Origin of the sequence: Pseudomonas sp. FP215, assembly GCF_030687795.1 — a bacterium.
Lineage (GTDB): Bacteria > Pseudomonadota > Gammaproteobacteria > Pseudomonadales > Pseudomonadaceae > Aquipseudomonas > Aquipseudomonas salmasensis.
This window is the reverse complement of sequence record NZ_CP117447.1, coordinates 5725384-5781716: the sequence shown is the minus strand read 5'-3', so window position 1 is coordinate 5781716 and position 56333 is coordinate 5725384. Positions and strand designations below refer to the sequence as shown.

The following is a 56333-nucleotide window of genomic DNA, read 5'->3' as shown; positions in this document are numbered from 1 at the left end:
CGCCTGGCCGGCTTGCTGGATGATGCGCCGATCCTGCGCAGTGAAGGGCGCATGTTCCCGGTGCAGATGCGCTGGGGTCGACCCTACCAGACCGGCGAGTTTATCGAGCCGCGCGTGGTGCAGACCGTCCTCGAAGCCCTGCATGACGAGACCGGCAGCGTGCTGGTGTTTTTGCCGGGGCAGGCGGAGATTCGCCGGGTCAACCAGCAACTGGCCGACGCTCTGGGTGATCGCCCTGACGTGCTGTTGTGCCCGCTGCATGGCGAGCTGGACCTCAATGCCCAGCGCGCCGCCATCGACCCGGCGCCGGCCGGCAAGCGCAAAGTGGTGCTGGCCACCAACATCGCCGAGACCAGCCTGACCATCAACGGCGTGCGCGTGGTGATCGACGCCGGGCTGGCGCGGGTGCCGCGTTTCGACCCCGGCAGCGGCATGACCCGCCTCGACACCCAGCGCATCTCCCGCGCCAGCGCCACCCAGCGCGCCGGCCGGGCAGGGCGATTGGAGCCGGGGGTGTGTTACCGGTTGTGGTCCGAAGACCAGCACGACGGTCTGGCCGCTTATGGCAGCGCGGAAATCCTCGCCGCTGACCTGGCCGGGCTGGCCTTGCAACTGGCCCGTTGGGGTGTGACGCCCAACCAATTGGTGTGGCTGGACGTACCACCCACGGCCGCGTATGCCCAGGCTCAGGACCTGTTGCAGCGCCTCGGTGCATTGGACGAAGAAAACCTCACCGCCCATGGCCAGAAGATGGCCGAGTTGCCGGCTCACCCGCGTATCGCCCATCTGTTATTGCGTGGCCAGGACCTGGGCCTCGCCGCCACCGCCTGTGACGTGGCAGCCCTGTTGGGCGAACGCGACATCTTGCGCGGCGGCGGTGCCGATTTGCACAGCCGCCTGGCGCTGATGTCCGGTGAAGAACGTGCGCGCGGCACCCAGGGGGGCGTGCAGCGCGCCAAGCAACTGGCCCGGCAATACCGGGGCTACCTGCGCGGCAAGGCGACGCAGCCGGTGGACAACCCCGACCACCCGCGCTGGCTCGGCGCCTTGCTGGCGCTGGCCTACCCGGACCGCGTGGCCCAGCAACGCCGCCCCGGTGGCGCTGAATACCGCCTGGCCAATGGCCGAGCGGCGCTGTTTGCCGAAGCCGACAGCCTGATGAAACAACCCTGGCTGGTGATCGCCGACCTGGGCAGCCGCCAGGGCCAGCGCGAAGAGCGCATCTACCTGGCGGCGGATTTTGACCCGGCGCTGTTCGACACGGTGCTGGCCGAGCAAGTGCGCAACGTCGACCAACTCGACTGGGACGAGCGCGAAGGCGTCTTGCGCGCCGAGCGCCAGCGTAAAGTCGGCGAGTTGGTACTCAGCCGCGAACCCCTGACCGGCCTCGACGAATCCGCTCGCAGCCAGGCGCTGGTCAACCTGGTGCGCCGCAAAGGCTTGGAGTTGCTGCCCTGGACCCCGGAACTGCGTCAGTGGCAAGCCCGTGTGATGCTGCTGCGCCAACTGGATGCCGGCAACACCAGCGAGTGGCCCGACCTCAGCGACAAGGCCCTGCTCGCCAGCCTCGAACACTGGCTGATGCCTTACCTGGGCAAGGTCTCGCGCCTCAGCCATTTCGCCAACCTGGATATCTCCAGCTACCTGCACAACCTGCTGCCCTGGCCCTTGCCCCAACGCCTGGAAGAGCTGGCGCCGCAGCATGTGAAAGTGCCGTCGGGGTCATCGGTACGCCTGGACTACAGCGAGCAGCCGCCGATCCTGGCGGTGCGCTTGCAGGAATTGTTCGGGCTGGCAGACACCCCGCGCATTGCCGGCGGGCGCCTGGCCGTGAAGTTGCACTTGCTGTCCCCGGCGCGCCGGCCGGTGCAGGTCACGCAGGACCTGGCGAACTTCTGGCGCAGTACCTATGCCGAGGTGAAGAAGGATCTCAAGGGGCGATACCCCAAGCATTACTGGCCGGATGACCCGTTGGTGGCCGAAGCGACGGCCAGGATCAAGCCCAGAAAACCTTGAGTATAAGTAACTCCCCAGTCTTTTTTGATGACTGGGGGTTATCTGAAAGGGTGTAATCACCGCAAGAAGGTTGCCTTGAAGGACTTAAAGCGCTTCAAGTGCGCTATCGAATTGCTTATGCGCGTTCAGCAACGACTGGCTCGATTGAGCGTGGATGCCGCAGGTGTACTCGATGAACGAATGTTCGGCTGTTTCAGACTGGGCGATATTGTAGTTCCGAAAGGGCAGCATGGCCCTGCGCACCGGTGACTGATCCAGGATGTTCTTGAATGTGGTGCTTGTATCATCGGCGATCCACAGCCTTCTGACTTTTCTCTGCTGGTTGCCATCGATGAATTTATGCCGTGCATGGAGGACCCGCAGGTTATCCATCACCAAAATATCCCCCGGTTCAAGGCTGACAGGGGTGATGTAGTGCTCGTTGGTGGAATAGTGGGTCTGGATGTATTTGAACGCAGCGTTGGCCCACTCGGGGATAAAAGCGGTGCTGTCGTACCGGTAGCGAATTCTTAACTTTTGGTCGTCGATCTTTTCGAAGACGGCGCAATCGATGGACAACAAATCGTCGCGGCAGTAGGTGACACTGCCGCTGGTCATCAATATGTTTAACGTCTCGGTATTATTGGCAAGCAAGTCGTTGTAGATTTTCTGCCCATCCACCAGGAAGTTGTCGCCGCCAAATTCAGGCTTTGAAACGCACTGAAGAATGACAAACTTGGGGGGCGTGATTTTTTTCGCAGTGCCCTCGACGTAGGCGATGCCATTCAAGAATGATCCATCGGTATGCGGGAAAAAATCGCTCGACAGTTCACCATGATAATCATCCTTGAACCGTTGCCAGTCCTTGTTGATCGGTTCGCCACCGCCCACCACACCATGTTCATCGGACTTGGTATGAAACTGAATCAGCCCGAACTTTCCGGCGGCCTCTCTAAAGGCTTCCAGAGAGTGGTCTCGAGGTTTGATGATGCAATAGCCATGCTCTTTCAGAAAGCTCGAGATTTCTTTGGTCTCAAAAAAATCAAACTTACGTGTGCTCATTTCACGCTCCTTGTTTTATTGGAAGAACTTTTTATAGGCCGTTGAAAAAATGATCGAAGATCATCTTCAAACCAAAAAACGTCACCCCTGCCTTTAACAGCATTGCGCCGACACGCTGCGATATACGGTCTCTGAGAAAGCCGCCCAGGTAAGAACCCAATGTGGAGGCGGTAATCATGATGATGATCAGGTTGGCGTAATCCATGAACGCAAAACCTGCAATCACAAAGGCGGCGACCTTGAGCCCGTGCAGTACGCTCATTTGCATGGCGTGGGTGACAATGACTTCGTTTTTATTAATATTCATCTTCATCAGGATGGGCTGCGATATCAAACCGGTTACGGCCACGAACAACGAAAGGAAGGTTTGAAAGAAGCCCACCAGGGCAAAGTTTTTAAATATAAAACCCAGGCGCGCGACGATCTTGGTCCACGTGATGGCCAGAATGAAGAAGCCGAGAATGAGTGATAAGTATTGCTCGGGGAATTTGCCGATGAAGAAGTAGCCGATGAAGGCGCCGACCAGGCAACCTATTACGTATTTGGGCAGGATTTCCACTTTTGCACTTTTGAAGTCAAACGCGAATCGACTGGCGTTGCTGACCATTTGAATCAAACCGTGAACCGGTACGACCGCAGAGATAGGGATAAATTGAGGCATGACCGCCAGCAGTCCAATCCCGCCGCCCACACCAATGGCAGCCGTCATGAATGAAGTGATAAAACTGACGCCCACCAATAGATACAAACCATCAGAAAGTTCGAGCATTATTAATTCCTGTCCCATTTTATAAAGCGTAAAGCGTATATATCGATGCGCTGGCTTCTCACGGGGTGAATAAGCCGGGCGCAATCGCCTGCGAGCGCGCTGAGAGTCAGGCGCTTTTAATCTTGCGTAGAAATGAGTGTTGAGGCGTGATTAACGGGCAGCCGTGATAGTCGTTACTTGTAACCTTCCCGCAATAAGTAATGAGAACTTAGTCACACCAGAAGCTACGCCATGACTTACGGGATAGAACATGTCTATCCATACGGTCATAGCGAGCCTCTCAAACAGCACGCGATTTATTGCGCGGGCAAGGCCCAGGCGATGATGCTGTCGCCCAACTTGGTTGGGATCCGGTCATGACCGCCAACCACCGCCACGACGTACTGTCGACCCTGGCTCATGTAGGTCAAGGGCGACGCCTGATTGCCTGCCGGAAGGCGTTCTTCCCAGAGCAGTTCGCCAGTTTCGCTGTTGTAAGCCCGCATGAACCGGTCGATAGCGGCACCGATGAACGTCACGCCGCCGGCGGTTGTCACGCCCGTTGCATCACTCGGTGTACCGATTTCGAAGCGCATCCGGGAGGCGATCCCCCAAGGTCCACTGTCATAGCCTGTGCCGAACGGGCGGCTCCAGACGACATCGCGAGTGCGCAGGTCGATACCGGCGATAAAGCCCCAGGGTGGCGCAATGCAAGGCTGGTCAAGGGATGACATCCACGGATCTTTAATCGCGCCGTAAGGCAAACCGGCCTGGACGCGAAAACCCTGAGCATTGCCCGGCGACTCCTGGAACGACTTGGCATTGATGGCATCGAGTTCTTCGCGAGGCACCAGCCCCTGCATATAAGGGAGGCGCTGATTATTGATGATCAGCAGCCCTCGCTTGAGGTCTACCATCACTCCGCCCCAGTTCAAGCCGCCATGATGGCCGGGGAAGATCAGACTTTGCTGGCCCACGACCGGCGGAGTGAAGATTCCTTCGTAGCGTGCCTGGCGAAATTCGAGGCGACATTGCATCTGATCGAAAGGCGTCAGGCCCCAGGCGTTGGCTTCGGTCAGTACTTCCGGTGTTTTCGATGGGCGCCCCATGGTGCTCGGCATATCGGGGGACAGTGGTTGGGTGGCTGCGGTGTAGTCGCCCGGGGCGGTGCCCTGTGGAACGGGAGCTTGCACGACATCTACCAGTGGTTCGCCGGTGGCGCGGTCAAGCACGAACAACTGGCCGGATTTGGTCGCCTGAATCACGGCCGGCCGTGGCCCGGTAGCCGTCGGAAAATCAATCAGGCTGGGTTGCGGGCTCAGGTCGTAGTCCCATAGATCATGGTGGACTGTCTGGAAGTGCCAGCGGACCTTACCGGTGGTGGCGTCCAGTGCGACCAAAGAAGAGCTGAACGTGTCTTCTTGTTCTGTGCGGGTGCCGCCATAGAAATCGCCCGCTGCGTTGCCGGTGGTGACATACACCAGGCCCAGTTCATCGTCGGCCGACAGCGGTGCCCACGAGTTGGGGGTGCTGAGGGTGTAGGTCTCGTTGTCACGAGCGGGGGCGTTGGTGTCTGGCCGGCCCAAATCCCAGGCCCACTTCTGTTTGCCGGTCACTGCATCGTAGGCGCGTACCACGCCCGAGGGGGCAGGGCGTACATCCGAGTCGAGCACGCGGCCCCCGGTGATCACCACCCCGCGAATGACCAGAGGGGCAGATGTGATGCCGGTTGAGCCTTTTCTGAAGGTGCCCAGCCCGTCTTTCAAATCCGCAAAACCTGCGTTGCCGAAGTCGGGGCACGCCTGGCCGGTCAGGGCGTCTACCGCGCCCAGGCGAATATCATTGGTGCCCCAAATGATGCGCGAGGCGCACAAGCCACTGGCATTGGGGACTTCGAAATAAGAGACGCCACGGCAATAGGCGCCGCCATTGGCGAAGTAGTCCGGGTCGACTTTGGAGTCGAATCGCCAGTTCTCCTTCCCGGTAGTGGCATCCAGGGAAATGATGATTTGCTTGGGGGTGCAGGTGTAGAGCGAGTTACCCACCTTGATCGGCGTGGCTTCGTTCAAGTACTTGGTTTTCTCACCGGGTTGCTTCACGTCGCCGTGGTGGTATTCCCAGGCTTTGACCAGGCCCGACACATTCGAAGGCGTGATTTGCGACGCGGCTGAATAGTGGTTGCCCAGGTTGGAGCCTGCATAAGCGGTCCAGTTGGTCTCGGTGTGTGACGCGGCAATATTGCCGTCTGGAGAGGCGACGGTGCTGCGGCTGAACGTTGCGGTGGGGCGTGTGGTGGCGAGCGCCGAGTCGGCAAGGTGAACGCTTTTCGGGAAGAACAGCGGCACCAGGATGGTAGCCCCCATCACCAGCGGCAGCACACCCATGATGGTGAAGTAATGACTTTTTCTGGCGTTGGCAAAATCACGCCGTACCACGGGCCAGAACGCCAGGAGCGGCACGCTGAGAACCGCCAGCCACGCCAGGCGTGGAATATAGGCCCAGCCATCGTAACCAGACTCCCACACCGCCCAGGCATAGGTGGCCACAGAGGCCGCGCCATAAAGGTAGAGGCCGAGGGGCTTTTTCAGGCCCATGAGGATGGCCGATAACAACAGCGCGGTGCCTATCATCGCGTAATAAGGCGACCCCCCCGCGGCCATCAGCACGCCGCCCTTATAGGCCAGCATCACGCCTAGCAGGGCAACCACTGTGTTGTACCCCCCGAACAGGAGGTTTGAGACTCCCGCTGCGCTACCCAACGTCCTTTCGTTCATGGCAACCATCCCTGTGCGATTTCGATGCGGATCCGTGTCCGAGCGGCGCGCATGATTGCCTATTGTTGTAACGAAATACAATATGTAGTGAAAAAATTAACTGTTTGGTGATTTTTTTGTATTGTGTTTCGATTAGAAACAATTGTGCTAGGCTGATTGGCCCTTTATCGGGCGGGGGATGGCGAAGCTGCGGCACTGACGTAATGCCGTGCAGTTAAGCCTATAGCGCCCTCTGTAGGAGCGAGCTTGCTCGCGAAAAACATCAACGATAACGCGTGTTTTCTGTGTGAACGCGGCGCCTGTGATTTTTTCGCGAACAAGCTCGCTCCTACAAAAAGCCTTAACTGCACGGCATTACGCCACTGACGGGTTGCCAGTGACGTGCTCTAGATTTGGCTGTCTTCTGGCGTTGCGCGTTGATCAGTCTTGAGTCGACCGACTTGATCCAGGTGGCGCCAGAGAAACTGTGCGGCTTCTTCACGCCGATCAGACTCGATGAGGTCGAGCAAATGGATGTGTTCCTGGCATTGCGCCTTAAGACGCGTGCGATCGATGTTGGCCTTGTAGCCCATAAAGCGCCTGAGCTGATTCTGGTGGCGTATGGCGTCGATGAAAAAAACATTGCCGGAACACTGCACGATCATTTCGTGAAACTGGGCGCCCACCTGGAACAGTTGCGCGCGGGACAGGGTCTGGATCTCGCCGTCGATCAGGGCCTGTTGCTGTTGCCTGGCCTGGGCAAACGCGGCGTGATTGACCTGATAACCCGGCTCAAGCAGCGCCGCCGGTTCGATGGCCATCCGGAAACGGTAGCTTTGAATGTGCGCCTGCGTGTTATGCACGAAGTCCTTGAGGCCCCACCCTTGGCCCGGCTTACGCTCCACCATCGCTTCGCTGGCCAGCCGGTTCAGCACCTTGAGCAACTGCCCCCGCGGCACCTCGTAACGCCGCAACAACTGCGCTTCGAAAAAGTGCGCAGGTATTTCACCGCCCAGAATGTCGTCGACCACACGCAGGTAAAAGTCCTCGAAAGGATCGCTGGCGCAAGGCACTGCGGCCTCCTGAATCTGCCCGGCACCTTGTTTGAGGAAGTAGCCACGATTGGGCTCTTGAATGGCAAGGTCCCATTCGGCGAGCAAGGCAAAAACCCGCCGAATCGGCGAGCGCGACACCCCGAGCGCTTGGGCAAAGGTCTGCTCGCGCAAGGGCTCACCGGCTTTCATCGAACGGGCGCGAACCAGGTCGATGACGCGGGGGGCCAACTGCAGGGCGAGGTCTTTCTTGATCACAGGTTCTATTCCGAATGGTTAGCTTCAGTCCGTTCCCGTCGGGGCAGATGCCCCCACCGCACTGGAGTGGGAAAATACCATACGAAGAGCATGAGTATTCGCACTGACCACTTTCGATAGTGTGGCGCTGGAGCCGCGAAGGAGGCTCCAGGCTGATGATTTGTTTATTCCCAGGATGGATAGGTACCCAATGCTCAAATTCAATGCTCACCTCGGTTTTCAATTCAACGAATTGCCTTTTCTGCAACGCATCGAAGCCGCCGCCGCTGCCGGTTTCAGGGCGGTGGAGTTCCCGTCCCCCTATGAATTCGACGCCAGCCTGCTCGCCGACCACCTGGCCCAATACAACCTGCCGTTGATTCAGTTCGCGGCGCCGGCGGGTGTGACCAAAGGCATCGCTGCCTTGCAGGGCAAGGAGCAGGAATTTCGCGATGGGCTGTGCGAGGCTGCCCGCTATGCGAAGGCGCTGAACTGCTCGGATGTGCACATCATGTCGGGCGTGACCACGCCTCAGGATGAGAGCGCGGTTGCCTACACCAATAACCTGGAATACGCGGTCAAGTACCTTGAAGATCAGGGTTTGCGAACGTTGATTGAAGTGATCAGCCCGCAGGCGATGCCAGGCTATTACCTGTCTGACTTCAGCAAGGCCCAGCAGGTGCTGGAAACCTTTACGAGTGTCGGGATGATTCTGGACCTTTACCATGCCCAGCTGTTGACCGGCGATGCAGCCGGGGTGCTGGCGCAGTTTTACGACAGGACCGTCCATGTACAAATCGCCGACAACCCGGGGCGTCATGAGCCGGGCACCGGGACCATGGACTTTGCTGGCTTGTTCGCGGCGCTGGAGCAGCGTGGCTACCGAGGATGGATCGGCTGTGAATACCGCCCATCCGGCACCACGGTTGCCAGCCTTGAGTGGCTTAAGCCGCTCCTGAAACCCTAGGGCTTATTGCGCGGCAGGCAGCAGGAAGCGGGCGATCACCAGCAGGTGGTTGGAAATGCGCAACGTATCTTCCTGGCGCACCTTGGCTTCCAGACGTTTGATCCGCGAGCTGTAGAACAGGTAATCCAGCGTGCGATCCGGGCCATCAAGGCCTGGGTCGTTGGGGAAGTGCGTCAGCCATTTCTCACGGTCGATGCCACTGGATTGGCTGTTGCTGGGGATCATCGGGTACTTGTCCCACAGCAGATGCAACTCACTGTCCGGCGAATACTGGCCACGCTTGCTCGCGTCCAGGCGCAAGAACTGGCCCAGTGGCAGCAGGTTGAAATCCCCGCCAATCAACCAGGGTGTGCCGCGACCTTCGAGTTTATCCAGCAGTTTTACCGTACTCGTGACTTGCTCCCGCACGGCACTGCGCCCAGGCGCACCGGCGTCCAGGCGGGTGTTGAGCACTGCCAGTTGGCCTCCGTCGCTCAAGGGCAGGTAAGTCAGCAGCAACGCAGGTTTAGGCTGGAACTGGCGGCTGATGAAGTTGGTTTCGGCGGCCGGCAGTTGCAGGCGTTCGGCGTGTTCGATCTGGTAGCGGCTGAGGGTAGCGAGCTTGCGCCCCACGCTACCGAAGATGTGCAGGCTGGGCACAAAGTCGGCTTTCCAGTCGAACGCCTGGGTGCTGCACGGGTACAGATCCACCAGGCGCTCCTGCAACAGCGCAAGCTGGTCCTGATAGTGGGAAGGCTTGGCGCCTTCGTCGACTTCCTGCAACAGCAGGATGTCGGGTTGTTCGTCGCGAATCACCCGCGCCACTTCGTCGAGGCTGAACGCCATGTCTTCGACGGTGGGGCGATCGTCCGGGCCGCTGCCGTCCGGGGTGTCGTACCAGAACACGTAGTTCTTGCCGGCCAGGTATTGCACATTCCAGGTCATGACCTTGAGCGCCTGCCCCGGCAACAGCGTCGGCGCGCGGAGTGCCACGCAGCTGACAGGCAGGGTCTCTTTGTCGGCAGGGCGCCAGGTCAGGCTGTAGATCAGCGCGGCCAGCAGGCCGGCGATGATCAACAGGCTCAACAGGGTGATGCGCAATAAACGGGTCATCGGCTCGGCTTATGTGCGTGTCAGAAGAGCCACGGAGCATATCACCGCACGTCGGCGTCGCCACCGATCAGCATGAATAAACGGAACAACACCACGCTGGTGAACAGTTGCAGGAAGCTGTGGGCGCTGTCCATCAGCAGCCCCAGCAACGGCGCCGGCTCAGGGTACGCCGCCGCGCTGGCGCCCTTGAGCAGCCACAACGGCGTCATCACGCACAGCAGGCACACCAGGATGCGCCAGAAATGCCCACGGGTCAGGCGCAGGCTTTCCTTCATCGCCGCCAACGCCGGCATGCCGCGCAATACCAGCAGGTATTCGGCAAACGCCAACACCACCATCAGCCACAGGCCCGGCAGGAAATACAGCGACAGCCCCAGCAGAATCAGCAAGGTGCTCATGGCCGTCAGCAGGGCGAAACGCGGCCACAGGCTCAAGGCCATGGCCCACACATCCTTGGTGCGCGGCGACTCGCCTCGGGTGCGGGCGTCGAGAAACAGGATCAGGGCGCCGGTGTACAGCGGGTACACCAATAAACCCACGACCACGCTGTAGCCGCGAAACGCATCCGGGCCCAGCGTGTGGTCCAGCACCTGTTGCAGCAAGGCTTCGAGGATCACCAAGGGCAGGCACAGCTGGACGATGGCGCCCAGGTTGCGCTGGGTAAAACGGAAGGAGTCGCGCAAAACGTCTAACGGATTCATCAGGGTCATCACAGGCCTGGAAGCAGAGGGCGACACTTTAACCGATCAGGCTCAAAGGGGCGCAAACGTAAACCTTGAGTAAAGACCATTGAAACAACTCGTAACATCCCCATAACTGAAAAGCACCTGGCCTGATCACAGGCGGGACGAGAATTTTTATCGGCAATCTACGAGGTCGCCATGAACAGCGAAGAGCAAACCCTGATCGATGGACTGTTTTCACGGTTGCAGCAAGCCGAAACGGACTCAGCCCCCCGCGACGCACAGGCCGAAGCGCGGATCAAGGAGCATATGGCTCGCCAACCCGCCGTCGGCTACTACATGACCCAGTCGATTCTGGTGCAGGAACATGCGCTGCAAAGCCTTGACGCGCAGAACAAGCAACAGGCCCAGCAGATCCAGCAATTGCAGGACGAGTTGCAACGGGCCAAGGCCACGCAACCTGCGCCGGCCAGCGGTGGTGGGTTCCTGTCGAGCATCTTTGGCGGCGGCTCCCGGGAGCCACAGCCTGCGCCGAGTAACTCAGGTGGGGGCTGGCGTGAACCGGCGCGGCCCGCTTTTGGCCAGCCTGCGCCGCAGCAGAACTACCAGCCGCCGCAAGCACCGGTCGCCGCACCAGCCGGCAGTGGTTTCCTCGGTGGCGCCATGAAGACCGCCGCCGGCGTGGCCGGTGGTGTGTTGCTGGCCGAAGGGATCAGCAGCCTGTTCCATCACAACTCGCAGCCCCAGGTGGTGGAAGAGATCATCGAACAACCGGCACCGGCCAGCGATCAAGGCAACTGGGGCAACGACGACCAGCAGTTCGCCGGTAATGACCGCTGGGGCAGTGATAACACCGACAGCGATTATTCGGACGATTCCTCATCCTTTGGCGACGACGATTCTTTCGTCTGACCCACGCAGACCGGAACGCCACGGCGCTCCGGTCTGATTTTTTCCCGGAAACGCTCCCTTGGCTGGCATACTGGCGCCCTTTCCGGGCGCTGGCGCCTGGCTGTCCATGAGGAAGTGCGGTGAAAAAAATTGCAGTGTTCGCCGATGTGCAAAACCTCTACTACACCGTGCGCCAGGCCTATGGTTGCCACTTCAACTACGCCGCTCTGTGGGCTGACATCAGCGCGCGCGGGCAGATTGTCGAGGCGTACGCCTATGCCATCGACCGTGGCGACAGCAAGCAGCAGCAGTTCCAGCAGATCCTGCGCAACCTGGGCTTTACGGTAAAACTCAAGCCGTACATCCAGCGCAGCGATGGCTCGGCCAAGGGCGACTGGGACGTGGGCATCACCCTGGACATCATGGACGCCGCCGACCATGTCGACGAGGTCGTGCTGGCCTCCGGTGACGGTGATTTCGACATGCTGCTCGAGCGCATTATCCACAAGCATGGCGTGCGGGCCGTGGCCTACGGCGTGCCGGGGCTGACGGCCAACTCATTGATACGCGCCGCCAGCCACTACGTGCCGATCGAAGGCGCGTTGTTGCTCAAATAGATCGTTGAACGGAGTAGGAACAGGTTTGGAACGCATAGCGGTCATCGACTTTGAAACCACCGGCATCACCCCCAGCAGCCACTGCCGGGCCACGGAGATTGGCGTGGTCATCCTCGAACGCGGGCAAATCGTGGACCGCTACCAGAGCCTGATGAACGCCGGCGTGCGTGTACCGGCGTTTATCGAACAGCTCACCGGCATCAGCAACGCCATGCTGCGCAGCGCGCCACCGGCTGAGCGGGTGATGAACGAGGTCAATGAGTTCGTCGGCACCACGCCACTGATGGCGCACAACGCCGCGTTCGACCAGAAGTTCTGGGACTTTGAGCTCGGCCTGATCCGCCGCACCCGCCTGCAAAAGTTCGCCTGCTCCCTGCTGCTGGCCCGCCGCCTCATGCCGGCTGCGCCCAACCACAAGCTCGGCACCCTCAACGCCTACGCCAAACTGCCCCACACCGGCCAGGCTCACCGGGCGCTGGCGGACGCGGAAATGGCCGCCAACCTCACGGCGCACCTGGCCCAGGAACTGCGCCAGACTCATGGCTTGCGCGAGCTGTCCCATGACCTGTTGTGCACGTTGCAGAAAGTGCCTGCCGCGAAGATCAATGAGCACCTGAAGAAACATCGCGGGTTCTAAGGCCTGGCGCTGATCGTCCCCACGCTCCGCGTGGGCATGCATCTGGTGACGCTCCGCGTCACGACTTTAAGAGCGGACGCAGAGCGTCCAGGGCGGCATTCCCACGCAGAGCGTGGGAACGATCAGCAAGTCGCTAAATAAGTTGACTGACACACCGCCTTCGCGGGCAAGCCCGCTCCCACAGGGGGTTATGCGTCGACTATCGAGGTTGTGCGCACTCCAGCGCCTGGTCCACCACCCCCTTCGCCATCTCCACCAAATGCATCACCGCCCGCTGCGGCGCCTTCATCACCTCACCCGACGCATTCGCTGTCTCCACCGCGCAGTGCAACAACTCCGCCGCATGGGCCAGGGCGTCTTCGAAGCTCAGGTTGTCATTCAGGATAAAGATCGGCGCATCCGGGGCGGATGCCTTGAGGTAGTAGTCGATGGCACGACGGTGGAGCAGGGCGTCTTCGCTGAGGAAGTCGGTTTTGGGCTGGGGTGGATCGGGGGTGACTTTTTTGACCATGGTGAAACTCCTTGCTGGAAGAAGTCGACACCGTTCGCTTGCACGCGAATTAGGGTGGCAACTGTGCGTAGGTGTGCAAGACCGGGGCAAGGATCCAAACCCAGCAGGCCCGAAGGCCTCCCACGCACAGCCGCCATAACAGGCATATTGGCTGTAGGTTTATTTATGATCTTGCTTGCCATCGGACTTGCACGTCCGGTCACCGAACATTCGATGACAGAGCGAGACTAGCTACCGAATCCGACGGAAACAAGGCCGTGGGATTCTCTCGGAAACGTCCCGCAAATGAAAGGGATCGGTCTTGCTGGCCACTGAAACACGGAGGTTTTGAGGTCTCTTTCACCTGAGCGCTGAATGGTCGGTAGGCCAAATCCGGCTATGACCTAGGACCTTTCTGGTTTTCCTCTTTACTCCTCTATCGCGTCTTACTGCGACCTACCATCCCGTCTGTCACTCATGCACAGGGATTACAGTCATGCAGGAAAGCGATCTTCATACAGCGATTATGCGAAGCAAGTTGGAACTTGAATCAAATGGCATTGATCTGGGCTCCAGTTCAAGCATGGCGTTTCATGTGGGCAACACGATGACAAGCTGCCCGGCAGTCATGGTGTTGCCGAGTTCGCCAGGTTGGAGTCATGGCCCTCATTACCAGTTACTCAAGCCGATTCACGCTGACCCCGCTGTGCCGGATACGACGTTTGATGAACTCTGGAAATGTACACAGCAACACTACGGCCTCACGGCAGCCACCGTGATCACTGGCGCGGCGGGCATACCGATAAGCAAAATTGCGGTGGGTGCTTGGGTTCACGTCGGCTCCAGCAAAACCACGAACCTGGCTAGCCTGATCGGCATGCGCTTTTTCCCTCGTACATTGATCAGGCAACCCACCATGGCCAGAATGGCAAAGGCAACGTTTGGCACGGTTCGGGTATTTGGCATCATCGGGCGAGGCATACCCTTCGTTGCTGCCGGGCTTGCAGTCTTTGACCTAGTCAGTATTGGTAAGTGTGCCTATGAGGCGAGAAATGGAAGGTAGCCTGACCAGAGCCGACATCAGCGAAAAAGTGATCCAGCTATTCGTCGATATCATCGGCTTTATCGACCGAAGCGAGGTGTCGGAGCAAACCGATTTCATCCATGACTTCGACATCATTGATGACGACCTGACCTGCTTTGTCATGCAGATCAAATGGCAGTTCAAGCTGCAAGCGACGCAGGAGGATTGGGATCACATCACGACCATCGAGCAGATAGTCGATCTGATCGTCCAGCGCAGATCGAGCCCTTTGTAGGAGCGAGCTTGCTCGCGAAGAACGCCAACGGTGACGCTGGCGTCCTGAATGCACGCGGCGCCCTCGGGTTTTTCGCGAGCAAGCTCGCTCCTACAGGGGGGGCGGCGGGCAACCGGTGAGGCCACTGGCGCCATCGCAGGCAAGCCAGCTCCCACAGTTGACCGCGTCGCTTGGGCAGGTCAGCCAGCATTTTTCCCATTGGCTTCCAACTGCCCCAACGGCACCCGCCGCTCTATGGCGCTGGACAAAATAATCGAGGTCTTGCTGAAGCCGAACTTCGCCACCCGGTTAATCAGGTTTTCCAGCTCGGGCATCGAGCCCACCGCCGCTTGCATGATCACGCACGGGTCGCCTGTGACGCGGTGGCATTCGGTCAGTTCGGGTATTTCCGCCAGGGCGTCGTACACCTTTTGGCTGCCATGATTGGTCAGCCGCAACTCGATCACGCATTGAATCGGCAAGCCCACCTTGGATAAATCCACCTTGGCCTGGTAGCCGGTGATCACGCCGCTGGCCTCAAGCTTGGCCACGCGTTCGGCCACGGCGGGGGCGGAGAGGTTTACGGTGCGTGCCAGTTGCGCGTAGGAAGCGCGGCCATCTTCAAGCAGGGCGCTGAGGAGCATGCGGTCGTATTTGTCCATGATAAGGCTCCGGTTGCGCATCGCTTTCGAAAGCACGGTTTATAGCCTTGATAACCATGGTTTGAGAAGTGTATTGGCGTTTTAAACAGGTTTTGTAACTTAAGTTTATCCACCTTCGTTTCTAGAATAAGTCTCCCATTTCCTGCCATAGAGCCGCCCAATGCCTGGCCCACGTCGCTTTCCCTTACCGTTGATCGCCGCCTTTTTTGCGTTGTATGTGATCTGGGGTTCCACCTATCTGGTGATCCGCATTGGCGTGGAGTACTGGCCGCCGCTGTTGCTGGCGGGCATTCGGTTTTGCACGGCAGGCGCGTTAATGTACGGCTTCCTCCGGTGGCGCGGGGTGCCGGCGCCGACCTGGCCGCAGTGGAAGGCGGCCGGGATGATCGGCATTTTGCTGCTCACCGTGGGCAATGGTGGCGTGAGTGTGGCCGAACATATGGGCGTGTCGTCCGGCGTGGCCGCGCTGGCGGTGGCGACGGTGCCGCTGTTTACCTTGCTGTGTGGGTTTTTCTGGGGCGCGCGTAATACGCGGTTGGAATGGGCCGGGGTGCTGCTGGGGATCATCGGCATTGCCATGCTCAACATGGGCAGTACCTTGCAGTCGAGTCCCCTGGGCGCGGTGTTGCTGTTGATGGCGGCGGCGTCCTGGGCCTTCGGCTCGGTGTGGAGCCGCCACTTGCCGCTGCCCCAAGGCGCCATGGCCAGCGCCGCGGAAATGCTCGTGGCCGGCGTCGCGCTGCTGATCGTCAGCGCGTTGTCTGGCGAGCACCTGCAGGCCATGCCGCCGCTGGAAGGCTGGCTGGCCCTGGCGTACCTCACGGTGTTCGGCTCGATCATTGCCTTCAACGCCTATATGTACCTGCTCAAGCACGTACGCCCGGCGGCGGCGACCAGCTACGCCTATGTGAACCCTGCAGTGGCTGTGTTACTGGGGATTGTGTTCGTGGGTGAGAGCATCGGCCTGGAAGAAGCCCTGGCAATGCTGGTGATCATCAGCGCGGTGTTGCTGATCAGCCTGCCCCAATGGCGCAAGCCCAAACCGGAAATAAGGTAAACTGCCGCGCATTACGCCCTTGCGCTGAATTTTTCCTACGGTAACTACATGACTTTCGCCACCCTTGGCCTGATCGAACCCTTGCTGCGCGCCCTTGAGACGCTTGGCTACCAGACCCCGACGCCGGTGCAGGCCCAAGCCATTCCGGCCGTGCTGGCCGGTCGCGACCTGATGGCCGCAGCCCAGACCGGCACCGGCAAGACCGCAGGTTTCGCCTTGCCGCTGCTGCAACTGCTGACCATGGAAGGGCCGAAAGTCGCCGCCAACTCGGCGCGTGCGCTGATCCTGTGCCCCACTCGCGAACTGGCCGAGCAAGTACACGCCAGCGTTGCCGAGTACGCCCAACACCTGCCGCTGACCACTTACGCGGTGTACGGCGGCGTGAGCATCAACCCGCAGATGATGAAGCTGCGCAAGGGTGTGGATATTCTGGTCGCCACCCCTGGCCGCCTGATCGACCTGTTCCGCCAGAACGCGCTGAAGCTCAACCAGCTGCAAACCCTGGTGCTGGACGAAGCCGACCGTATGCTCGACCTGGGCTTCTCCGAAGAACTGGCGAACATCTACCGCATGTTGCCGAAAAAGCGCCAGACCCTGCTGTTCTCCGCGACCTTCTCCGATGACATCCGCCTGCTCGCCGGGCAGATGCTCAACGACCCGCTGAGCATCGAAGTCAGCCCGCGCAACGTCGCCGCCAACACTGTCAAGCAGTGGGTGGTGCCGGTGGACAAGAAGCGCAAGCCGGAACTGTTTGTGCACCTGATGCGCAAGGGCCGTTGGAAGCAAGTGCTGGTGTTCGCCAAGACCCGCAACGGCGTAGACGCCTTGGTGGACAAGTTGCAGGGCCTGGGGATCAACGCCGACGGCATCCATGGCGACAAACCCCAAGCCACCCGCCAACGCGCACTGGACCGCTTCAAGGCCAGCGACGTGCAGATCCTGGTGGCTACTGATGTAGCGGCCCGTGGCCTGGATATCGAAGACCTGCCGCTGGTGGTCAACTTTGACCTGCCCATCGTGGCCGAAGACTACATCCACCGCATCGGCCGTACCGGGCGTGCGGGCAACACCGGTGAGGCGATTTCCCTGGTGTGTGCCGATGAGGTGAACATGCTCTCGGCCATCGAGATGCTGACCCGCCAGACCCTCACGCGCAAAATGGAACCGGACTTCGAGCCCGAGCACCGCGTGCCAGACACCGATGCCAGCGGGCAGGTGGTGAAGAAACCGAAAAAGCCGAAGAAGCCTAAGGCGTCTGGCGGTGGCGGCAAGCGCAACCTGGGCAAATGGGTGGACAGTGGGGAAGTGGCCCCGGCTGAGCCTTCGATCAAGCCGGTGCGCAAGGTGCCGGTGTTTAACACTGGGCCGCGTAAGAAGAAGTGATTTTGCGCTGTGGCTGATGGCCTCATCGCAGGCAAGCCAGCTCCCACCTTTTGAATGGTGAACACAGTCAAAGGTGGGAGCTGGCTTGCCTGCGATGGCGGCCTTGAGTCCACCGCAGCGCTCAGCGGTTAAGCCACTCCAACATCCCCAGCCCAGCCGCCCGGCCACTGGCAAAACAGCCGGTCAGCAAATACCCACCGGTCGGCGCTTCCCAATCGAGCATTTCCCCCGCACAAAACACCCCTGGCAATGGCTTGAGCATCAACCGCTCATCCAGCGCTTCAAACGGCACACCACCGGCGGTGCTGATCGCCTCATCCATCGGCCGCGTCTTCACCAATGTCAGCGGCAACGCCTTGATATCCACCGCCAATTGCGCCGGATCGGTGAAGTGTTCAGCGGGCGTCAGCTCGCGCAACAACGCCGCTTTCACGCCATCCAACCCCAGCTGACTGTGCAAATGCTTGCTCATCGACCGCGAGCCGCGAGGCTTGGCCAATGCGGCCTGCACCTTGTCCAGCGGTTTGCTGGGCAGCAAGTCGATATGCACCGTGGCCGCACCGTCGCGGTTGATCGCTTCGCGAATCGGCGCTGACAGTGCGTAGATCAAGCTGCCCTCAATACCCGTGGCGGTGATCACGCATTCGCCCAGCCGAGGCTTGTCATCCCCCAGGCCAATGGCGACGTTTTTCAACGGCGCGCCCGCGAATTTGCTGACCATCAACTCGCTCCACGCCGACACTTCAAACCCGCAGTTGCTCGGTTGCAGCCGCACATAGGGCAGGCCTTTGCCTTCAAACAGGTTAAGCCACGCACCGTCGGAGCCCAGGCGCGACCAGCTGCCGCCGCCCAGGGCCAGTAGCACGGCGTCGCTGTGGACAACTTTTTCGCCGTCCGGGCTGTGGATAAGTAAATCGCCCTCGGCATTCCAGCCGGTCCAACGATGCCGGGTGTGGATAACCACACCTTGCTCCCGCAGGCGCTTGAGCCAGGCGCGCAACAGTGGCGCGGCTTTCATATCGGTAGGAAATACGCGGCCAGAGGTGCCGACGAAGGTTTGAATGCCCAGGCCATGAATCCATTCGCACAACGCCTCGGCGCCAAAGCTGCGCAGTAGCGGCGCCATGTGCGGCGCGCGTTCGGCGTAGCGTGACAGGAATGCCGGGTAGGCTTCGGAGTGGGTGATATTCATGCCGCCCACGCCGGCCAGCAGGAACTTGCGCCCCACCGATGGCATGCCGTCGTACAGGTCCACGCGCACGCCCGCCTGGCTCAAGACTTCGGCGGCCATCAGCCCGGCGGGGCCGCCGCCGATAATGGAGACGTGGTGGGCAGAAGTCTGAGGCATGGGCAGGGCTACGGTGGTATGAATAGGCCGAGCATTCTACCCGACCACGACGGCGCTGCCTGATCAAAAAACGTACACTTTCCTACAGGCCATGCTCCCAAACGCTTGCAGCCGCTTACGCTCAAGTTATCCACAGGCCGTTCCACAGGCATTGTGGGTAACGCTCACACTTCAATGACAGCCTGATGACGTCCATACCCGCTGCGCGCTGTGGTGCAGGATGCCGTGGCGGCGGGCGAGGGCGGGGCGGTCCTTGCTGTAGCCGCCGCCGATTACGCCCATTACTGGAATGTCGCGGCCCAGGCAGTGGCGCATCACGCTTTCATCACGGGCGGCGACGCCTGCGTCTGTCAGCTTGAGGTAACCGAGGGCGTCGTCCTTGTGCACATCCACGCCGGCGTCGTACAGCACCAGGTCTGGCTGGTAGAGCGGCAGCAGGTAATTGAGCGCGTCATCCACCACCTTGAGGTAATCGCCATCGCCCATGCCCATGGGCAGCGGGATGTCCCAGTCGCTCTGGGCCTTGCGGGCCGGGAAGTTCTTTTCGCAGTGCAGCGACACGGTGATGGCGTCCGGCGTGTCGTGCAGGATGCGTGCAGTGCCGTCGCCCTGGTGCACGTCGCAATCGAAGATCAGCACACGATTGACCCGGCCGCTGGCCAACAGGTAATGGCTGATTACCGCCAGGTCATTAAAAATGCAGAAACCCGCCGGATAATCGTAATGGGCATGGTGGGTGCCGCCCGCCAGATGGCAGGCCAGGCCATGTTCCAGGGCTTGTTCGGCGGCCAGGATCGAGCCGCCCACCGCCCGCACCGTGCGCCGGGCCAGGGCTTCGCTCCAGGGCAGGCCGAGGCGGCGTTGGTCTTCGCGGGACAGTTCGCCGCCCATGTAGCGTTCGATATACCCAGGTTCATGGGCCAGGGCCAAAATGTCTGCCGGGCACAGCGACGGGCGCAGCAATTGGCTGTCTTGGGTCAGGCCGCTGTCCACCAGGTGGTCACGCAGCAGGCGAAACTTGTCCATGGGGAACCGGTGGTCCGCCGGGAACTCAGGGCTGTAGTCTTCGTGGTAGATCAATGGCAAGGGCATGGGATTTTCTGACGGGAACCTGCGAAGGATCTTAACAGCGCTGTACACTCACGCACATGGCAAGGCAGGGGGGACCCATGGAGCCGATACTGGAATTGGAAAGTGCACGCTTGGTGCTGCGCCAATGGCGCGACAGCGACCTGCCGGAGTTTGCGCGCATGTGCGCCGACCCGCAGGTAATGCGCTACTTCCCGGCGCAATTGAGCCACTTGGAAAGCGCGGCGCTGATTGGCCGGATACGCGGGCATTTTGCTGAATATGGCTTTGGTTTCTGGGCTTTGCAGCGCAAGGACACCGGTGAGTTTATCGGCCTGACGGGGCTTGCGAATGTCAGCTTCGAAGCCGGCTTTACCCCGGCGGTGGAAATCGGCTGGCGCCTGGCCCGTGAGCATTGGGGCCTGGGTTATGCCAGTGAGGCCGCCTGGACGGCGTTGCGCTGTGGTTTTGACCGCCTGCAACTGGACGAAATCCTGGCTTTCACCACCGAGAGCAATCTGCCCTCACAAAAAGTCATGCAGGCCATCGGTATGCATTACGATCCGCAGGCAGATTTTGAACACCCGAAAGTCGCAGCCGGTGACCCGCTGCGCCCTCACGTGTTGTACCGCATCACCCGCGCCCAATGGTTGGACACGCTGCACGGATAAGCAGGCGGTCATGCTCAACAGAAACCTGTAGGAGCGAGCTTGCTCGCGAAGAACGCAAGAGCGCTGCGGTAAACCAGAAGCGCTGCGTCATCGTTAACGACCTTCGCGAGCAAGCTCGCTCCTACAGGTAGATACCGTTTTGCTTTGAGGAGAGTTTCAATGAGCCAAGTATTGGAAGATCTGGTGGACTTGCTGACCCTGGAGCCGATCGAGGAAAACCTCTTTCGCGGCCGCAGCCAGGACCTGGGCTTTCGCCAACTGTTCGGTGGCCAAGTGCTCGGCCAATCGCTGTCGGCGGCCAGCCAGACCGTAGACGAAGCGCGGCATGTGCATTCCCTGCACGGTTATTTCCTGCGCCCTGGCGATGCGGCCTTGCCGGTGGTGTATTCGGTGGACCGCGTGCGCGATGGCGGCAGTTTCAGCACGCGTCGTGTCACCGCGATTCAAAAGGGCAACCCGATCTTCACCTGCACGACCTCGTTCCAGTACGACGAAGAAGGCTTCGAGCACCAGACCACCATGCCGGTGGTAGTGGGCCCGGAAAACCTGCCGTCGGAGCTGGAGCTGACCCAGCAACGTGCGCACCTGATCCCCGAGCACATGCGCGACAAGCTGCTGTGCCCCAAGCCCATCGAAGTGCGCCCGGTCACCGAAAAAGACCCGTTCAACCCGCAGCCGTCCGACCCGGTCAAGTACGTGTGGTTTCGTGCCGACGGTGCCTTGGCGGACACGCCAGCGCTGCATAAATACCTGCTGGCCTATGCCTCGGACTTTGGCCTGTTGACCACCTCGCTGCTGCCCCATGGCAAGACCGTGTGGCAGAAGGATATGCAAGTCGCCAGCCTCGATCACGCGCTGTGGTTCCACGCCGACCTGCGTGCCGATGACTGGTTGTTGTACGCCATGGACAGCCCGTGGGCCGGCAACTCCCGAGGTTTCTCCCGGGGCAGCGTGTACAACCGCGCCGGGCAACTGGTGGCGTCGGTGACCCAGGAAGGTTTGATCCGCCATCGCAAGGATTGGGCATGAGCCTCTGCGACGTTAAGCACTGGGTGTTTGACATGGACGGCACGCTCACGGTGGCGGTGCATGACTTTGCGGCTATCCGCGTGGCGCTGCAGATCCCGCCTGAAGACGACATTCTCACGCACCTCGCGGCATTGCCGGCAGATGTCGCAGAGGCCAAACATGCCTGGTTGCTGGAGCATGAGCGCGAACTGGCGCTGGGTTCCATTGCGGCCGAAGGTGCCGTTGAGCTGGTACGGGAATTGGCCGGGCGCGGTTATCGCTTGGGGATCCTGACCCGTAATGCGCGGGAATTGGCGCATATCACCCTGGAAGCGATTGGCCTGGCGGACTGCTTTGCCATTGAGGATGTGCTGGGGCGCGATGATGCGCCGCACAAGCCGGACCCGGGTGGGTTGCTGAAGCTGGCGGCGGCTTGGGACGTAGCACCGAGCCAGATGGTGATGGTTGGGGATTATCGCTTTGACCTGGATTGTGGTCGGGCAGCGGGGGCCAAGACGGTGTTGGTGAACCTGCCGGACAACCCGTGGCCGGAATTGGCGGATTGGCATGCCGAGGATTGTGCGGCGCTGCGCCGAATGATCTAACCCAGGCGACAGAGATCAAATGTGGGAGCTGGCTTGCCTGCGATAGCGGACTGTCAGTTGATAGCGTGTCGACTGACCCACCGCTATCGCAGGCAAGCCAGCTCCCACATTTTTTATTGGGTTTCGTCAGTGACTACTGCATGAACAGCACCTTTTCTCCCTCTGGCGAGGTAAACATCTTGTCCCCGTCATGCCCCACCCCCGGCACTTCCACCAGCCTGTGACCCAACTGCGGATGCCGCTGTTTGAGGTAGTCAAAGTAGTTGTGCCCACGCATCAGCCGATACGCGCCCTGGGCCTCGGCCTCGCAGCTTTTATCCAGCGCCGGGTGGTTGGGGTCGGTGTCCTGCTGGCCCAACAGGTAAGTGATGTCGCGTGAGACGTAGGCCTGTTCCAGTTGCTGGGCACCTCGGTCACCCACGTAACCCGGCAGGTTTTGCATGCCGTACTTCCAGTCGTTGAAGCCCGGGCAACTGGTTGCATCGAACGTCACCGGACGTTGCGGGCTGAAGTACGCATAGGACGACGGGTTAGCCACCACATACCGCAGGCGGATGCCTTCAGTGTTCAGCAATGGGTGATCGTGGCCGGTGAGGGCGAAGCGCTGCACCACTTGGCCGCCACCGGAATGCCCGGCGATCACGATTTCTTTCAGTGCCGGGAACAGTTTGCGGTTGCCCAAGTGCTTGATGATCTGGTCCAGAGCGCCATAAGAGCTGATCTGCCCTGGGCCGGTGGACCCTTCGCCGGCCATCCAGTCGTTGCCCTTCCAGCGCAAAACCTGATCGTCCAGGTGGTTACGCTTCACGTCCGTTTGATTGACAAACTGCGGTGCGATCACCAGCGTACTGCCGCCCAGCCCGGCATGCGCGGCGGCGTCGATGCCGCTTTGCAGGTAGGTTTGCGCATTGCGCAGGCGGCCATGCACGATGATCAATGCGCGCGTGACCTTGGGCAGCGGCTGGCGCCAATCCTGGCTCAGGCCCAGGCTGAGGTCGCCGGCCTCCAGATGAAAGCGATCGGGGCTGACCACCTTGACGCCGTGTTCGGCCGCGAAGGTGCAACAGGACACGAGCATACCCAGCAGTAACCCCAATCGTTTGATCATTTAGAGACTCTTGGCCGCGAAGGTATCGCATTGAGTGATCTGGCCCTGGGCGAAGCCGGTCTTGAACCAACGTACGCGCTGGGCCGAGGTGCCGTGGGTGAAGGAGTCCGGTACCACGCGTCCCTGGCCCTGCTGCTGCAAGCGGTCATCGCCGATGGCATTGGCCGCGTTCAGGGCTTCTTCGATATCGCCGGGTTCCAGCCAGTTCAGGCGTTTTTGCGCATGGTTGGCCCACACACCGGCAAAGCAGTCGGCTTGCAGTTCCTGGCGAACCAGCAGGCCGCCGTCGCCTTCCATCTGCCGACCCTGCTGGCGCGCCGCCTGGATCTTGGACGAGATGCCCAGCAACGTTTGTACGTGATGCCCGATTTCGTGAGCGATCACGTAGGCCTGGGCGAAGTCACCGGCGGCCTGGAAGCGTTGCGACATTTCCCGGAAGAAGTCCAGGTCCAGGTACACCTGCTGGTCAGCCGGGCAGTAGAACGGGCCGCTGGCTGAGGTGGCGCCACCACAGGCAGAGTTGACCCGGCCACGGAACAGGATCAGTTTCGGGTTCTTATACGCCAGCCCGTTTTCCTGGAACACCTGGCCCCAGGTGTCTTCCGTGTCGCCCAGTACCGCGCGCACGAAGTCGGCTTGCTCATCGTTGGCTGGCGGTGCCTGACGCGGCTGGGTGCTGACCGACGGCGCCTGCTCCATCTGGCCGGTCAATTGGCCAAGAATCTGCATCGGGTCCTGGCCGGTCAGCCAGCCAATGCCGACGATCAGGACGATGGCCGTGAGGCTCAGGCCCTTGCCGCCGCCGAAGCGCATACCGCCACCGCCGCCGCCACTGTCATTACGGGCATCCACCACGTTGTCGCTGCGTCGGCCTTTTTTCCATAGCATGGGAGCAATCCTCTGTGTGCTAACCGTGATTGATTATGGTCGGTATTAACGGCAATAGCCTTCGCCAGTAGCAACGATCAGGCAGTCTTTTTTATCTGCCAGCCACTTCAAGCCGGTGGCGGCGCCATCGCCAGCGCGCAACAGCTGCGGGCCGTCGGGGCGGGTGAAGGCGATGCCGTCGTCAGTGGCCTCACCTTTGAAGGTGCCAGCGTCATCGGCGTCGAGGCCGTATTGCATGGTGAGAAGGTAGTGGCCGCGGCCAATGCTGTCGTCTTTGGCGATGGTCAGGTGCAAGCCTTCGACACCGATCCACTTGCCGACCCATTTATCGGTGGGCGGGGTCTCTGGTACCAGGGTCGCTTGCACGGAAGCGGGCGCGGGCTTGGGGGCTTCTTTCGGGGCTTTATCGCAAGCAGCGAGCAGGGCGAGGGCAGACAGGGCAAAGAGGATTTTTTTCATAGCGGCAAGGCCTTGGTTAAAAAGTGTGCAACGCCGGGGCGAGCGTGCAGCGTTGGACTCGGATCCATCGATTTAGTGCGCTGTTCGCCCGGTGTTTGGTTATGCTCTTGGGGCAGACTCCGGCCCGGCTGCTAGATTACCGGGTTGAGCGCTACTTGGTTCAGTGCTCAGCGTCCCGCTCGCCACACAAGAGAATTCAATGACTGTCAGTACCCCGCTCTCCGGCGTCAACCATCCGTTCAAAGGCATCCTGCTGATTGTGCTGGCGACGTTTCTGTTCTCCAGCCACGACGCCTTGTCCAAATACCTGGCCGGGTTCTACCCGATCGTGATGGTGGTGTGGGCGCGGTACATGGTGCACACCTTGCTGATGGCCGGGATCTTCCTGCCGCAATCGGGCCTGCGCGTGTTGCGCAGTAAACGGCCGGGCATGCAGGTAGTGCGGGCGTTATGCCTGTTGGGCACCAGCCTGTTCTTCACCACGGCGCTGCATTACATCCCGTTGGCCGAAGCCACAGCGGTGAACTTCCTGGCGCCGATCCTGGTGACGGCGCTGTCGGTGCCGTTGCTGGGTGAGCACGTGACCCGTGGCCAGTGGCTGGCGGTGATCTGCGGGTTTATCGGCGTGGTGATCATCATCCACCCCGGCGGCGAGTTGTTTACCCCAGCGATATTGCTGCCGCTGTGCTCGGCGCTGTTCTTCTGTTTCTACCAGTTGCTCACGCGCATCCTCAGCCAATACGACAGCCCGACCACCAGCAACTTCTTCGCCGGCCTGTGCAACACCTTGGTGATGAGTGCGATGGTGCCGTTCTTCTGGCAAGTGCCGACGCTGTGGCACGCGGTGATGATGCTGGCGCTGGGCACCTGCGGGATGACCGCGCACCTGATGCTCACCCAGGCGTTCCGCTTCGCGGCGCCGGCCTTGCTGGCGCCGTTTGGCTATTGCCAGATCGTGTTTGCGGGGTTGTTGGGCTGGCTGGTGTTCAGCCATACCCCCGATATGACCACGGTGGTGGGTATCGGGGTGATCTGCATGAGCGGGTTGGCCGCTGCCTGGCAGCAGCGGCGGCGTTAGTTAAACGTCTACGGTTGGGATCTTGCGCGGCGCCATGAAGTACATCCACACCAGGGCGATGAAATACATCGCCGGGATCAGGGTGAACAAGATCGTGTAGTTGTTGTTGGTCACCGTGAGGATATGGCCGACGATCTGGGTCATGAACATGCCGCCGATGGCCGCGCACATGCCGCCGAAGCCGAACACCGTGCTCATCATGTGCTTGGGCGTGTAGTCCATCACCAGGCTCCAGATGTTGGCGGTCCAGGCCTGGTGCGCGCCGATGGCCAGGGAGATGGCGAACACCGCGACCCACAGCTGGCTGGAGCCCGCCGCCATGATCACGCCGACGATGCAGCAGGCGAACAGCAGCATCGACAACAGCCGCGCCTTGATCGAGTTCATCCCACGGCCAATCAGGAATGACGACAGGATCCCGCCCCCCACGCTGCCAAAGTCGGCGGTGAGGTAAATGATGATCAGTGGAATGCCCATCTGCGTCACGTTGATGCCCAGGTTGTATTGCTGGTTCAAGAACGGCGGCAGCCAATACAGGTAGAACCAGAACACCGGCGCGGTCAGCGAGTAGGCGAGGGCGAAGGCCCAGGTGCCGCGCATGCGCAGGATGCGGCTGAACGGCACGCGGGGTTGTTCCGGTTCGACTTCCTGTTGCACGTAGTCCAATTCGGATTGTTTAACGGTGGGGTGGTCTTCCGGGTTGTAGTACTTCAAGCCCCAGAGCACCAGCCAGATACCGCCCAGTGCCGACATGCACAGGAACGCTGCCTGCCAGCCCCACACGTGCAGGATCAACGGCAGCAGCATGGGCGTCATCATTGCGCCGACGTTGGTGCCGGCGTTGAAGATACCGGTGGCCACTGCGCGTTCACCCGCCGGGAACCACAAGCGTGTGGTCTTGACGCAGGCCGGGTAGTTGGCCGCTTCGGTCAGCCCGAGGATAAACCGGCAGACCATAAAGCCGACCGCCGAGGTGGCCAGGCCATGGGCGCCGGTGGCCAGGCTCCACAGCAGCACGGCGCAGAAGAACACACGTTTGACGCCAACCCGGTCGATCAGGCGGCCTTGCAGCACAAAGCCGATGGCGTAGCCGACCTGGAACCAGAAGTTGATGTTGGCGTAGTCCATCGCCGTCCAGCTCATTTCCTTGGCGAGGATCGGTTGCATCACGCCCAGGGCGGCGCGGTCGATGTAGTTCAAGGTGGTGGCGAAGAACACCAGGGCCAGCATGCCCCAGCGCGTTTTACCCACGGCCAGGGCACCGCGGATCTTGTCGCCGATACCGGCGTGCGGGTTGCCCGGGCGCGCGGCCAGGGCTGGATTTTGCAGAGGCATGAGGTTTGTACCCGTTTTTTGAAATTCTTATGGTGTGTTCTGGGTCTTTGTTACGTGAACGAATTGCCCGGTCGATGGTGCGCAGTGGTTAAAAAGTCGTCAATTCGCAAAAGGGGCTTAGTGTTCGATAATCGCACCAAAAACTAACCGGTTCGTACATTTTAATTGCTGCCTGTAGGCTGGGGGCGAATAATTTGCCACAAACAACAATTGCCGGGAGTCTTCCATGCAACGTTCTATTGCCACTGTGTCCTTGAGCGGCACCCTGCCGGAAAAACTCGAAGCCATTGCCGCCGCCGGGTTTGATGGGGTGGAGATCTTTGAGAACGACTTGTTGTATTACGACGGCAGCCCCCGGGAAGTCAGGCAGATGTGTGCCGACCTGGGCATCGCCATCACCCTGTTCCAGCCGTTTCGCGACTTCGAAGGCTGCCGCCGCGATCGCCTGGCGCGCAACCTGGAACGTGCCGAACGCAAATTCGATTTGATGCAGGAACTGGGCACCGACCTGGTGCTGGTGTGCAGTAACGCCTCGGCCGACAGCGTGGGCGACGAACGTATTTTGCTCGATGACCTGAGCCTGCTGGCCGAACACGCCGGCAAGCGCGGCCTGCGCATCGGCTATGAAGCCCTTGCGTGGGGCAAGCATGTGAACACCTGGCAGCAGGTGTGGAACCTGGTGCGCCAGGTCGACCACCCGAGCCTCGGTGTGTTGCTCGACAGCTTCCACACCTTGTCGCTCAAGGGCGACCCGAGTGCCATCGCCCAGATCCCCGGCGACAAGATTTTCTTCGTGCAGATGGCCGACGCACCGATCCTGGCCATGGATGTGCTGGAGTGGAGCCGGCATTTCCGTTGCTTCCCAGGCCAGGGCGAATTTGACTTGGCGGGCTTTCTCGCGCCGATCATCAAAAGTGGCTACACCGGGCCCTTGTCCCTGGAAATTTTCAACGATGGTTTCCGCGCCGCGCCCACCCGCGCGAATGCGGCAGATGGCTTGCGCTCGTTGCTGTACCTGGAAGAAAAAACCCGCCAGCGCCTGGCGCAGGAAGCCCCCGCTACGCCGGTGGACATCCTGTTTGAAACCCCGGCGGCCAGCGAGTACGACGGGATCGAATTCCTGGAATTTGCCGTGGATGAAAGCCTCGGCGCCAAGCTGAGCAATTGGCTGGAACGCCTGGGGTTCGCCAAGGCCGGCCAGCATCGCTCGAAGAATGTGAGCCTGCTGCGCCAGGGTGATATCAACCTGATCCTCAACTGCGAACCCTATTCCTTCGCCCATAACTTTTTCGAGGCCCATGGCCCGTCGTTATGCGCCACGGCGGTGCGGGTCAAGGATAGTGCCAAGGCCCTGGAGCGGGCGGTGGCCTACAAGGGCCAGCCTTATCGCGGCCTGGTCGGCCCCAACGAGCTGGAATTGGCCGCCGTACGTGCGCCGGACGGCAGCCTGATTTACCTGGTCGACCCCAGCGAAGGCGGGCTGTACGACACCGATTTCAACCTGCAGGCGGCCACACCCGCCAGCAGCGGCTTGTTGCGCATCGACCACATGGCCATGGCCTTGCCGGCCGACAGCCTCGACAGTTGGGTGCTGTTCTACAAGAGCCTGCTGGATTTCGAAGCCGACGATGAAGTGGTGTTGCCCGACCCTTACGGCCTGGTGAAAAGCCGTGCATTGCGCAGCCGCTGCAGCTCTATTCGCCTGCCGCTGAATATCTCCGAAAACCGCAACACCGCGATTTCCCACGCGCTCTCCAGCTATCGCGGTTCGGGTGTGCACCATATTGCGTTTGATTGCGCGGACATTTTTGCGCAAGTACGCCGGGCCAAGGAAGCCGGTGTGCCGCTGCTGGATATCCCACTCAACTACTACGACGACCTGGCGGCGCGCTTCGATTTTGACGATGAGTTCCTCAGCGAACTGGCGTACTACAACGTGCTGTACGACCGCGACGCCCAGGGCGGTGAGCTGTTTCATGTGTACACCGAGCCGTTCGAAGGGCGGTTTTTCTTCGAGATCATCCAGCGCAAGCACGGCTATGCCGGCTACGGCGCGGCTAACGTGGCGGTGCGTCTGGCGGCGATGGCCAAGTCGCGCAGCGGTGCGGTGCGCCAGGCCCGTTTATAAGGGCAGGGTGGGTGCTTCCTTCGGGGAGCGCCGCGGCCCATAATCAGCGCCTGCACAACAATGGCCGTGAGCGCACCATGACCTCGAGTCCCGATCTCCCCGCGGTAGCTGACGCACCGCGCAAGAGTCGCAAGAACAATCCGGAAAAGACCCGCGAAAATATTCTGCAAGAAGCCATTGTCGAGTTTGTTCAGCAGGGCCTGGCCGGCGCACGCGTGGACGCCATCGCCGAGCGCATCCATACCTCCAAGCGCATGATCTATTACTACTTCGGCAGCAAGGAGCAGCTATACGTCGAGGTGCTGGAGAAGCTCTACGGCGATATCCGCAACACCGAAACGCGCATGAACCTCACCGCCCTGGAACCCCGTGAGGCGATTCGCCGGTTGGTCGAGTTCACCTTCGATCACCACGACCAGAACGTGGACTTCGTGCGCATCGTCAGCATCGAAAATATCCACAACGCCGAGTACGTCAAGCGCACCGAGACCATCAAGGCGATGAACAGCAAAATCCTGGAAGGGCTGGGAGAGACCTTGCGCCGCGGGGCTGAGTTGGGGCTGTTTCGCGAAGGGCTGGAGCCGCTGGATGTGCACTTGCTGATCAACTCGTTCAGCTTTTATCGGGTGTCCAACCGGCACACCTTCAGCGAGATTTTCCAGATCGAACTGTCGGATGAGGCGATCAAGCAGCGCCACCGGGAAATGATTTGCGAGTCGGTGCTGCGCTATCTGCAAGCCTGAGAACACCCGTTTTCATGGCTGAACCACAATCAATGTGGGAGCCGGCAAGCCAGCTCCCACATTTTGATGGGGTTGCATCCCTAGGTATTCATGCTCTGGAAATGCGCCAGCATCCTGTCTGCATCCGCCATTTCACCGCAGAACAACTCAAACGCCTTCACCGCCTGAAACACCGCCATATTGCCGCCATCCAACGTACGGCAACCCAAGGCGCGAGCGTCACGTAGCAGTTGGGTTTCCAGCGGGAAGTACACGATCTCCGCTACCCACAATTCGGCCCGCAATAATGCGGCTGGCACCGGCGTGCCGGGCAGCTTGGCCATGCCCATCGGCGTAGTGTTCACCAGGCCATCGGCTTCGGCCATGGCGTTTTCCAGGTGGCTGCCGACTTGAGCGCTACCGGCACCGAACTGCCGGGCAAGGTTATCCACAAGGTCCTGGGCGCGGGTGCGGTCGACATCGAAGATGCTCAACTGCTCCACACCTTCTGCCAACAGTGCATGGGCCACTGCCGCGCCCGCGCCACCGGCGCCCATTTGCACCACGCGTTGGCGCGGTACGTTATGCAAGTTGCGCCGAAAACCTTCGGCGAACCCCAGGCAGTCGGTGTTATGGCCAATGCGCTTGCCATCCTTGAACATCACCGTATTGACCGCGCCAATGCCCCGGGCCTCATCGGAGAGTTCATCGAGCAGCGGCAGGATCGCCTGCTTGCACGGGTAGGTAATGTTCAGCCCGGTGAAGTGCATCAGCTCGGCGGCCCGCAGTAATTCTGGCAGGGCGTTGAGGTCCAGGTGCAGCGGCTCCAGGTCGATCAGGCGATACAGGTAACGCAAGCCCTGGGCGTCGCCTTCCTGTTCGTGCAGTGCCGGGGTGCGTGAGGCCTGGATGCCGGCGCCGATCAGGCCGGCGAGAATGCGTGGTTTCATCAGGTGCGTCCCTTCAGCGTATGGCTGAAATGTTCCAGGGCCAGGTGGTAGCCATGGCTGCCAAACCCGGCCAGCACGGCCTTGGCGATCGGTGACACAAACGAGTGATGACGAAAGGCTTCACGGGCGTGCACGTTGGATAAATGCACTTCGATCACCGGCACTTCACTGGCCACCAGGGCATCACGGATCGCGACCGAGGTGTGGGTCCAGGCCGCCGGGTTGATCACGATACCGGCGCAGCGGTTGCGGGCCGCGTGGATCCAGTCAAGCAATTCGCCCTCGTGGTTGGTCTGGCGAAACTCGATGGTCAGCCCGAGTTTGTCGGCGCTGCGCCCACACAGGGCAGCAATGTCGGCCAGGGTTTCATGGCCATAAGTGGCAGGCTCGCGGGTGCCGAGCAGGTTGAGGTTGGGGCCGTTGAGCACCAGCACGATGGGCGGCATAGAGGCTTCTCCACAGTTCTTATTGGTTGTGGAATCAAAATGTACTGGTTGGTTAATTTGGTCAATGGATGGCAGCGGATCTGTTCGGTGATCGAACGTTTAATCAAGGCAAACGCTAGGCTCAATCGGATTAGATATCAATTGAAAATCATTCTCGACAACGCTTAAGATGCCCGCCTGTTTCCTTAACATTCCAGGGAGTCGGTTTGTCGGACGTGGATCTCAAGGGCCTGTTTCTCAAGCACGCCGATACGCTGCGCGGGTATTTGGCCCGCAGGGTACGGGACCCGCAACTGGCCGCAGACCTGGTGCAGGAGAGCTTCCTGCGCCTGGCAGAAAAACCGGCCGGTGAGCGTATCGACAACTCCCAGGGTTATCTCTATCGAACGGCGAGCAATCTGCTGATCGACCATATTCGCCAGGAAGCACGGCGCAAGACCGACACCGTGCCCCACGAGGCGCTGGCCGAGATTGAAGATGACGTGGCCGGGTTGGAGGCTCAGGCAATGGCGCAGCAACAGCGGCAGGCATTGAAGCAGGCGCTTTCGGAATTGCCGGCGCGCACCCAGCAGATTTTCCGCTTGAACCGTATCGAAGGCATGACCCACGCTCAGGTCGCCCGGCATCTGGACATTAGCGACAGCAGCGTGCAAAAGCATCTGGCCAAGGCCTTGGCGTACGTGATGCAGCGCTTGCAGGAAGGCGAGGTGACGCCATCCGACCAATGAATTACCGAAATACGCCAGGCCAGACGTCACAGCGTCTATATAACGAGAATTCGAGATTCACACGTGAATAGCCAGGGACCGCAACAGCACAGCATTACCGAGGCGGCCGCCGAGTGGGCGGTGCGTCTGCACGCCGGTGCCTTGAGCGAACAGGAACAAGCCGAACTGCGCCAGTGGATCGCCCGCGACAGCCGCCACGAAGCGGCCCTGCGGTTTGCCGAACAGACCTGGGCGGCGCTGGGCGAGGTGCACAAGGACGAGGCTGTACACCGACAGCGCCCGCCCGCGGCCGCTACACCCTTGCGCCGCGCCAAACGTCGACGGCCGTGGCAACGTGCGGCCGCCGTGGCGCTGATCGTGGTGGCGGCGGGCATCGGCTGGGTACGCGGGCCGGATGCCTTGCTGCGCTTGCAGGCCGACTACGTCACGCACAAAGGCGAAGTGCGCACGGTGCACCTGGCCGATGGCAGCGTGGTGGAGCTGGATTCCGACAGCGCCATTCGCCTTGAGTACGACGGCGTACAGCGCGGCGTCAACCTGCTCCAGGGCTCGGCGATTTTTCAGGTGGCGCCGATGGCCGGCGAAGAAACCCGACCGTTCGTGGTGCACAGTGCCGGCGGCCAGACCCGGGCGCTGGGCACACGGTTTGTGGTCGAACGTGAACGCGAGAGCCAGGCCTGGGTGGGTGTGCTGCAACACAGCGTCGAAGTGTCAGTGCCGGCTTCACCCAGAAACGGCCCTGCCGAGCAGGTCCTGCAACAGGGCCAGGCTGCGCGCTACAGCCCCCAGGACGGGGTGGTCAGCCTGGATCAGTTTGATGTGGATCGCGCCACCAGTTGGCACCGTGGTGTGTTGATCTTCGACCGGCAGCCGCTGGCCAAGGTCATCGAGCAACTCAACCGTTACCGCCCCGGGCGTGTGGTGTTGGCTAACGCGGACCTGGGCGAGCGCGAAGTCAGCGGCGTCTTCCGCCTGGACATGCTCGACAGCGCCCTGGCCACCCTGACCCAAGAGCTTCAAGTGCAACGCGTGGAGCTGGCTGGCCTCAGCCTGATCTACTGACCTTCCCCCGTTAAAAACCGATGCCCCTGTAGGCGCGAGCTCGCTCGCGAAAATACCCAGGGCACCGCGTTTTCGTTGAAGTTCTTCGCGAGCAAGCTCGCTCCTGCAAAAAATATTACTGACTTCCCGCGCCTCGCACGTCTTGCTAGGTGAGAAGTATTCGCATAAACAAAAAATGCTCAGCGTAGGGATCACCACCAATGTCAGCACTCACCAAGGGGCGTATCACCGGCAGCCGCTTAGCCCTGGCCATTCACCTGGGGTTGTTCACCGTGGCCGTCCCGGCTTATGCGCAGCCTCCAGCTGCCACGGCTCAGTCCGCCATGCTGACGTTCGATATCCCTGCGCAATCCCTCGGCAGTGCGGTGCTGGCGTTCGCTGACCAGGCCGGCCTGCAGGTGCTGTTCGACAGCCAGCGCCTGCACGGGCTGAGCAGCACCGCGCTCAAGGGTCGCTTTGACGTGCAGGAAGGCCTGGGCCGCCTGCTCGGCGCCGCCCCGGTGGAGTACCGCTTTACCGGGGATCGCCAGGTCACCCTCACCCGGGTGGAACAACAAGCCGGTGCCCTGGCCTTGGCCACCACCACGGTCACCGGCCTGCACCCGCAGGATTGGGTGTATTCAACCCCACGCTCGGTGAGTGTGGTGGGGCGCGAACAGCTGGATCGCAACCCGCCGCGTCATGCCGCCGAGATGCTGGAAGAGGCGCCGGGCGTCTACTCCGCTGTCAGCCAGCAAGACCCAGGGTTGTCGGTGAATATCCGCGGTATCCAGGACTATGGCCGGGTCAATATGTCGGTCGATGGCATGCGCCAGAATTACCAGCAAAGTGGTCACCAGCAACGCAATGGCACGCTGTATGTTGACCCGCAGTTGCTGTCCGAGGTGGTGATCGAAAAGGGCGCGACCTCCACCCAGGGCGGTGCGGGGGTGATTGGCGGGGTGGCTAACTTCCGCACGCTTGAAGCCGCTGATTTGCTCAAGGATGGCAAGCAAATCGGCGGGCGCATTCGGCTCACCTCGGGGCTGGGTGGGCGCAGCAACGGCACGCACTTTATCGGCAGTTCGGCGTTTGCCGTGGGCACCGATGTCTGGGACATGCTGTTGGCCGCCAGCGAGCGTCACCTCGGCGATTACAACCCCGGCACCAAGGGCAGCATTGGCGAGCTGCGTAGCGGCGCGGCGTACATGCCGGCCAGTGAGGAGCGGATCAAGAACTCCACCGTTGCCTATTCGGGCTCGGTGATGCGTTCACGCTTGCTCAAGCTGGGGCTTAATCTTCCGGTTGAGCAGCGTCTGCAACTGAGCTACCTGGTCACCGAAGTCGACTACGACGACGTCAATATGATGACCGCCGAAAAGCCCCAGTTATGGGAAAAGCTCGGCAGCAGCAACGTCAAGGCGCAGAACTTCGCGCTCGATTACAGCTATGCGCCAGACAACCCGCTGATCGACTTCAAGGCCAAGCTCTACCATGTCGATACCCGCAACGACCAATCCACCCTGGCCCGGGGTATCAGCAAGGCTTACGACGTCACCTATCAAACCAATACCTACGGCGTACAGGCGCAGAACCTCTCGACCTTTGCCCTGACGGAACTGGCCACCCTCAAGGCCAACTATGGGTTGGAGTTTTTCTACGACAAGGTCCGGCCGGACTCCAACCAGGGGGTAGAGGCGGGTTCGGCGCTGACGGCCTCGGCGGCGGAGAGCATCACGCCCAAAGGTGATCGGGCCATGGGCAGCCTGTTCGGGCGCCTGGATTTCGACTACGACGATTGGCTGAATCTCAACGCCGGCTTGCGTTATGACCGTTATCGGCTGCGCGGCGATACCGGCTTGAACACCCGAACCTTCATCATCGGCACCACTCGCCAGATCAGTGTGCCCACCACTTACGATGTGGATCGCGAGGAGGGCCGTTTTTCGCCGACGTTTGGCTTGTCGGTCAAGCCGGGTGTGGATTGGCTGCAACTCTTCGCCACCTATGGCAAGGGCTGGCGCCCGCCGGCAGTGACCGAAACCATGGTCAGCGGCCGGCCCCACGGCGGCGGTTCGGAGTCGATTTTCCCCAACCCTTACCTGAAGCCGGAGCGGTCTACGGCGTGGGAAGTCGGCTTCAATGTGCTCAAGGAAGACCTGCTGTTTTCCGATGATCGCGTGGGCATGAAGGTGTCCTACTTCAACACCCGGGTCGATGACTTTTCCTATATGGCCCTGGGCGTGCAGCCGCCGGGTTATGGCAACGTCAATATCGGCAGTGCGGCCTATGTGAACAACCTGGAGACCACGCGTTTTCGGGGGCTTGAATACCAACTCGATTACGACGCCGGTTTTGCCTACGGCCAGTTCAACTACACGCGCATGCTTGGCAGCAATAAGTTCTGCAGCAAAACCGCGTGGCTGGGCGGCGTGACCAAGACCCAGAAACGCCCGGGTAACCGTGCACCGGTAGACGCGATGGTGCCGGACGACGCGGCCAATGCCGGCGTGGGGTGCAGCGCGATCCTCGGCTCCTCCGAACACATGCCCATGGACCGCGGCACCGCCACGCTGGGCGCGCGGTTCTTTGAGCGCAAGCTGGACGTGGGTGTGCGTGCCCGCTACAGCGCCGGCTACTACGTCAAGGGCGCCGCCGGGGTGACCACCTCGCAAACTGGCGTCTACCCCGCTGACTGGAAGCCCTACACCGTCTACGACCTGTATGGCAGCTACCGCGCCACCGACCAATTGACCCTGCGCCTGGCCATGGAGAACGTCACCGACCGCGCCTATCTGGTGCCGCTCGGGGATGTGCTGGCCTTCACTCTGGGCCGTGGGCGCACCGTGCAGGGCACCGTTGAATATCAGTTCTGACCGCTTTTGCCCAGTGACGGGCAAAACCACAGCAGGCACCGGCTTGCTGGGGAGTGACCACCCAATGACTTGGAGTTTTGCATGAGCATTTCTATTTCATACAGCACGACCTACGCCGCCAGCACCGTCGCCCAATACCTGAACGACTGGTCGGCTTACTTTGGTGATCTCAACCACCGTGAAGGTTCGGTGAAAGAGGGTGTGAACACCGGTGGTTTCAACCCGGGGCCGTTCGACGGCACCCAATATGGCGTGACAAGCAGCGTCAGCGATGCGGCGGTGGTGGCTGAAGGCAGCCTGCATTACACCCTGTTCAATCCGCCGACCCACACCTTGTGGGGTTCGCTCGACGGCCTGACCCTGGGCGATACCCTCGCCGGCGGCGCGAGCAGCGGTGGCTACACCATCGCCAACCAGGAAGTCAGCTTCACCAACCTGGGCCTGTCGAGCCTGCAGTCCGAAGGCCGCGATGGCCAGGTGCACAAAGTCGTGTACGGCCTGATGAGCGGCGACAGTTCGGCGCTGGCCTCGGCCATCGACACCCTGCTCAAAGGCATCGACCCAAGCCTGTCGGTCAACTCCACCTTCGATCAACTGGCCGCTGCCGGTGTGGCCCATCAGGAGCCGGCTGCGTTTGCGGCTGCCGATGTGGGCCTGGTGGGCATTCAGGACGCGCCGCACGACTTCGCCCTGGCCGCCTGATGCAAAAAAGCCGATGAAAGATCGCTCTTTCATCGGCCTTGCTCAAACACCGTCGCCGCCCGAGTTTTTGCAGGCCAGGGCGGCGGCGGCTGCAAATTCTGTGGGCGCGCCACAGGTGCTGTCAACGCACCGGGCGGGCCCTTGCTTGACTCTTCAATGGGATGCCCTTCATGACTCGGCCCGGTGCCAAGCGCGCGAATGAGATGCTGGCTGCACTCACCGCCTATAAAAGCGCCTTCTTCAACATCGGCCTGTTCTCGGCGGTGATCAACCTGCTGATGCTGGCCCCGGCGCTGTACATGTTGCAGGTGTACGACCGCGTATTGGCCTCGGGCAACCAGATGACCCTGCTGATGCTGACGCTGATGATCCTCGGCCTGTTCGGCTTGATGGGCGCGCTGGAGTGGGTGCGCAGTCAGGTGGTGATTCGCCTCGGTACGCAGATGGACATGCGTTTGAACCAACGTGTATTCGACGCGGCCTATGAAGCACAGCTCCAGGGTGGCACCCAGGCGGCGGGCCAGGCCCTGCACGACCTGACCACCTTGCGCCAGTTCGCCACCGGCCAGGCGTTGTTCGCCTTTTTCGATGCGCCGTGGTTTCCGGTGTACCTGCTGGTGATCTTCCTGTTCCACCCCTGGCTGGGCCTGCTGGCATTGGCTGGCGCGTTGCTGCTGATCGCATTGGCCTGGGCTAATCATTATGTCAGCCAGGCACCGATGGCCCTGGCCAGCCAACTGTCGATCAGCGCCAGCCAGCAGGCCACGGCCAACCTGCGCAACGCCGACACCATTGAAGCCATGGGCATGCTCGCCACCTTGCGCGGGCGTTGGTTCAGCCAGCACCAGGCGTTTCTGGTGCAGCAGAACCTGGCGAGTGAAAAGACTGCGGTGGTCACCGCGTGGTCCAAGGGCGTGCGCCTGACCCTGCAATCATTGGTGCTGGGCTTGGGCGCCTGGTTGGCGGTCAACGGCGACATAACGCCGGGGATGATGATTGCCGGGTCGATCCTGATGGGCCGTGTGCTGAGCCCCATCGACCAGTTGATCGGCGTGTGGAAACAATGGGGTTCGGCGCGCCTGGCCTATGAGCGCTTGTCGCTGATGCTGCAGGACAACCCGGCGCGACCGGCGCGCATGAGCCTGCCCGTGCCCAAGGGCCAGGTGAGCGTGGAGCAGATCAGCGCGTGCGCCCCTGGCAGCCGCCGGCCTGCCCTGGCTAACCTGGGTTTCAGCCTGCCGGCCGGGGATGTACTGGGTGTTATCGGCCCGTCGGGGTGCGGCAAGTCCACCCTGGCCCGAGTGCTGGTGGGGGCCTGGGCACCCTTGGCCGGCAAGGTGCGCCTTGATGGCGCCGACCTGGCCCTGTGGGACAAGCAACAACTCGGCCCGCATATCGGTTACCTGCCCCAGGACATCCAGTTATTCGCCGGCAGCATCGCGCAGAACATCGCGCGTTTTGAAGCGGTGGAGGCCGACACCGTCCTCGCCGCTGCGCAAATGGCCGGCGTGCATGAATTGATTCTGCAACTGCCCCAGGGCTACGACACGCAACTGGGGGAGGGCGGCGCGGGCTTGTCCGGCGGGCAAAAGCAACGGGTGGCCCTGGCCCGTGCGCTGTATGGGTTACCGGCACTGATCGTGCTGGACGAACCGAACGCCAACCTCGACGAAGTGGGCGAACAGGCGTTGCTGCAGGCCATCACCCAGCTCAAGCAGCAGCGCCGCACCTTGATCCTGATTACCCACAAACCCAACGTGCTGAGCCTCACCGACCAGTTGCTGATCCTCAAGGATGGCCAGATGCAAGCGTTCGGCCCCACGGCGCGAGTGCTGGAGGCGCGGCAAAAAACTGCGGCAAACAAACCGGTCTCGACCATGAGCATGAGCTACCGCCTCGGTGCAGGAAAACCCGCATGAGCCAGAGCAAGCCCATTTTGCTCAGTGACCCGTCTAACGTGCTGGCGCTGGATGACAAAAAATACTCACGCCTGGGTTGGTGGCTGGTGCTCGGCGGCTTTGCCGGGTTCCTCGGCTGGGCGGCGCTGGCGCCGTTGGACAAGGGCGTGGCGGTGCCGGGCAAGGTCATGGTGTCGGGGCATCGCAAGACGGTGCAGCACCCATCGGGCGGGATCGTCGAGCGTATCCAGGTGCGTGACGGTGACCGGGTCAGCGCGGGCCAGGTGTTGTTGCGGTTGAAGCAAACCCCGTTGCGCGGGCAGATGCAGTCATTGCGCAGCCAATACCTGGCGTCGTTGGCCAGCGAAGCGCGCTTGAGTGCCGAGAGTGAAGGCTTGCAGACCATTGTGTTCAGCCCCGAGCTGCTGGCCGATCCCGACGCCGCGAACACCCTGAGCCTGCAACGCCAGCTATTCAACAGTCGTGCCCAGGCACTGGCTACCGAACAGGCGGGCCTGCGTGAAACTATCGCTGGCTTTGAGGCGCAGTTGCGCGGCACGCGGGCCTCCCAGGCAAGCAAGGTTTTGCAGCGCGCGGCGTTGAATGAGCAACTTCAGGGGCTGCGCGAGTTGGCGCGCGACGGCTACATCCCGCGCAATCGCCTGCTCGACAGCGAGCGTCTGCATGCGCAAATCGACGGCGCCATTGCCGAGGATGTCGGGCGTATCGGCCAGTTGCAGCGCCAAGTGCTGGAGCTGCGTTTGCGCATCCGTCAGTTAAGTGAAGATTTTCAGAAAGACCTGCGCAGCCAGTTGGCCGAGACCCGCACCCGCAGCGACGACTTGCGCAATCGCCTGGCCTCTGCCGAATTCGAACTGGCCAACAGCCTGGTCCGCGCACCGGCGTCTGGCGTGGTGGTGGGGTTACAGGTGTACACCGAAGGCGGGGTGATTCAACCCGGCCAGATGCTGATGGATATCGTGCCCGAGGGCGAGCCACTGCTGGTGGAAGCGCGGGTGCCGGTGCAGATGATCGACAAGGTGCACCCGGGCTTGCCGGTTGAATTGATGTTTTCGGCGTTCAACCAGTCCACCACGCCACGGGTGGCGGGCGAAGTCACCTTGGTCTCGGCCGATCGCCAGGTGGATGAGCGCACCGATGAACCGTATTACACGCTACGGGCCCAGGTCAGCGCGGCGGGCATGCAGCAACTGGACGGCGTGCAGATCCGCCCGGGCATGCCGGTGGAAACCTTCGTCAAGACCGGTGAGCGTTCGATGCTCAACTACCTGTTCAAACCCTTGCTGGATCGCACCCATATGGCCCTGGTGGAAGAATGAAGGCGTTGTTGTTCACCCTCTGTTTAAGCTGTACACCGGCGGCGCACGCCCTGGGGTTGTTGGATGTGTATGACTTGGCGCTGCGCAACGACCCAGCCTTTCAAGCGGCGATTCAGGCGCGGGAGGCCGGGCAAGAAAACCGCGTGATCGGTCGGGCGGCATTGCTGCCGAACCTGTCATGGAGCTACAACAACTCGCGCAATGAGTCCGAGGTCACCCAGAGCACGGCGCTGGGTAACGTCACCAGCGACCGCAATTACCGCAGCTACGCCTCGGCCCTGACCTTGCAGCAACCGCTGCTCGATTACGAAGCCTATGCGCGTTTTCGCCAAGGCACCGCCCAGGCGTTGATGGCCGATGAGCGTTTTCGCGGCAAGAGCCAGGAGCTGGCCGTGCGGGTGCTGGGCGCCTACAGCCAGGCTTTGCTGGCACAAGAACGCATCGAATTGAGCCGTGCCCAGAAACGAGCGTTTGCCGAGCGCCTGCAGCTCAATGACCGTCTGCTCAAAGGCGGTGAAGGCACGCGTACCGATGTGCTCGAAACCCAGGCGCGACTGAGCCTGGCCCAGGCCGAAGAGATCGAAGCCGTGGATGCCCAGGACAGTGCCTTGCGTGAGTTGGAAGCCATTGTCGGCCAGCCGCTGCAAATCGAAGAACTGGCGCCCCTGGCGCGCCCATTTGAGATCGCGCCGCTTGAGCCCAACCGATTCGAAACCTGGCGTGAACTGGCCATGGCCAACAACCCTGAACTCAAGTCCCAGCACCACGCGCTCGACGTGGCCTCTTATGAAGTGGAACGCAAGCGCGCCGGGCACTTGCCCAAGGTCAGCCTGTACGCGACCAGCCGCAAGACCCATTCCGATTCAGAAAGCAGCTACAACCAGAAGTACGACACCAACAGCGTCGGCATCCAGGTCAGCCTGCCGCTGTTTGCCGGTGGCTCGGTCTCGGCCTCCACCCGTCAGGCGGCCAACCAACTGTCCCAGGCCCAATACGAGCTGGACGCGCAAACCGCTGCCACGTTGGTGGAGTTGCGCAAGCAATTCAACCTCAACACCAGCGGCGCGGCCAAGGTGCGGGCCTATGAAATGGCAGTCAGGTCCGCCACGGCACTGGTCACCGCCACCCAGAAAAGCGTCAGTGGCGGCGAGCGGGTCAACCTCGACGTTCTCGACGCCGAACAACAACTGTTCACCGCCCGGCGTGACCTGGCCAATGCCCGGCATGCCTACCTGCTGGCGCGCATTCAGTTGAAGTATTACGCGGGGTTGCTGAGCGAGCAGGACTTGCGGGCACTGGCCGGGTATTTCCAACCCTCGGCATGAGTGGTTACAACCCGGCATTCGCCGGGTTTTTTGTGGTGACTAATCTGTGAAACAGCTTCGGGAATAGGAGCCGGTTGTCGGGTGGCAGAGGGAAATTGTTACCTGGCGGAAAATAACCTAACGGATGGGTTACGATGAGGGTAGGTGCTTACAAAGGCTATGTCATTTCGGTGTTTTTCAGGGATGAGCATTGCCCGCCCCATGTGCATGTCAGGGGCAAGGGATGGGATGCACGGTTTCGTTTCCGTTTCCTGGATGGGGAAGTTGAGTTGTGGGACGTAGAGCCTGAACGGAGGCGGCCACCCCTAGCACTTCTGAAAGAGATACGCGGGGCGATCATGCAGCGGCACTACTTGGCACGGGCACGCAGGATTTGGTGGGAAAAACTGCAGACGGTTTGCCTGGAGAATCATTCCTGGAATTGGGACGCTGGCGAGTTGGTCGCGGGGTTGGTCATTCGACAAGGTGTCTACGTCATCGCGAGCGCCAGGCACGACGTCGTAGCGCAACGGACAATTTTGAATCTGGTAAGAGCGCCAGATTGCGTGGGGATTAATTTATGAAAATCATAAAAGCCAAAGTCACACCTTATGTACCTCTCACTGAAGCCGACGTTGACAAGGCAATCGCCCGTGGGCGCAAGTTGAAACGTCTGTACGCCAACGCCAGCAACGTGCGTTATGAAAACGACAGCCTCTCCATTGGCTTCAGCGATGGCAGCCGCGTCGTGTTGCCGGTGGCTGGCCTGCCGGAGTTCGAAGGGTTTTCAGCGAAGGATTTCCAGCAGTTGGAAGTGACGTTCGGTGGCAAGGCGATTAGCTGTGAGACGCAGGACCTGGATGTTTCGATCACAGGGTTGATCGCTACAAGCCAGCCGCTGATGGACCTGGCAACCAGCCTGGTGGCATCGCGCAATGGCCGCAAAAGCAGCGCGGCCAAATCCGCAGCGGCTCGCGCCAATGGCAAGAAGGGTGGCCGGCCACGCAAGGAAGTCCCGCAGCCCCCAGAGACAACAGACACTTGAATAAACTGTAGGAGCGAGCTTGCTCGCGAAAAACCCACAGGCACCGCGTTCATCCAGGAAGCACGCGTTATCGTTGACGTTTTTCGCAAGCAAGCTCGCGCCTACCTTGCAGGTTTATCGGCGGGTCAGCAACACACCCGATTCCATATGGTGCGTCCACGGGAACTGGTCAAACATTGCACACTGGGTGATCCGGTGCGTGTCGTGCAGTTGCGCGATGTTCGCCGCCAGCGTCTCCGGGTTGCAGGAGATGTACAGGATATTGTCGAAGCGCCGGGTCAGCTCGCAGGTGTCCGGGTCCATGCCAGCGCGGGGCGGGTCGACGAAGACGCTACCGAACGCGTAGCTTTTCAGGTCGATGCCGTGCAGGCGGCGGAATGGGCGCACTTCATTCAGGGCTTGGGTGAGTTCTTCGGCGGAGAGGCGCACTAAGGTGACGTTATCCACGCCATTCTCATCCAGGTTGCTCAGGGCCGCATTCACCGAGGTCTTGCTGATCTCGGTGGCCAGCACCTTGCGCACGCGGGTCGCCAGCGGCAGGGTGAAGTTGCCGTTGCCGCAATACAGCTCCAGCAAATCGTCCGGGCGGTCGCCCAGGGCTTCATAGGCCCAGTTGAGCATCTTCTGGTTCACCGTGCCGTTGGGCTGGGTGAACGCGCCTTCGGGTTGGCGGTAGCTGAAGGTGCGGCCACCGACGTCAAGTTTCTCCACCACGTAGTCATGGCCGATCACATCGCGCTTGCCCTTGGAGCGACCGATGATGCTCACATTCAGCTCAGCGGCCAATTTGTTTGCGGCGCTGTGCCAATGCTCATCCAGCGGGCGGTGATAACACAGGGTGATCATCGCGTCGCCGGCCAGGGTGGTGAGGAACTCCACCTGGAACAGCTTGTGGCTCAGGGCAGCGCTGGCTTGCCAGGCGGCCTTGAGTTGCGGCATCAACTGGTTGATGCGCTGGCTGGCGATGGGGAATTCTTCGATGAGGATCGGCGTGCGCTTGTCCTCCTGGGAGAACATCGCGTAGTGGCGCTCGCCGCCTTCGCGCCACAGGCGGAACTCCGCACGCAGGCGAAAGTGCTGCAGCAGCGAGTCGAAGACCTGCGGCTCGGGCGCGTCGAACGGTGCCAGCAGGTCACGCAGGCGCGTGACCTTGTCTTGCAGTTGAGCGGTGTAGCTTGCGGCGTCAAAAGTCATGCGTTGAACCAGCCCAGCTTGATCACAAACAGGATCGACAGGATCACCAGTGCCGGGTTCAGCTCACGGTAGCGGCCCGAAAGCAGCTTGATGGCGGTCCAGGCGATGAAACCGAAGGCGATGCCGTTGGCAATGGAGTAAGTGAAGGGCATCGCCAGGGCGGTGATCACCACCGGCGCTGCCACTGTAATGTCGTCCCAGTCGATTTCGGCCAGGCCTTGGCTCATCAGCACCGCCACAAACAGCAAGGCTGGCGCGGTGGCGTAGGCCGGTACGCTGGCGGCCAGTGGCGAGAAGAACAGCGCCAGCAAAAACAGGATCGCGACCACGATGGCGGTCAAGCCGGTACGGCCACCGGCGCTCACGCCTGCGGCCGATTCGATGTAGCTGGTGGTGGTCGAGGTACCCAGCAGGGAACCGGCCATGGCGGCGGTACTGTCGGCAATCAGCGCACGGCCCATTTTTGGCATATGGCCGTCCTTGCCCATCAGGCCGGCGCGCTTGGCGACGCCGATGAGGGTGCCGGAGTTGTCGAACAGGTCAACGAACAGGAAGGCGAAGATCACGCTGACCAGGCCGATGTCCAGCGCGCCCTTGATATCCAGCTGCAGGAAGGTCGGGGCCAGAGACGGTGGTACCGAAGTCACGCCGATGAACGGCGTGAAGCCCAGGACGATGGAGGCGACGGTCACCGCCAGGATGCCGATCAGCACTGCGCCGCGTACGGCCAGGGCTTCCAGCGCGACGATCAGCACGAAACCCAGGGTGGCCAGGATCGGTGCCGGTTGTTTCAGGTCGCCCAGGCCCACCATGGTGGCTGGGTTGCTCACCACGATACCGGCGTTATGCAGGGCGATCAGCGCCAGGAACAGGCCGATGCCGGCGGCAATCGCCGAGCGCAGGGGCAGGGGGATGGCGTTGATGATCCACTCACGAATGCGGAAGATCGACAGCAGGAAGAACAGCACCGCCGAAATGAACACCGCGCCCAGCGCCACCTGCCAGGTGTGACCCATGTGCAGGACTACGGTATAGGTGAAGAAGGCGTTGAGGCCCATGCCCGGTGCCAGGGCAATCGGGTAGTTGGCGATCAGGCCCATCACGGTCGAACCAATGGCCGCCGCCAGGCAGGTGGCGACAAACACCGCGCCCTTGTCCATGCCGGTCTCGCCGAGGATGCTCGGGTTCACGAACAGGATGTAGGCCATGGCCAGGAAGGTGGTGATCCCCGCGAGAATCTCGGTGCGCACATTGGTATTGTGGGCTTTGAGTTGAAACAGCTTTTCCAGCATGCCGGCTCCCTGTGACGCTAGTGTGCGTCGTGATTTGTTGACCTCTAAGTCAAAGCACAAACTGCGCCAAGCGCTTGTGGATTCAGAGAGGATCGGAAAAAGCGGCGCATCATACCAGCAGCCGAGGCTGTGTGGCGCATGGGCTTGAGGCATACTGCGCCGACGTTCAACAGCCGGTCATCGACAGCATGAAAAAAGCCAACCCGTGGAGTCTAGCTCTGATCGCCAGTATCGGCCTGTGGCTGGGCGCGGCACCGGCGTGGGGCGCGACTGCACCGGCCTTGAGCGAGGTGCGGGTGTTCAAGGTGGAATCGGCCAACTGCAGCGAAGCGATCCCGGAGCGGGTCAACACCACCCAGATGTGCGAGCACCGCGGGCCCACCAAGGTCTCGGTGATGGAAGTCGGCCTGGGCAACAGCCCCATGGGCCGCTTCAACGGCGCCGAGTTGAATGGGCAACGCACAGCGGTGTGCCAGGTCGGCAACATCAGTGAGGCGTGCAACGGCGTGGGCACCTTGATGGGCTACATCTATGTGTTCGACCTGAACGTCCAGGCCCAGGGCTGGTTCGAATTCACCAATACCTCGATCAACCCACCGCAAAACACCCTGAAAGCCCAGCTCAATATCCGCTGATCAATCATCTTGAACGCTCAAAAAACCGGGAAGTCGTACCCCTAAGACGGCGATTTTCCTGAACGCCGCGGACGTACACCAACCCGTGAGGTGTTTATGAGCGCGACCCCCAATGGCGCGGCGGCCCAGCCGTTCGTCGCCCACCCGATACGCCTGACACTCAACGGCCAGGCTCGCCAACTGAACGTGTTGCCCTGGACCACCTTACTGGACTTGCTGCGCGAACAGTTGGACCTGGTAGGCAGCAAAAAAGGCTGCGACCACGGCCAGTGCGGCGCCTGCACCGTATTGCGTGACGGCAAACGCGTGAATGCCTGCCTGACCCTGGCCGTGATGTGCGACGGCGCCGAGTTGACCACCATCGAAGGCCTGGCCGACGGCGACCAGCTGCACCCCATGCAACAGGCCTTTATCCAGCACGACGCGTTCCAGTGCGGCTATTGCACCCCCGGCCAGATCTGCTCTGCCGTGGGCCTGGCCAATGAAGGCCGCGCCCACGACCGTGCGCAGATCCAGGAATTGATGAGCGGCAACCTGTGCCGCTGCGGCGCCTACAACAACATCCGCGATGCCATTGAAGACGCGCTGCCGGCCTGCCGTCGCCAGGGAGGTGAGTCATGAATCCCTTCCACTACAGCAGGCCGACCGATGTGCAGCAGGCCGTGCAGATGAGCAGCGCCGCCTCACGCTTTATCGCCGGTGGCACCAACCTGCTGGACCTGATGAAAGAAAACATCAGCCATCCCGAGCACCTGATCGACATCACCGGCTTGCCGCTGCATGACATTCAAGAGACCGCCGAGGGGGGCCTGCGTATCGGTGCGCTGGTGAGTAACGCCGACCTGGCCTGGCACCCGCTGATCGAGCAGCGTTACCCGTTGCTGTCCCAGGCCATCCTCGCCGGGGCGTCGCCGCAGTTGCGCAACATGGCCAGTACCGGCGGCAACCTGTTGCAGCGTACCCGTTGCTATTACTTCTACGACGCCGCGGTGCCGTGCAACAAGCGCCAGCCCGGCAGTGGCTGCCCGGCGCGCAACGGCTTGAACCGTATCCATGCGATCCTCGGCGCCAGTGAACAGTGCGTGGCCACCCATCCTTCGGACATGTGCGTGGCCCTGGCGGCGCTGGCGGCGCGGGTGCATGTAGAAGGACGCGGCGGCGCGCGGGTGATCGAGTTCGCCGACTTCCATCGCTTGCCAGGCGATGCGCCGCAACGTGACAACCAATTGGCCGACGATGAGCTGATCACCGCGATTGAACTGCCCGCCGATCATCTGGCCCGCCACAGCCACTACCTGAAAATCCGCGACCGTGCCTCCTATGCCTTCGCCCTGGTGTCGGTGGCCGCCGCCTTGGAGCTGGACGGTGATGAAATCATCGACGCGCGCCTGGCCTTGGGCGGTGTGGCCCATAAACCCTGGCGTGACCGCGCAGTGGAAGCCTTGCTGATCGGCCGCACGGTCAGCCGCGAAACCTTCAGCGCCGCCGCCGACGCCCTGCTGCAAGACGCCGAACCGTTGGAACACAACGGCTTCAAGGTCAAGCTGGCCCGGCGCGCAATCATTCGTGCCCTGAGCGACGCCGCCGTCGCAGGAGAACAGCCATGAGCGCCATCGGCAAACCCCTGGACCGCGTCGACGGTCTGCTCAAGGTCACCGGCCAAGCGCGTTACGCTGGTGAATTTCCCGAGGACGGCCTGCTGCATGGCAGCGTGGTGTCGAGTTCGATCGCCAAAGGCCGGGTGCTGCGCATCGATGCATCCAAGGCGTTGGCGCTGCCAGGTGTGGTGGACGTGATCCATCACCTCAATCGACCGAAAATCGCCAGCTATGACGAGGCGTTCGCCGATGCCGATGCGGCCGATGGCTCGCCTTTTCGCCCGCTGTATAACGACCGCGTGCTCTACAGCGGCCAGCCCCTGGCCCTGGTGATTGCCGATAACCTCGAACTGGCGCGGCACGCCGGCTCGCTGGTGCAGATCGACTACGCGCCTGAAGCCTTCGAAACCGACCTGCTCACCCAGCAAGCGGCGGCGCACCCGTCGCCCCAGACCCCACCCAAACCGCGAGGCAACTTCGACGCTGAGTGGGCCGGTGCCGCAATCAGTCTGGACTTGCACTACAGCACGCCCATCGAGCATCACAACCCGATGGAACCTCACGCCAGCACCGTGCTGTATCAGCCCGACGGCACCCTGCATATCCATGACAAGACCCAGGGCCCGCAGAACTGCCAGGCCTACGTGCAAAAAGTCTTCGGCCTGGACAAGCACCAGGTGCGCATCTTTGCTGCCTTTGTCGGGGGCGCCTTCGGTTCGGGCCTGCGCCCGCAATACCAATTGCCGCTCGCAGTGATGGCGGCCATGGCGCTCAAGCGCTCGGTGCGCGTTACCCTGACTCGTCAGCAGATGTTCACCTTCGGCTATCGCCCGCGCACCTTGCAGCGCTTGCAGATGGGCGCCGCCGCCAATGGGCGCTTGCTGGCACTGGGGCATACCGCGATTGGCCAGACGTCGCGCTTCGAGGATTTCAGCGAGCACGTGGTGGAGTGGAGCGGCATGCTCTATCACTGCGACAACGTGCAGCTGACCTACAAGCTGGCGCCGTTGGACGTGTTTACTCCGCTGGATATGCGCGCCCCCGGCGCCGCGCTAGGTGTGCTTGGCCTGGAGTGCGCCATGGACGAACTGGCCTGCGCCCTGGCCATCGACCCGGTGCAATTGCGCCTGATCAACTACGCCGAACGTAACCAGAACGAAGACAAACCCTGGTCGAGCAAGGCCCTGCGCGAGTGCTACAGCGAAGGCGCCGAACGCTTCGGCTGGAGCCAGCGCAACCCGGAACCGCGCAGCATGCGTGACGGCCGCCAATTGATCGGCTGGGGCATGGCCGGCGGGGTGTGGGAAGCCATGCAGATGAAGGCCAGTGCCAAGGCCCACATCGATAGCAACGGCAAACTCACCGTCAGCAGCGCCACCACCGACATCGGCACGGGCACCTACACGGTAATGACCCAGATTGCCTCCCAGGCCAGTGGCGTGGCCATGGCCGATATCAGCTTTGTGCTGGGCGATTCGTCATTGCCCACCGCGCCGTTGCAGGGCGGCTCGTTTACCGTCTCGTCCGTCGGCACAGCCGTGCAGCAAGCGTGCGAAGCGCTGAATGCCAGGTTACTGGAGATCGCCCGGCAGACGTACCCGGTATTCAAGGAGGCCGATTCGGTTCGGTTTGAAGACGGCCAGCTACACGGCGGTGACGTGAGCGTGTCGTTGGCGCAACTGGTCAAGGACAGCGGTGAAGAGGCCCTGGAGGTACAGGTCGACAGCCAGCCCGACAAGAAGCGCGAGGGTTATGCCAGCGCTACTCACTCGGCGGTGTTCGTCGAAGTGCGGGTGGATGAAGACCTGGGCACCATCAAGGTCAGCCGTGTGGTCAGCGCCATTGCCGCCGGGCGCGTGGTCAACCCCAAGATGGCCCGCAGCCAGATCCTCGGCGGCGTGGTGTGGGGCATTGGCATGGCGCTGCATGAAGAGACCCAGGTGGACCATGAACTGGGGCGTTACATGAACCACAGCCTGGCCGAGTACCACATCCCGGTGAACGCCGATATTGGCGAGATTGATGTGCTGTTTGTCGAAGAGCACGACGAGATCGTCAATGCACTCGGCTCCAAGGGCGTGGGGGAAATCGGCATTGTCGGGGTGGCGGCGGCGGTGGCGAATGCGGTTTACCACGCCACCGGCAAGCGGGTGCGGGCGTTTCCGATTACCTTGGATAAGGTCCTTTAAAATGTGGGAGCGGGCTTGCTCGCGAATGCGGTGGTTCAGTCAGTGATGTACTGAATGACACACTGCATTCGCGAGCAAGCCCGCTCCCACATTGACTGTATTCCAACATCAGGTATGGCGGTGACGCCTATGGCTTGGTTTCTTCCACCGGCACATGCATGCGATCCCGGTTAGCCAGGGTCGGGAACAGCTTGATCCACACCCCAGTCACCACCAGCGTACCAACCCCGCCCATCACCACCGCAGGCACGGTGCCAAACCAGTGGGCGGTTATCCCGGATTCGAACTCGCCCAATTGATTGGACGCACCGATAAACAGGCCATTGACCGCACTCACCCGCCCGCGCATTTCATCTGGCGTTTCCAACTGCACGAACGACGCACGGATCACCATGCTGATCATGTCCGCCGCGCCCAATACCACCAGCACCGCCAGGGAAAACCAGAATGAGGTCGACAGGCCAAAGGCAATGGTTGCCACCCCAAACACGCCGACGGCGGTGAACATTACGCGGCCCACCTGGCGGTCCACCGAAAAGCGCGCCAGCCATAACGACATCAGCAACGCGCCCACGGCCGGCGCCGACCGCAGCAGGCCCAGGCCCCAGGCGCCGGTCAGCAAGATGTCCTTGGCGAACACTGGCAACAGCGCGGTGGCGCCGCCCAGCAGCACGGCAAACAAGTCCAGGGAGATGGCACCGAGAATGTCCGGGCGGCTGCGGATAAAACGAATGCCGGCCAGCAGCGAGTCCAGGGTGGCCTTGGCTTTGTTCAGCGGGGTCTGGCGTGCGGGCAGGTTAAGGGTCAGCACGCAGGCGATCAGGTACAGCGCCACAGTGGGGCCGTACACCCACACGCTGCCAAAGGCGTAGAGCAACCCCCCAACGGCCGGTGCGACGATGGTCGCCAGTTGCTGGGCCGATTGCGAAGCCGCCACGGCGCGGGGGAACAGCGCGCTGGGCACGATGCTCGGCAACAGCGCCTGGGTGGTGGGCATTTCAAATGAACGGGCGGCGCCCAACAGGAAGGCGAGGATAAAGATCATCTCGCGGGTTACGTTGCCGGTCAGGCCACCGATGGCCAGGGACAAGGCAATCAGCGCCTGCAAGGTCTGGCAGATGGCTGCGACCCGGCGGCGTTCATAGCGATCCGCCACGTGCCCGGTGTGCAGCATGAACAGCACGCGCGGCACGAATTCCACCAGGCCGACCAGGCCCAGGTCCAGCACATTGCCGGTCAGTTGGTAGAGGTTCCAGCCGATCGCCACGGTGAGCATCTGGAAACCGCTGGCGGTAAAGATCCGCGCCAGCCAGAACGCGATGAAAGGGCGGTGGTGACGTAACAGCAACGCAGGTTCACTGGGCATCGGCAATCAGGTCGGCAACGGGAGAAGGGCGAGATTAGCATCAAGCTGTAACAAATAGTTGCAAGAACTGAGCTGAGGCAAGCTGTCACGCGGCAAAAGACCACACAGTCCTACAGCAAAAATGGGACTACTCTTTCAACGATGCTTGATCCAGATCAAAACCTGCCCCGGGATTGTTCTGGTGGTCGAAAGGCCAGATTCCCCACGCGATGGGTAATAAAAGAAACGAATTGAAATTCGCCACACTCCATATCCGTGGGGGCAGTGGGTGCAGGCTCCCAGCCAGCAGCCGGTATTACCTGACAGAGGAAGACTTATGTTCGGTTTGGAGGCGCTAGATCTCGCCCGAATTCAATTCGCGTTCACCATCTCATTCCACATCCTGTTCCCGGCGATCACCATCGGCCTGGCCAGTTACCTTGCGGTGCTGGAGGGCTTGTGGCTCAAGACCCACAACGACACCTACCGTGACCTCTACCATTTCTGGTCGAAGATCTTTGCCGTCAACTTCGGCATGGGCGTGGTATCGGGCCTGGTCATGGCCTACCAGTTCGGCACCAACTGGAGCCGCTTCTCGGACTTCGCCGGCGCCGTCACCGGGCCGTTGCTGACGTACGAAGTGCTCACGGCCTTCTTCCTCGAGGCCGGTTTCCTGGGTGTGATGTTGTTTGGCTGGAACAAGGTGGGGCGCAAGCTGCACTTCTTCGCCACGGTGATGGTCGCCGTGGGTACGCTGATCTCCACATTCTGGATTCTTGCCTCCAATAGCTGGATGCAGACGCCCCAGGGTTTTGAAATCATCGATGGCCGTGTGATCCCGACCGACTGGCTGGCAGTGATCTTCAACCCGTCGTTCCCCTACCGCCTGATGCACATGGCCACGGCTGCTTTTGTTGCCACCGCGTTCTTCGTTGGCTCCTCGGCGGCCTGGCATTTGCTGCGCGGCAAGGACAGCCCGGCGATCCGCAAAATGCTCTCGATGGCGATGTGGATGGCCCTGATCGTTGCGCCCATCCAGGCAGTGATCGGCGACTTCCATGGCCTTAATACCCTCAAACATCAGCCGGCCAAAATCGCGGCGATTGAAGGCCACTGGGAAAATATCGGCAACGAGCCCACGCCGCTGATCCTGTTCGGCTGGCCGGACATGAAAGCCGAGAAAACCAAATACGCGGTCGAGATTCCGTACCTGGGCAGCCTGATCCTGACTCACTCCCTGGACAAGCAGGTGCCGGCGCTCAAGGAGTTCCCGCCTGAAGACCGTCCCAACTCGACCATTGTGTTCTGGTCGTTCCGGGTCATGGTCGGCCTGGGGTTCCTGATGATCTTCACCGGTCTGTTCAGCCTGTGGCTGCGCCGGGGCGACAAGATGTACACGTCCAAACCGTTCCTGTACCTGGCGCTGTGGATGGGCCCGTCTGGCCTGATCGCGATTCTGGCCGGTTGGTTCACCACCGAAATCGGTCGCCAGCCCTGGGTTGTCTACGGCTTGATGCGCACGGCGGATGCCTCCTCCGGGCATAGCCTGACGCAGATGACCATTACCCTGGTGTTGTTCGTGGTGGTGTACTTCGCGCTGTTCGGCGCGGGCCTGGGCTACATGATGCGCCTGGTGCGCAAAGGCCCCGTGACCCACGACAGTACCGAGCCGGCCCATGGCGGCCCTGGCCAGAAACGCACCCCGGCACGTCCGTTGTCTGCTGCCGACGATGGCAGTGATAACGACCACGACCACATCCAGCACAAGGGGAATTGAGATGGGTATTGATCTTCCGCTGATCTGGGCCGTGATCATCATCTTCGGCATCATGATGTACGTGGTCATGGACGGCTTCGACCTGGGGATCGGCATTCTTTTCCCGTTTATCCCGGGCAAAGTCGACCGTGACGTGATGATGAACACCGTGGCGCCCGTATGGGACGGCAACGAAACCTGGCTGGTACTCGGCGGCGCGGCGTTGTTCGGCGCGTTCCCGCTGGCCTATTCGGTGGTGTTGTCGGCGCTCTACCTGCCGCTGATCCTGATGCTGATCGGGCTGATCTTTCGCGGCGTAGCCTTTGAGTTCCGCTTCAAGGCCAAGGACCACAAGCGTCACCTGTGGGACAAGGCGTTTATTGGCGGCTCGCTGGCGGCGACCTTCTTCCAGGGCGTGGCGCTGGGGGCCTTTATCGACGGCATCCCGGTGGTGGACCGCCAGTTCGCCGGCGGCTCACTGGACTGGCTCACGCCGTTCACGATGTTCTGCGGTGTGGCGCTGATCGTGGCGTATGCCTTGCTCGGCTGCACTTGGCTGATCATGAAGACCGAAGGCAAGTTGCAGGAGCAGATGCACAACCTGGCGCGGCCTTTGGCCTTCGTGGTGTTGGCGGTGATTGGTATCGTCAGCATCTGGACGCCGCTGACCCACCCGGAAATCGCTTCGCGCTGGTTTACCCTGCCGAACCTGTTCTGGTTCCTGCCGGTGCCGATCCTGGTGCTGGTCACCATGTACGGGTTGATCCGCGCCGTGGCACGTAACGCGCACTACACGCCGTTCCTGTTGACGCTGGTGCTGATTTTCCTCGGCTACAGCGGCCTGGGGATCAGCCTGTGGCCGAACATCATCCCGCCGTCCGTATCGATCTGGGATGCCGCCGCGCCGCCGCAAAGCCAGGGCTTCATGCTGGTGGGCACGCTGTTCATCATCCCGTTCATCCTGGGCTACACCTTCTGGAGCTACTACGTGTTCCGCGGCAAGGTCACCCACGAAGATGGCTATCACTAGGAGGGTTGAAACATGTCCAAACCTTCGTTGCACGAGATTGAACAGGCCGAGAAGCAGCCATTGTGGCGGCGCCTGGGGTGGCTGGCGATGATCTGGACCGGCAGCGTGCTGGCCCTGTTCGTGGTGGCCAGTCTGATGCGCATGTTCATGAATGCGGCAGGCCTGAGCACCCACTGACCCCAATACCAATAATGTAGGAGCGAGGGGGACGCCTAGTTCTTGCTCGCGAAAAACTCACAGACGCCGCGTTTATTCAGTAAGCACGCGTTATCGTTGGCGTTTTTCGCGAGCAAGCTCGCTCCTACAAGTAAGCAGGGGTTTTTATTTACGCGCTTTGAGGATGACGAACTTGGGCGTGGCCGCTACTTGCTCGACGCCACGGAACAGCCGCGCCAGCTTGCTGTGGTAGCCCAGGTGACGATTGCCGACGATGTACAAGGCTCCGCCGACCACCAGCGCTTCGCGTGCCTGCTGGAACATGCGCCAGGCCAGGAAGTCACCGACCACTTGTTGTTGGTGGAACGGTGGGTTGCACAGCACCACGTCCAGTGATTGCGCCTCCTGGCCGGCCAGGCCGTCGCCGGCCTGCACGGTGACGTCCCGTTCACCCAAGGCGGCTTGCCAGTTTTCGGCGGCCGATTGCACCGCCATGTACGACTCATCCACCAAGGTGTAATGCGCATCGGGGTTGTGCAGGGCGCTGGCAATCGCCAGTACGCCGTTGCCGCAGCCCAGGTCCGCCACGCGGGCGCTGCCCAGGTTTTTTGGCAGGTGCGGCAGGAAGGCGCGGGTGCCGATGTCCAGGCCTTCGCGGCAAAACACGTTGGCGTGGTTGCGCAACTCGATGACGGGCGCATCCAAGGTATAGCGGGTTGGGTAGGGCGAAACCGCAGCAGGGCGCTGCTCGACGCTGGCGATCAACAGCCGCGCTTTTTTGACCGCCAATGAGGCGTGCATGGGGCCGATGTAACGCTCCAGCAATTCGCCCGCAGCCCGGGGCAAATGCTTGACCATCGCACCTGCGATCACCTCGGCGCCGGGCGCCAGTTGCCCTTGCAGGCGGATCAGTTGTTCTTCCAGCAACGCCAGGGTTTTCGGCACGCGGATCAATACGCGATCGAATGGCCCGGTCGCAAGCTGGCTGGCCGGTATGAAGGGCACGGCATCAAAGGGTTTGCCGTTGCGCACCAGATTTTTTTCCAGGCCCTGGGCCGCGAGGAACGAGTCACCGCTGGAGGTCACCTGCACCTGGCCTTGAAGGCTGGCCGCCAGGGCGCCGAAGCTGTCATTGAGGACCAGCACGCGGGTGGCGGCAGTAGGCTGCTGCGCGGCGAGGTGGCTGAGCAGGTATTCGTCGGCGGCATCGAAGGCTTGCAGCGGATCATTGTGTTGCTCTGGCTGACGAATCAGGTCGAGCTGGGCGAAAGGGCTGTCAAGCAGGGGCATGGCGGGGCAAGGCTCTGGGTAATCGACGGACCGTCTGAGTGAACGGCGGGGCAACCATGGGAAGCGCACCCTCAACACTCAGAATTGGCCGTAAATGTTACGTTTTTTTCAACGCGATGACATGCGGTGTTTTGCGTAGGTTAAAACAGCCCGGCTTTAGCGGCACGCAGCACCGCCTGGATCTTGTTATGCACGCCCAGCTTCTTGAAGGTACTGCTGATATGAAAGCCCACGGTGCGTTCGGACAGGCAAAGAATCGCGGCAATCTCGGAGGCCGTCTTGCCCATCGCAGACCATTTGAGGATTTCCGTTTCCCGGGCGGTCAATTTGCTGGGCGCTTTGATGTCGGGCGCGTCGGCGTACTTCTGCGCGACGACCGCATGCATCGCGTGGCAAAGCCACAACACCTGGCCGGCTTTTTCGTAAAGCTCTTCAGGGCTGACTTCGCCCTTGCTGCGAACCAGGGTCAGCATGCTGAATACACCCTGGAAATCATGCACGGCTTGGGTCCAGCCTAAATGCACCCCGCAGGACTGAGCCAACTCCCACAACTGGGGGGTGTTGGCAAAGGTTTTTTGCTCCCAGAGAATGGGCAGTACCGAATTTTTGCAGTGGGTTACAACGGGGTCTACATCGAAGTAGTGTGCTTGTTTATAAATGTGACTCCATTCGTTTGGATAGTTATTAAATAGAATGGGTTTTGTTTGAGTGTCTTGTGACTGGGAGCTCATCGTAAAAGAGCAATATTCGAAACCCAGCTCATAGGTGTGGTTAATCACCATCTCAAACACACTGGTGATTTCACTCTCGCCTTCCAGCTTGGGCAGCCGGGTGTTATGCCAATTGACCATCGGTGACTCTCCATAGGTTTCTGTGTGACTTGGGTACGTCCTGATCTCCCAATGCAACTCGAAAACAAGTGTAGGGGAAGTCCTACAACTGAGTCTGAAAAATATTTTACTTACAGGGTTTGTTTCGCACGCCGGTTTTGTACAAGGCTTGGAGTTTTGTATAAGGGCACTTGGCAGCGAAAGTTTTTTCAACGTTTTTAATGTCTAAAAAACAGTATCAAAATGATGTCGTTGTAAGTGCCGTTTCATCTAGTGAGGTGTTCGGGGGGCATTAATAGCCAAATAATTAGTTCCAGTGAGGCGCCCGTGGCTTGGCCCCTGGCTAGCTCAAAAACGCGCTGGCCAGCTGCGCGGGACTTCAGCGATTGCAAAGCCAGTACCAATCATCGGTGTTTGCGCGGTCTGTTTTGAGGGACACTAACGGCCTGTGCAAAACGGAGCCCCCCATGACGGCCAGTGCTGAGAAATTTACCCGCCAGACCCTGCTCGATGTGCAATCGCTGACCCCCAGCCTGTTCACCCTGCGCACCACCCGCGATGCCGGTTTTCGTTTTACCGCCGGCCAGTTTGTGCGCCTGGGCGTCACCAAGGCGGATGGCAGCACCGTGTGGCGTGCCTATTCCAT

Annotated in this window: 52 protein-coding genes and 1 pseudogene (2 of these 53 only partly in view); 32 read left to right on the top strand and 21 right to left on the bottom strand. The window is 61.1% G+C overall.

Annotated elements, in window-relative coordinates; all coding sequences use genetic code 11:
- Positions 1-2016: pseudogene (gene hrpB / locus PSH76_RS26185) on the top strand (ATP-dependent helicase HrpB); its annotated part reaches 129 nt to the left of the window's first position; the annotation flags it as partial.
- 84 nt (positions 2017-2100) lie between these two features.
- On the opposite strand, the gene PSH76_RS26180 reads toward hrpB, so the two are convergent.
- From PSH76_RS26180 to PSH76_RS26165, 4 genes are all read right to left on the bottom strand, one after another.
- Positions 2101-3057, bottom strand: a complete 957-nt coding sequence (locus tag PSH76_RS26180) for a TauD/TfdA family dioxygenase (RefSeq protein WP_305493143.1) — start codon at positions 3055-3057, stop codon at positions 2101-2103.
- A gap of 31 nt (positions 3058-3088) precedes the next feature.
- Positions 3089-3826: a TSUP family transporter gene (locus tag PSH76_RS26175; protein WP_005791677.1), complete on the bottom strand. Its 738-nt coding sequence runs from the start codon at positions 3824-3826 to the stop codon at positions 3089-3091.
- A gap of 296 nt (positions 3827-4122) precedes the next feature.
- On the bottom strand, positions 4123-6579 hold the full coding sequence (locus tag PSH76_RS26170) for a membrane-bound PQQ-dependent dehydrogenase, glucose/quinate/shikimate family (RefSeq protein ID WP_370874617.1): 2457 nt from the start codon (positions 6577-6579) through the stop codon (positions 4123-4125).
- A 386-nt stretch (positions 6580-6965) separates the two neighbouring features.
- Positions 6966-7868 (bottom strand): GntR family transcriptional regulator, encoded by a 903-nt coding sequence (locus tag PSH76_RS26165; RefSeq protein WP_032895190.1) that lies wholly within the window; start codon positions 7866-7868, stop codon positions 6966-6968.
- A 190-nt stretch (positions 7869-8058) separates the two neighbouring features.
- On the opposite strand from PSH76_RS26165, the gene PSH76_RS26160 reads away from it, so the two are divergent.
- A complete protein-coding gene (locus PSH76_RS26160) occupies positions 8059-8814 on the top strand; it encodes a hydroxypyruvate isomerase family protein (protein ID WP_032895192.1) in 756 nt (251 codons plus the stop codon).
- Between the two features lie 3 nt (positions 8815-8817).
- On the opposite strand, the gene PSH76_RS26155 is transcribed toward PSH76_RS26160, so the two are convergent.
- Both PSH76_RS26155 and PSH76_RS26150 read right to left on the bottom strand, forming a co-directional pair.
- Positions 8818-9906, bottom strand: coding sequence for an endonuclease/exonuclease/phosphatase family protein (locus PSH76_RS26155; RefSeq protein WP_305493141.1), 1089 nt, complete (start codon positions 9904-9906; stop codon positions 8818-8820).
- Positions 9907-9947: 41 nt separating this feature from the next.
- A complete protein-coding gene (locus PSH76_RS26150; protein WP_032897759.1) occupies positions 9948-10607 on the bottom strand; it encodes a YciC family protein in 660 nt (219 codons plus the stop codon).
- Between the two features lie 180 nt (positions 10608-10787).
- Here PSH76_RS26150 and PSH76_RS26145 point away from each other — a divergent pair, with 180 nt between their 5' ends.
- The 3 genes from PSH76_RS26145 to PSH76_RS26135 all read left to right on the top strand — a co-directional run bounded on the left by PSH76_RS26145 (position 10788) and on the right by PSH76_RS26135 (position 12734).
- Positions 10788-11501: a DUF2076 domain-containing protein gene (locus PSH76_RS26145; RefSeq protein ID WP_098950293.1), complete on the top strand. Its 714-nt coding sequence runs from the start codon at positions 10788-10790 to the stop codon at positions 11499-11501.
- Between the two features lie 119 nt (positions 11502-11620).
- Positions 11621-12097, top strand: coding sequence for an NYN domain-containing protein (locus PSH76_RS26140; protein ID WP_003194396.1), 477 nt, complete (start codon positions 11621-11623; stop codon positions 12095-12097).
- Between the two features lie 25 nt (positions 12098-12122).
- Positions 12123-12734 (top strand): PolC-type DNA polymerase III, encoded by a 612-nt coding sequence (locus tag PSH76_RS26135; protein WP_054896175.1) that lies wholly within the window; start codon positions 12123-12125, stop codon positions 12732-12734.
- A 199-nt stretch (positions 12735-12933) separates the two neighbouring features.
- Here the strand turns inward: PSH76_RS26135 and PSH76_RS26130 are convergent, their stop codons facing one another.
- Positions 12934-13245, bottom strand: coding sequence for a DUF3077 domain-containing protein (locus tag PSH76_RS26130; protein WP_014720050.1), 312 nt, complete (start codon positions 13243-13245; stop codon positions 12934-12936).
- A 475-nt stretch (positions 13246-13720) separates the two neighbouring features.
- Between PSH76_RS26130 and PSH76_RS26125 the strand changes: the two genes are divergently transcribed.
- Entirely contained in the window at positions 13721-14287 is a 567-nt protein-coding gene (locus tag PSH76_RS26125; protein WP_032873225.1) for a hypothetical protein, read from the top strand.
- Positions 14277-14543 carry an acyl carrier protein gene (locus tag PSH76_RS26120; protein ID WP_305493140.1) on the top strand — a complete coding sequence of 89 codons (267 nt, stop codon included), beginning with the start codon at positions 14277-14279 and terminating at the stop codon, positions 14541-14543. Before PSH76_RS26125 ends, PSH76_RS26120 begins: the two co-directional genes overlap by 11 nt.
- Before the next feature lie 179 nt (positions 14544-14722).
- On the opposite strand, the gene PSH76_RS26115 is transcribed toward PSH76_RS26120, so the two are convergent.
- Positions 14723-15184 (bottom strand): Lrp/AsnC family transcriptional regulator, encoded by a 462-nt coding sequence (locus PSH76_RS26115; RefSeq protein ID WP_014720049.1) that lies wholly within the window; start codon positions 15182-15184, stop codon positions 14723-14725.
- Positions 15185-15344: 160 nt separating this feature from the next.
- Here PSH76_RS26115 and yedA point away from each other — a divergent pair, with 160 nt between their 5' ends.
- Both yedA and PSH76_RS26105 read left to right on the top strand, forming a co-directional pair.
- A complete protein-coding gene (gene yedA / locus PSH76_RS26110; protein ID WP_003194388.1) occupies positions 15345-16241 on the top strand; it encodes a drug/metabolite exporter YedA in 897 nt (298 codons plus the stop codon).
- A 48-nt stretch (positions 16242-16289) separates the two neighbouring features.
- On the top strand, positions 16290-17624 hold the full coding sequence (locus PSH76_RS26105) for a DEAD/DEAH box helicase (RefSeq protein WP_019818046.1): 1335 nt from the start codon (positions 16290-16292) through the stop codon (positions 17622-17624).
- Between the two features lie 121 nt (positions 17625-17745).
- On the opposite strand, the gene PSH76_RS26100 is transcribed toward PSH76_RS26105, so the two are convergent.
- Together PSH76_RS26100 and PSH76_RS26095 are read right to left on the bottom strand one after the other, a co-directional pair.
- A complete protein-coding gene (locus tag PSH76_RS26100; protein ID WP_305493139.1) occupies positions 17746-18972 on the bottom strand; it encodes a TIGR03862 family flavoprotein in 1227 nt (408 codons plus the stop codon).
- A gap of 171 nt (positions 18973-19143) precedes the next feature.
- On the bottom strand, positions 19144-20064 hold the full coding sequence (locus tag PSH76_RS26095; protein ID WP_305493138.1) for a histone deacetylase: 921 nt from the start codon (positions 20062-20064) through the stop codon (positions 19144-19146).
- A 77-nt stretch (positions 20065-20141) separates the two neighbouring features.
- Here PSH76_RS26095 and PSH76_RS26090 point away from each other — a divergent pair, with 77 nt between their 5' ends.
- The 3 genes from PSH76_RS26090 to PSH76_RS26080 all read left to right on the top strand — a co-directional run bounded on the left by PSH76_RS26090 (position 20142) and on the right by PSH76_RS26080 (position 22324).
- The gene (locus tag PSH76_RS26090; protein WP_305493137.1) at positions 20142-20711 is read left to right on the top strand and encodes a GNAT family N-acetyltransferase; all 570 of its coding nucleotides are present in this window, start codon (positions 20142-20144) and stop codon (positions 20709-20711) included.
- Between the two features lie 159 nt (positions 20712-20870).
- Positions 20871-21740: an acyl-CoA thioesterase II gene (gene tesB / locus PSH76_RS26085; RefSeq protein WP_032895201.1), complete on the top strand. Its 870-nt coding sequence runs from the start codon at positions 20871-20873 to the stop codon at positions 21738-21740.
- The gene (locus PSH76_RS26080; RefSeq protein ID WP_305493136.1) at positions 21737-22324 is read left to right on the top strand and encodes an HAD family hydrolase; all 588 of its coding nucleotides are present in this window, start codon (positions 21737-21739) and stop codon (positions 22322-22324) included. The genes tesB and PSH76_RS26080 overlap by 4 nt, the downstream gene beginning before the upstream one ends.
- Positions 22325-22457: 133 nt before the next feature.
- Here the strand turns inward: PSH76_RS26080 and PSH76_RS26075 are convergent, their stop codons facing one another.
- From PSH76_RS26075 to PSH76_RS26065, 3 genes are read right to left on the bottom strand one after another with little or no spacing between them, the layout of a single operon-like run.
- The gene (locus tag PSH76_RS26075; protein ID WP_305493135.1) at positions 22458-23432 is read right to left on the bottom strand and encodes an alpha/beta hydrolase; all 975 of its coding nucleotides are present in this window, start codon (positions 23430-23432) and stop codon (positions 22458-22460) included.
- On the bottom strand, positions 23433-24320 hold the full coding sequence (locus tag PSH76_RS26070) for a neutral zinc metallopeptidase (protein ID WP_014720040.1): 888 nt from the start codon (positions 24318-24320) through the stop codon (positions 23433-23435).
- Between the two features lie 45 nt (positions 24321-24365).
- Positions 24366-24779: a lipoprotein gene (locus PSH76_RS26065; protein ID WP_032895205.1), complete on the bottom strand. Its 414-nt coding sequence runs from the start codon at positions 24777-24779 to the stop codon at positions 24366-24368.
- A gap of 199 nt (positions 24780-24978) precedes the next feature.
- On the opposite strand from PSH76_RS26065, the gene PSH76_RS26060 reads away from it, so the two are divergent.
- The gene (locus PSH76_RS26060) at positions 24979-25857 is read left to right on the top strand and encodes a DMT family transporter (protein WP_305493134.1); all 879 of its coding nucleotides are present in this window, start codon (positions 24979-24981) and stop codon (positions 25855-25857) included.
- Here the strand turns inward: PSH76_RS26060 and PSH76_RS26055 are convergent, their stop codons facing one another.
- A complete protein-coding gene (locus tag PSH76_RS26055) occupies positions 25858-27192 on the bottom strand; it encodes an MFS transporter (RefSeq protein ID WP_003194368.1) in 1335 nt (444 codons plus the stop codon). It lies immediately after the preceding gene.
- 226 nt (positions 27193-27418) lie between these two features.
- Between PSH76_RS26055 and quiC the strand changes: the two genes are divergently transcribed.
- Positions 27419-29320, top strand: a complete 1902-nt coding sequence (gene quiC, locus PSH76_RS26050; protein WP_305493133.1) for a 3-dehydroshikimate dehydratase QuiC — start codon at positions 27419-27421, stop codon at positions 29318-29320.
- A 77-nt stretch (positions 29321-29397) separates the two neighbouring features.
- Positions 29398-30063 (top strand): TetR/AcrR family transcriptional regulator, encoded by a 666-nt coding sequence (locus PSH76_RS26045; RefSeq protein ID WP_014720036.1) that lies wholly within the window; start codon positions 29398-29400, stop codon positions 30061-30063.
- A gap of 80 nt (positions 30064-30143) precedes the next feature.
- On the opposite strand, the gene PSH76_RS26040 is transcribed toward PSH76_RS26045, so the two are convergent.
- Together PSH76_RS26040 and aroQ are read right to left on the bottom strand one after the other, a co-directional pair.
- The gene (locus PSH76_RS26040; protein ID WP_370874616.1) at positions 30144-30992 is read right to left on the bottom strand and encodes a shikimate dehydrogenase; all 849 of its coding nucleotides are present in this window, start codon (positions 30990-30992) and stop codon (positions 30144-30146) included.
- On the bottom strand, positions 30992-31438 hold the full coding sequence (gene aroQ, locus PSH76_RS26035) for a type II 3-dehydroquinate dehydratase (protein ID WP_003194361.1): 447 nt from the start codon (positions 31436-31438) through the stop codon (positions 30992-30994). Before aroQ ends, PSH76_RS26040 begins: the two co-directional genes overlap by 1 nt.
- 206 nt (positions 31439-31644) lie before the next feature.
- Here aroQ and PSH76_RS26030 point away from each other — a divergent pair, with 206 nt between their 5' ends.
- The 9 genes from PSH76_RS26030 to PSH76_RS25990 all read left to right on the top strand — a co-directional run bounded on the left by PSH76_RS26030 (position 31645) and on the right by PSH76_RS25990 (position 42372).
- A complete protein-coding gene (locus tag PSH76_RS26030) occupies positions 31645-32166 on the top strand; it encodes an RNA polymerase sigma factor (RefSeq protein WP_032895209.1) in 522 nt (173 codons plus the stop codon).
- A gap of 63 nt (positions 32167-32229) precedes the next feature.
- Positions 32230-33228 (top strand): FecR family protein, encoded by a 999-nt coding sequence (locus PSH76_RS26025; RefSeq protein WP_305493132.1) that lies wholly within the window; start codon positions 32230-32232, stop codon positions 33226-33228.
- 200 nt (positions 33229-33428) lie between these two features.
- Positions 33429-36083, top strand: coding sequence for a TonB-dependent receptor (locus PSH76_RS26020; RefSeq protein WP_305493131.1), 2655 nt, complete (start codon positions 33429-33431; stop codon positions 36081-36083).
- 81 nt (positions 36084-36164) lie between these two features.
- Positions 36165-36785 (top strand): heme acquisition protein HasA, encoded by a 621-nt coding sequence (locus tag PSH76_RS26015; RefSeq protein ID WP_032895212.1) that lies wholly within the window; start codon positions 36165-36167, stop codon positions 36783-36785.
- A gap of 170 nt (positions 36786-36955) precedes the next feature.
- On the top strand, positions 36956-38704 hold the full coding sequence (locus PSH76_RS26010; RefSeq protein WP_305493130.1) for a type I secretion system permease/ATPase: 1749 nt from the start codon (positions 36956-36958) through the stop codon (positions 38702-38704).
- Positions 38701-40023 (top strand): HlyD family type I secretion periplasmic adaptor subunit, encoded by a 1323-nt coding sequence (locus PSH76_RS26005; protein WP_305493129.1) that lies wholly within the window; start codon positions 38701-38703, stop codon positions 40021-40023. The genes PSH76_RS26010 and PSH76_RS26005 overlap by 4 nt, the downstream gene beginning before the upstream one ends.
- On the top strand, positions 40020-41348 hold the full coding sequence (locus tag PSH76_RS26000; RefSeq protein WP_278917820.1) for a TolC family outer membrane protein: 1329 nt from the start codon (positions 40020-40022) through the stop codon (positions 41346-41348). Before PSH76_RS26005 ends, PSH76_RS26000 begins: the two co-directional genes overlap by 4 nt.
- Before the next feature lie 134 nt (positions 41349-41482).
- A complete protein-coding gene (locus tag PSH76_RS25995; RefSeq protein ID WP_305493128.1) occupies positions 41483-41911 on the top strand; it encodes a DUF4160 domain-containing protein in 429 nt (142 codons plus the stop codon).
- Positions 41908-42372 (top strand): DUF2442 domain-containing protein, encoded by a 465-nt coding sequence (locus PSH76_RS25990; protein WP_305493127.1) that lies wholly within the window; start codon positions 41908-41910, stop codon positions 42370-42372. Before PSH76_RS25995 ends, PSH76_RS25990 begins: the two co-directional genes overlap by 4 nt.
- 114 nt (positions 42373-42486) lie before the next feature.
- Here PSH76_RS25990 and trmA read toward each other — a convergent pair whose 3' ends face one another.
- Both trmA and PSH76_RS25980 read right to left on the bottom strand, forming a co-directional pair.
- A complete protein-coding gene (gene trmA, locus PSH76_RS25985; protein WP_305493126.1) occupies positions 42487-43566 on the bottom strand; it encodes a tRNA (uridine(54)-C5)-methyltransferase TrmA in 1080 nt (359 codons plus the stop codon).
- Positions 43563-44858: an NCS2 family permease gene (locus tag PSH76_RS25980; protein ID WP_003194342.1), complete on the bottom strand. Its 1296-nt coding sequence runs from the start codon at positions 44856-44858 to the stop codon at positions 43563-43565. The genes trmA and PSH76_RS25980 overlap by 4 nt, the downstream gene beginning before the upstream one ends.
- Before the next feature lie 188 nt (positions 44859-45046).
- On the opposite strand from PSH76_RS25980, the gene PSH76_RS25975 reads away from it, so the two are divergent.
- The 4 genes from PSH76_RS25975 (at position 45047) to PSH76_RS25960 (ending at position 49280) form a co-directional block, all read left to right on the top strand.
- Positions 45047-45493, top strand: a complete 447-nt coding sequence (locus PSH76_RS25975) for a DUF4879 domain-containing protein (RefSeq protein ID WP_032897761.1) — start codon at positions 45047-45049, stop codon at positions 45491-45493.
- Positions 45494-45589: 96 nt separating this feature from the next.
- Positions 45590-46114 (top strand): (2Fe-2S)-binding protein, encoded by a 525-nt coding sequence (locus PSH76_RS25970; RefSeq protein ID WP_032895224.1) that lies wholly within the window; start codon positions 45590-45592, stop codon positions 46112-46114.
- Positions 46111-47100 carry a xanthine dehydrogenase family protein subunit M gene (locus PSH76_RS25965; RefSeq protein ID WP_020301733.1) on the top strand — a complete coding sequence of 330 codons (990 nt, stop codon included), beginning with the start codon at positions 46111-46113 and terminating at the stop codon, positions 47098-47100. Before PSH76_RS25970 ends, PSH76_RS25965 begins: the two co-directional genes overlap by 4 nt.
- Positions 47097-49280 carry a xanthine dehydrogenase family protein molybdopterin-binding subunit gene (locus PSH76_RS25960; protein ID WP_305493125.1) on the top strand — a complete coding sequence of 728 codons (2184 nt, stop codon included), beginning with the start codon at positions 47097-47099 and terminating at the stop codon, positions 49278-49280. Before PSH76_RS25965 ends, PSH76_RS25960 begins: the two co-directional genes overlap by 4 nt.
- Before the next feature lie 127 nt (positions 49281-49407).
- Here the strand turns inward: PSH76_RS25960 and PSH76_RS25955 are convergent, their stop codons facing one another.
- Positions 49408-50646, bottom strand: a complete 1239-nt coding sequence (locus PSH76_RS25955; protein WP_032895226.1) for an MFS transporter — start codon at positions 50644-50646, stop codon at positions 49408-49410.
- A 316-nt stretch (positions 50647-50962) separates the two neighbouring features.
- Between PSH76_RS25955 and PSH76_RS25950 the strand changes: the two genes are divergently transcribed.
- From PSH76_RS25950 to PSH76_RS25940, 3 genes are read left to right on the top strand one after another with little or no spacing between them, the layout of a single operon-like run.
- Positions 50963-52402 carry a cytochrome ubiquinol oxidase subunit I gene (locus PSH76_RS25950; RefSeq protein ID WP_032895227.1) on the top strand — a complete coding sequence of 480 codons (1440 nt, stop codon included), beginning with the start codon at positions 50963-50965 and terminating at the stop codon, positions 52400-52402.
- 1 nt (position 52403) lies between these two features.
- Positions 52404-53411: a cytochrome d ubiquinol oxidase subunit II gene (gene cydB / locus PSH76_RS25945; protein ID WP_014720024.1), complete on the top strand. Its 1008-nt coding sequence runs from the start codon at positions 52404-52406 to the stop codon at positions 53409-53411.
- Positions 53412-53423: 12 nt separating this feature from the next.
- Positions 53424-53588, top strand: coding sequence for a DUF2474 domain-containing protein (locus PSH76_RS25940; protein WP_003194328.1), 165 nt, complete (start codon positions 53424-53426; stop codon positions 53586-53588).
- Between the two features lie 144 nt (positions 53589-53732).
- Here the strand turns inward: PSH76_RS25940 and PSH76_RS25935 are convergent, their stop codons facing one another.
- Entirely contained in the window at positions 53733-54857 is a 1125-nt protein-coding gene (locus tag PSH76_RS25935; protein ID WP_032895229.1) for a class I SAM-dependent methyltransferase, read from the bottom strand.
- Positions 54858-54997: 140 nt separating this feature from the next.
- A complete protein-coding gene (locus tag PSH76_RS25930) occupies positions 54998-55708 on the bottom strand; it encodes a LuxR family transcriptional regulator (protein ID WP_032895231.1) in 711 nt (236 codons plus the stop codon).
- Positions 55709-56154: 446 nt separating this feature from the next.
- On the opposite strand from PSH76_RS25930, the gene PSH76_RS25925 reads away from it, so the two are divergent.
- A protein-coding gene (locus tag PSH76_RS25925) for a ferredoxin--NADP reductase (protein ID WP_056792028.1) crosses the window boundary here: on the top strand, positions 56155-56333 show its beginning. 598 nt of this gene lie beyond the right edge of the window; 179 of the gene's 777 nt are visible here — the first part of the coding sequence; the start codon lies at positions 56155-56157; the stop codon falls past the right edge of the window.

What these genes read in the sequence shown, in the direction of transcription:
- aroQ (WP_003194361.1), bottom strand. Translation starts at nt 31,438, where the DNA reads ATGCCGCCCATCGTGCTGGTGCTCAACGGCCCCAACCTCAACCTGCTC.
- PSH76_RS26175 (WP_005791677.1), bottom strand. Translation starts at nt 3,826, where the DNA reads ATGCTCGAACTTTCTGATGGTTTGTATCTATTGGTGGGCGTCAGTTTT.
- PSH76_RS26070 (WP_014720040.1), bottom strand. Translation starts at nt 24,320, where the DNA reads ATGCTATGGAAAAAAGGCCGACGCAGCGACAACGTGGTGGATGCCCGT.
- PSH76_RS26045 (WP_014720036.1), top strand. Translation starts at nt 29,398, where the DNA reads ATGACCTCGAGTCCCGATCTCCCCGCGGTAGCTGACGCACCGCGCAAG.
- PSH76_RS26010 (WP_305493130.1), top strand. Translation starts at nt 36,956, where the DNA reads ATGACTCGGCCCGGTGCCAAGCGCGCGAATGAGATGCTGGCTGCACTC.
- PSH76_RS25930 (WP_032895231.1), bottom strand. Translation starts at nt 55,708, where the DNA reads ATGGTCAATTGGCATAACACCCGGCTGCCCAAGCTGGAAGGCGAGAGT.
- PSH76_RS26120 (WP_305493140.1), top strand. Translation starts at nt 14,277, where the DNA reads ATGGAAGGTAGCCTGACCAGAGCCGACATCAGCGAAAAAGTGATCCAG.
- PSH76_RS26020 (WP_305493131.1), top strand. Translation starts at nt 33,429, where the DNA reads ATGTCAGCACTCACCAAGGGGCGTATCACCGGCAGCCGCTTAGCCCTG.
- PSH76_RS26155 (WP_305493141.1), bottom strand. Translation starts at nt 9,906, where the DNA reads ATGACCCGTTTATTGCGCATCACCCTGTTGAGCCTGTTGATCATCGCC.
- PSH76_RS26055 (WP_003194368.1), bottom strand. Translation starts at nt 27,192, where the DNA reads ATGCCTCTGCAAAATCCAGCCCTGGCCGCGCGCCCGGGCAACCCGCAC.
- PSH76_RS26125 (WP_032873225.1), top strand. Translation starts at nt 13,721, where the DNA reads ATGCAGGAAAGCGATCTTCATACAGCGATTATGCGAAGCAAGTTGGAA.
- PSH76_RS26130 (WP_014720050.1), bottom strand. Translation starts at nt 13,245, where the DNA reads ATGGTCAAAAAAGTCACCCCCGATCCACCCCAGCCCAAAACCGACTTC.
- PSH76_RS26060 (WP_305493134.1), top strand. Translation starts at nt 24,979, where the DNA reads ATGACTGTCAGTACCCCGCTCTCCGGCGTCAACCATCCGTTCAAAGGC.
- PSH76_RS26005 (WP_305493129.1), top strand. Translation starts at nt 38,701, where the DNA reads ATGAGCCAGAGCAAGCCCATTTTGCTCAGTGACCCGTCTAACGTGCTG.
- PSH76_RS26090 (WP_305493137.1), top strand. Translation starts at nt 20,142, where the DNA reads ATGGAGCCGATACTGGAATTGGAAAGTGCACGCTTGGTGCTGCGCCAA.
- PSH76_RS26115 (WP_014720049.1), bottom strand. Translation starts at nt 15,184, where the DNA reads ATGGACAAATACGACCGCATGCTCCTCAGCGCCCTGCTTGAAGATGGC.
- cydB (WP_014720024.1), top strand. Translation starts at nt 52,404, where the DNA reads ATGGGTATTGATCTTCCGCTGATCTGGGCCGTGATCATCATCTTCGGC.
- PSH76_RS26080 (WP_305493136.1), top strand. Translation starts at nt 21,737, where the DNA reads ATGAGCCTCTGCGACGTTAAGCACTGGGTGTTTGACATGGACGGCACG.
- PSH76_RS26170 (WP_370874617.1), bottom strand. Translation starts at nt 6,579, where the DNA reads ATGAACGAAAGGACGTTGGGTAGCGCAGCGGGAGTCTCAAACCTCCTG.
- PSH76_RS25960 (WP_305493125.1), top strand. Translation starts at nt 47,097, where the DNA reads ATGAGCGCCATCGGCAAACCCCTGGACCGCGTCGACGGTCTGCTCAAG.
- trmA (WP_305493126.1), bottom strand. Translation starts at nt 43,566, where the DNA reads ATGACTTTTGACGCCGCAAGCTACACCGCTCAACTGCAAGACAAGGTC.
- PSH76_RS26180 (WP_305493143.1), bottom strand. Translation starts at nt 3,057, where the DNA reads ATGAGCACACGTAAGTTTGATTTTTTTGAGACCAAAGAAATCTCGAGC.
- yedA (WP_003194388.1), top strand. Translation starts at nt 15,345, where the DNA reads ATGCCTGGCCCACGTCGCTTTCCCTTACCGTTGATCGCCGCCTTTTTT.
- tesB (WP_032895201.1), top strand. Translation starts at nt 20,871, where the DNA reads ATGAGCCAAGTATTGGAAGATCTGGTGGACTTGCTGACCCTGGAGCCG.
- PSH76_RS25955 (WP_032895226.1), bottom strand. Translation starts at nt 50,646, where the DNA reads ATGCCCAGTGAACCTGCGTTGCTGTTACGTCACCACCGCCCTTTCATC.
- PSH76_RS26015 (WP_032895212.1), top strand. Translation starts at nt 36,165, where the DNA reads ATGAGCATTTCTATTTCATACAGCACGACCTACGCCGCCAGCACCGTC.
- PSH76_RS26105 (WP_019818046.1), top strand. Translation starts at nt 16,290, where the DNA reads ATGACTTTCGCCACCCTTGGCCTGATCGAACCCTTGCTGCGCGCCCTT.
- PSH76_RS25950 (WP_032895227.1), top strand. Translation starts at nt 50,963, where the DNA reads ATGTTCGGTTTGGAGGCGCTAGATCTCGCCCGAATTCAATTCGCGTTC.
- PSH76_RS26040 (WP_370874616.1), bottom strand. Translation starts at nt 30,992, where the DNA reads ATGAAACCACGCATTCTCGCCGGCCTGATCGGCGCCGGCATCCAGGCC.
- PSH76_RS26075 (WP_305493135.1), bottom strand. Translation starts at nt 23,432, where the DNA reads ATGATCAAACGATTGGGGTTACTGCTGGGTATGCTCGTGTCCTGTTGC.
- PSH76_RS26095 (WP_305493138.1), bottom strand. Translation starts at nt 20,064, where the DNA reads ATGCCCTTGCCATTGATCTACCACGAAGACTACAGCCCTGAGTTCCCG.
- quiC (WP_305493133.1), top strand. Translation starts at nt 27,419, where the DNA reads ATGCAACGTTCTATTGCCACTGTGTCCTTGAGCGGCACCCTGCCGGAA.
- PSH76_RS25990 (WP_305493127.1), top strand. Translation starts at nt 41,908, where the DNA reads ATGAAAATCATAAAAGCCAAAGTCACACCTTATGTACCTCTCACTGAA.
- PSH76_RS26100 (WP_305493139.1), bottom strand. Translation starts at nt 18,972, where the DNA reads ATGCCTCAGACTTCTGCCCACCACGTCTCCATTATCGGCGGCGGCCCC.
- PSH76_RS26065 (WP_032895205.1), bottom strand. Translation starts at nt 24,779, where the DNA reads ATGAAAAAAATCCTCTTTGCCCTGTCTGCCCTCGCCCTGCTCGCTGCT.
- PSH76_RS25965 (WP_020301733.1), top strand. Translation starts at nt 46,111, where the DNA reads ATGAATCCCTTCCACTACAGCAGGCCGACCGATGTGCAGCAGGCCGTG.
- PSH76_RS26150 (WP_032897759.1), bottom strand. Translation starts at nt 10,607, where the DNA reads ATGAATCCGTTAGACGTTTTGCGCGACTCCTTCCGTTTTACCCAGCGC.
- PSH76_RS26160 (WP_032895192.1), top strand. Translation starts at nt 8,059, where the DNA reads ATGCTCAAATTCAATGCTCACCTCGGTTTTCAATTCAACGAATTGCCT.
- PSH76_RS25970 (WP_032895224.1), top strand. Translation starts at nt 45,590, where the DNA reads ATGAGCGCGACCCCCAATGGCGCGGCGGCCCAGCCGTTCGTCGCCCAC.
- PSH76_RS25935 (WP_032895229.1), bottom strand. Translation starts at nt 54,857, where the DNA reads ATGCCCCTGCTTGACAGCCCTTTCGCCCAGCTCGACCTGATTCGTCAG.
- PSH76_RS25980 (WP_003194342.1), bottom strand. Translation starts at nt 44,858, where the DNA reads ATGCTGGAAAAGCTGTTTCAACTCAAAGCCCACAATACCAATGTGCGC.
- PSH76_RS25940 (WP_003194328.1), top strand. Translation starts at nt 53,424, where the DNA reads ATGTCCAAACCTTCGTTGCACGAGATTGAACAGGCCGAGAAGCAGCCA.
- PSH76_RS25975 (WP_032897761.1), top strand. Translation starts at nt 45,047, where the DNA reads ATGAAAAAAGCCAACCCGTGGAGTCTAGCTCTGATCGCCAGTATCGGC.
- PSH76_RS26145 (WP_098950293.1), top strand. Translation starts at nt 10,788, where the DNA reads ATGAACAGCGAAGAGCAAACCCTGATCGATGGACTGTTTTCACGGTTG.
- PSH76_RS26000 (WP_278917820.1), top strand. Translation starts at nt 40,020, where the DNA reads ATGAAGGCGTTGTTGTTCACCCTCTGTTTAAGCTGTACACCGGCGGCG.
- PSH76_RS25995 (WP_305493128.1), top strand. Translation starts at nt 41,483, where the DNA reads ATGAGGGTAGGTGCTTACAAAGGCTATGTCATTTCGGTGTTTTTCAGG.